The sequence below is a fragment of the Ruegeria sp. N8 genome (assembly GCF_056531325.1).
Map to the genome: position 1 here is coordinate 168,970 of NZ_JBQFLQ010000007.1, position 55,300 is coordinate 224,269.

Here is a 55,300-nt window from a genome sequence, read left to right on the forward strand (position 1 = left end):
GCCATACCCGGTCAACCGCTATCAGCATAGTTTGCAGGCCGCGACCCGCGCTTACGAAGATGGGGCTGATGAGGAACTGGTGGTCGCTGCTCTGATCCATGACACCGGCGATATCCTGTCGCCCTACAATCACGGTGAGCTGTCAGCGGCGATGATGAAGCCCTATGTCAGCGAGAAGACCTATTGGATTTTGAAACATCACTGTGTGTTTCAGGGCTACTACTATAACCACCACCTTGGCGGCGATCGCAACGCCCGCGACAAGTACCGCGACAGTCCTTATTGGGAGGACTGCCGCTATTTCTGCCATGAATACGATCAGAAGGCGTTCGACCCGGACTACCCGACCAAACCGTTGGAGTTCTTCGAGCCCATGTTGCGCCGCGTGTTGAACAAGGGCGAAGGGCACATGGAGCTGAACGAAACCTCGGAAAGCTAGCAGGCCGCCATCAGGCGATAGACGATCTGAGCTACAGTGAAGTCCCAGGCGGCATTGCCGTCGGGGGCCAGTTCGACCACGTCAAAGCCCACGCATTTACGGCCTTTGAGGGCGTGTTCGACCAGCCGCAGCGCCTGATAGTATCCCAAACCGCCCGGTACGGGAGTTCCGGTGGCGGGCATCAGCGAGGGGTCTAGACCGTCCACGTCAAAGCTGACATAGACCAGCTCGGGGAAGTCCTCGGGCAGGTCGACGGCGTGGATGTTGCCGGTGACCAGTTCCTCGGCATCCACATGGAAGACGTGGTTTTTCAGACGGCTTTGCGCCTCTTCGGTTGAAAAGGCGCGGACGCCGAATTGGGCCAGTTTGATGCCCTCTTCGGTCAGCAGATGCATGACTGAGGCGTGCGAGTGTTTCTTGCCCTGATAGGCGTTGCGCAGGTCCGCATGGGCGTCGATCTGCACGATACCGACGGGCTGGTTCAGCGCCCGCGCCACGCCCATCACCGCACCATAGCTGAGCGAATGTTCCCCGCCCAGTGTGACCGGCACCTTGCCAGCGCGCACCGCAGCCTCGGTGCGTTGCGCAAGGCGTTCCATCACTTCGGGCAAGGGGCCGTCGCAATCCAGCGGGTCTTCGGTGAAGATGCCTTCGACGCAGGGTTCCGCGTGGCCTGTGATGCGTTCCAGTTCATTGCTGGCCTCGATGATGGCTGCGGGACCGTTGGCGGTCCCTGATCCGTAAGACACGGTACGCTCCAGCGGCACGGGGATGACGCGGAACCGGGCGTCTTCGCTGCGCTCAGCGGCGGTCAGTTCACTGTCGAGGAAAATGCTCATGAGAGGCGGTCCTTAAAGTCGTCATAGCCGAATTGTTTGATAATCTTCAGCGCGTCCGTTTCGCTGTTCCAAAGGGCGATTGTGGGCAGGGGTACCCCGTTGAACGTGTTGGTCTTGACCATCGAGTAATGCGCCTGATCGAGGAAGGCAAAGCGCTGCCCTATCTCCAGCGGTTTGTCCCATGTGTAGTCGCCAATCACGTCACCAGCCAGACAGGAGGGGCCACCCAGACGGTAGGTATGACCTGCTTCGGCCTCGTCCATCAAGGCGGGGCGATAGGGGGCCTCGATCACGTCGGGCATGTGGCAGGTGGCCGAGATATCGGTGATGGCGAGGTTCATACCATTGGTGGGCAGGTCGAGGATTTCGCCGACCAGAATACCCGCGTCCAGCGCAACGGCCTCGCCGGGTTCGAGGTAGATGGCGACATCGTATTTCGCGCGGATGGATTTGATGAAAGTCACTAGCCCATCCCGGTCGTAGTCATCGCGGGTAATATGGTGACCGCCGCCGAAATTCAGCCATTTGAGCTGGCTGAGGAAGGGTTTGAGCTTCGGCTCAACGGCAGCCCATGTGCGTTGCAACGGCTCGAACCCCTGTTCGCAGAGCGTGTGCATGTGCAGCCCGTCGACTCCGATCAGTGTGTCTTCGGACAGTTGGCTGACGGGTGTCCCAAGGCGCGAGCAGGGCGCGCAGGGGTCGTATTTGGGTATCTCGCCTTCGGAATGTTCTGGGTTGATGCGCAGGCCGACCTGAACGTTCGCGGCTTGGGCTTTTGCCAGGAAGCGGTCCGTTTGCGTGGGTGAGTTGAAGATGATGTGGTCGGACAGCGACAGGATTTCGTCGATATCTGCGTCTTTGTAGCCAGCGCAGAAGGTTGCAACCTCACCGCCATATTCCTCGCGACCCAGTCGTGCTTCGTAGATGCCACTGGCGCAGGTACCGCCGAGGTGGTGGCGGATCAGAGGGGCCAGTGAGAACATCGAGAACGCCTTGAGCGCGCTGAGGACATGTGCGCCGGACCGGGTGCCGATCTCTGAGAGGATGGTCAGGTTCCGCTCGACCGCTTTTTCGTCGACCACAAAGCAAGGTGTGGGGACGCGGCTGAGGTCGAAATTGCGGAAGGCGCCGGCGTCTCCGGCTTGGGTCGTCATCATGTCGGACATGTCCGGCGTCTCCGATTGTGGTGAGGCCGGGGGCTCTGCCTGTCGCCATTGGTGCTTGAACCAATGGCGCATCAATGGCGACCCCCGAGGTACTGTTGAACAGAAGAAGTTCTGGGGATTAGAATTCGACGGGACCGTCAAGTTCATGAACTTGCCATGGCAGGCCGTGATTGTTCAGCATATCCATGAAGTCATCGGGGTCGAGTTGTTCCATGTTCCAAACGCCCGGCTCGCGCCAGTTGCCTTTCAGGACCTGTGCCGCGCCGATCATCGCGGGAACGCCGGTGGTGTAGCTGACGGCCTGGGAGCCGACCTCAGCGTAGCATTCCTCATGGTCGCAGATGTTGTAGATATAGTAGGTTTTTTCGCCCGAGCCGTCCTTGGCCTGACCTGTGGCGATGTCGCCGATGCAGGCTTTGCCCTTGGTTTCCGCGCCCAGATCGCCGGGATCGGGCAGCAAGGTTTTCAGGAACTGGATCGGGATTATCTCTTTGCCGTCATGCATCACCGGATCGATGCGGGTCATGCCGACGTTTTCCAGCACTTTGGCGTGCATGATGTAGGCGTCGCCGAAGGTCATCCAAAAGCGGGCGCGTTCGATCTCGGGGAAGTGGGTGCTGAGGCTCTCCAGTTCCTCGTGATACATCAAGTACATGTTCTTGGGACCGATGGCGGGGAAGTCGAACTCGACCTTGTGGGTCATGGCGGGGGAGTGTTGCCACGCGCCGTTTTCCCAGTGACGCACTTCGGCCAGCACTTCGCGCAGGTTGATTTCCGGGTTGAAGTTGGTGGCGAATTCTTGATCGTTGCTACCGCCATTGGCGTCCAGCACGTCGATCTGGCGGATCGTGTCCAGCTTGTGTTTCTTCAGCCATTTGGCGAATACGCTGGTCACACCCGGATCGAAGCCAGATCCGAGGATGGCGGTCAGGCCCGCCGCATTGAAGCGCTCCTGATAGGCCCATTGCCAGTGGTATTCGAACTTGGCCTCGTCCTCGGGCTCATAGTTCGCGGTGTCGATGTAGTGGATACCGGCCTCAAGGCAGGCGTCCATCAGCACCAGATCCTGATAGGGCAGGGCGAGGTTCACAAGGATTTCCGCGCCGGTTTCTTTGATCAGCTTGACCGTGTCTTCGACCTTGTAGGCGTCCAGTTCGGCAGTAGCGATATCTACACCAACGCGGTCTTTTACGGCTGCGGCGATGGCGTCGCATTTCGATTTCGTGCGGCTGGCCAGAGTGATCTCGGTGAAGATGTCCGAGTTCATCGCCATCTTGTGCACGGCTGCGTGGGATACGCCGCCGGCGCCGACAACCAGTGTTTTGCCCATGGTCTGTCTCCTTCTTATTCGTAATAGGTGTAGCCGTTGATTGAGTCGCGATAGGCGCTCATCAGGGTTTTGCGGTCCTTGGCTTGCAGAGTACCGGTAGAGATCGCCTCGTCTACCATTTTGCGGAAGGCGGCAACGCAGTCTTGCGGGTCGAACTCGACATAGGACAGGACCTGACTGATCGTGTCGCCCTCTTGCTCGTGCAGCAGGTCGAAGCCGCCATCGGCGCGCAGGTCGATGGTGACGACGTTGGTATCGCCAAACAGGTTGTGCAGATCGCCGAGCGTTTCCTGATAGGCACCGACGAAGAAGACGCCCATGAAGTACTCGCCGTCCTTGGGCAGGGAATGCACCGGCAAGCTGGGTGAGACACCGTCGGCCAGAATGAATCGGTCGATTTTGCCGTCGCTGTCGCAGGTGATGTCTGACAAGACGGCGCGGCGGTCGGGGGTTTCATTCAGCCCTTGGAGCGGCACGATCGGGTGTAGCTGGTCGATCGCCCAGACATCGGGCAGGGATTGGAACAGCGAGAAGTTGCAGTGGTAGATATCGGCCACTTTCTCAAGCTGATCGTCTACATCCGTGTCCAGATCATCGCTTGCGGCCAGCGCCTTGAGGCGGGCCATCAGCGACAGATAGATACGCTCGGCGCGGGCCATCTGGCGCAGGTCGACATAGCCGCGACGGAACAGGGCGCGCAGTTCGTTGCGGTAAAAGGTGGCGTCGTTCCAGCATTCTTGCAGACGATCTTGGCTGAGGTATCCGTGAACGGCAGCAAGGTCCGAAACCAGATGGTTGTCGTCAGGTTCCACATCCGGTGCAGTCGGTGCATCGTAAAGCGTGCTTTCCAGCACGTTGAACACCAGCATCGAGGATGTCGCCACCACCGCACGGCCGCTTTCGGTGACCAGCGTTGGGTGGGCGATTTTGGCCTCATCCATCGCGTAGGCGACGGTCTCGACGACGTTGGCGCAGTATTCCTCGACCGTGTAGTTGATCGAGTTCTCAGCCGCTTTCTTCTCACCGGTATAGTCCACACCCATGCCGCCGCCGAGGTCCAGATGGGTCAGCGGTACGCCCTCGCGGGTAAGTTCAGTGTAATAGCGGCAAGCTTCGCCGACGGCGCGGCGCACATCGTTGACGTCCTGCACCTGCGATCCCAGATGCGAGTGCTGCAGCTTCAGGCAGTGCAGCAGCCCTGCCGCCTTCAGCTTGTCCACCGTGGCGACAAGTTGGTCCGTGTTCATGCCAAAGGCTGATCGGTCGCCCGAGCTTTCTTCCCATTTTCCGCTGATCTGGTTGGTCAGTTTTACCCGCACGCCGATCAGCGGTTCGATGCCTAGCTCGTTATAGACCTCGATCACCGTGTCGGCCTCTTTCGGGCTTTCCAGAACGATGACGGTGTTGAAGCCGATCTTGCGGGAAAGAATGGCCAATTGGATGAATTCGGCATCCTTGACGCCATTGCAGACGATCAGTGCCTCGGGGGCCAGACGATGGGCCAGCGCCACAACCAGTTCGGGCTTGGAGCCCGCTTCCAGCCCATAATTGTATTTCTTCCCGAACTCGACGATCCGGTCGACGACCTGTGCCTGCTGGTTCACCTTGATGGGGAAAACACCACGATAGGCGCCCTTGTAGTTAACGCGGGCGATGGCATCGCGGAAGCTTTCGTTCAGATGCGCAATCTCGTGTTCCAGATACGAGGTTACGCGCAGCACCATCGGGGCCTTGATCCCCCGGTCGTCCAGATCGGACAAGATACCGGGCAGGCTGATTGCGGCGGCTTCGGGGTGTATAGGGTTGCGCAAACCGATCTCGCCCTGCTCTGTCACCTCGATGAGGCCCTTGCCCCATTTTTCAACCCCGTAGATGGAATGCGGTGCGTCGGGCGTCTGTTTCAATCAAGTCAGTCCTTAACGTAGGGTGCCGGTTTAGCGCCCGCCAATACGGCAGCAATTTGATTCGTCCAAGTGTAATCTATGTATCGCGAATTGCCGAATTTAGGCCAAGGTGCGGATTGGGATCAAGTGGTTGTCCCATTGGCATTTGGCGCGCGCCATGATGTGGGCGCTTTCGATGATTTCTCCGACCGCGCCAGTGCCTGTGGTGAAGACAAATCCCTGCTCGGCTGGGCCGATGCCGCAGACATCCGTCAGGGAATAGGCCGCCGTCAAATTGCCGGTTTCGACATCGAATTGATGCAGCGCGTTGCCTCGGGGGCAGGTGATGGCGACGGTTTTGCCATCACTGGCGAAAGCGATGCTGCCCGCGTAACCCTGAAGGGTGCTCTGTTCTGTCTCGGGAGCGGTCAACAGGCGCGGGGCCGTGCCGCGCCGGTGCAGGCCCAGCAGCGGCGGGTGCTGTGTTTTGTCCCCTTGCCATTGCAGCGCAAAGGCCACCAGGCCGTCGGGCCGGACAGCCAGATGGCGGATCGAGTTTCTGTGCAGCGCGCGCGGCAGTTCCATCTGTTCTATAACCGCGCCAGAGTGGTTCAGATATGTCAGGTTGGGGCGCATGACGGGCAGGTTCAGCTTGGTGCGACCTGTTTCGGGGTGGGTTTCGATGCCGCCATTGGCCACAACAAGTGTTTGGCCGTCGGGCATCAGGCGCATGTCATGAGGGCCGATCCCGCCCGAGGGGAACTCACCCAATCGCGCTAAATCTTCTGTATTCCAAACGCCGATCACGCCTTCGCCTGCCTCATAGTCGTTTTCGGTGGTGTAGAGCGTTGCCCCATCTGCCGAAAACACGCCGTGGCCATAGAAATGGCGGTCTTTTGGAGCGTCCAGCCGGGCGGTTTGGGCTCCGGTTGCGCAATCGATCACCAGCGCAAAAGTGCCCGGTCGGCGGGCAAATGCCACCGCCTGCGCGCGCTGAGGGTGCGCGGCTGCCGCGTGACCCCTTGCGGGCAAGGGTAACGTGAACAGGATATCTCCCCCGGCACTCAGCCCCGCCAGCCGGTAAGAGCCATCGGGAAACAGCGCTGCGGCCAAGTAGTCGGGCGCGCCAACTTCCGCCCAACCGCCTATGGGTGTCATGCTGGTGGCGGCAAGCCCGACAAGAAAATGGCGACGGCTGGTCATGGTCAGTCACCGTCCAGTGCGTTGAACCCGGCGCTGATGCCCAGGGTTGGGCCCAGTTCAGTGGCGGCAATCTGGCGGATATCGTTGATCGACTGTTGCAGCGCCTCGATGCGTAAACGGCCTTGCGGGTTGGCCACGCCCGCAAATGCAGGGTCGTCCAAGGCTTGCACGCGGGCAATCGCATTGTCGAACGCGCTGTCCATGTCTGCCGCAATGGCAGGATGATCCGCAGATAGGCGCATGGCCAGATCACGCAGGGTGATCAGCGACAGTTCCACATGGCGCACGGACCGCGCTGACCGGCGCGCCTCGGCCCGCTTTGGACGGGGGCGGTCGAATGTGCCCAGCGGGCGTCCAAGGCGGGTCTCGGACGTGAATTGAAGGCTGGTGGACAGTGCCTTGTATAGCTCTTGCAGGGCTTCGTTTTCGGACCGATAGGGGCTGTCGCCGCCGGGTTGCGTCACGTGTTCGGCAAAGGGTTGCCAATCCTGGGCGATGGCCTTTGCGTTGCGGTCGATGTCAGTTGTGATCGCGCGGATCAGGGCGCAGCGATAGGTGCCTTGGCCCTGATCAGCAAAGGCGGGATCAAAGAGCATCATCTCCAGCGCGAAAAACCCGCGCCCGGCGATGGAGGTTTCGGCAAAGGCCTCGGGGCTTTCTACAACGGGGTCGCTGGTCGAGATCAAACCGCTCAGGGCCTTGGGCGTGAATCCCTTAGTGTCGGGCCAGAAGGCCAGCGCAAAGGCGCGGTCGTCCCGCTCGGACGGCCCGAACCGTAGGTGACTGACCAAAATCCAATCGTCGAATGCGCCATGGAATGCGGCCCGCAGGTCAGGTGATGCAGGATCGCATCCGGCCTGCGCGGTCGAGGCCAAAGTGGCGGTCGTCTCGGATAGTCTCGCATAACCGGGCAGAACGTGTGCGTCGACCACGTCCGTCAGAATCGCAGCACCGTCCTGTGCTGTGGCGGGCAGGGGCAAAGCCAAAGCAAGGGCAAGGAACAGCGGGCGCATCAGAGGCTCTCCAGAAAGCGGATCAGGGCGTCTCGGTCAAGCTTGGGCATCGACACAACCGTATCGCGCGCCGCTTGCGCCTCGCCCCCGTGCCACAGGATTGCCTCTAGCAGGGACCGCGCCCGCCCGTCATGCAGGAATTGAGTGTGGCCCGAAACCTGTTGGGTCATCCCGACGCCCCACAGCGGCGGCGTGCGCCATTCCCGACCCGTAGCGCGCGCCTCCGGGCGGTGGTCGGCCAGACCTTCGCCCATGTCGTGCAGCAGCAAGTCGGTATAAGGCCAGATCAGTTGGAAACTGTGTTCGGGCCGGTCCTCCATACGGTGCGTGACATAGGCAGGGGTGTGGCACAATGCACAGCCGGTCTGGTGGAAGACCTGCTTTCCGCGCAGCACTTGCGGGTCGTCTGCATCTCGACGTTCTGGCACCCCAAGATTGCGGCTGTAGAAGGCCACAAGGTCCATACCCTGCTGATCAATCTCGAACACACGGTCGTCGCCATCGCCATGCGGGGCATTCACGCAGTCCACCTGCAACTCCGTGCAGTCACCATGGGCCGCAGGGAACAGAGGGCTGGATATCCCGATGTCTCCGGCAAAGGCACCTGCCGATTGCTCCAAGATAGTCGGCATCCCAGCCTTGTAGCCGAACCGCCCCATCATCGGCGCATCGAATTCGGTCGACCACACAATGTTGGGGCGGCCTGAGATACCGTCCCCATCAACGTCTTCTGGGTCGGCCTTGGCCAGTATATCCCCGACCGGGATCGCTTCGAGCAGACCCAGCCCGATCATCTGCGGTGCCACGCGTGGGCTGAGCATCGCCTGCGGGTGCAACGGCCCATAGCCCAGATCGGCGGCGGTATAGGTCGGTGCGCGCAACGTGACCGTCTCACCATCCAACAGCTCGACAGGGACTTCCGTGTAGGTGATGTCCAGCCGGTATTCTGCCGGGTGGCCGGGCAGGGCGAGGTCCTGCATCTGGCCGCCGTAGTTTGGCTCTGGCTGCGTGGCGATATAGTCCGCGATCTCGGACTGGCCCGCCCCGCCAGGGATTGAGACGCGCAGGAACATCGACACCGCGCTGTCCTGTGGGCCATTCGGCGTATGGCCGCGCCCGTCCTTGATGTGGCACCGCTGGCACGACCGCGCGTTGTGAAGCGGCCCTAACCCGTCCGAAGCCAGCGTCGAAGCCGGCGACGAGACCCATAGCTTTTTGAACAGCCCGTTGCCGACTTTGAAATCCAACTCCTGCTCAAACTCCAGGTTGCCCGACGGTTGCGAGAACGCATCTGCATCCGCGCGCAACCGCACGGTGGCCGCCCCTGCCGGCAGGTCCTCGAACCGTTGTGGCACGCTGAAATCCTCGGGCGCGGCGGTGATATCCGCGATCCGGGCGGCCTCGTCTTCGGTTCTGGGCTGGAAGTTGAGGTGCAGGTCCTGCAACTCGGTCGGGAAAGAGGGGGTGGCCGCCAAAGCCGCCACCGCCACGATCGAAAGCTTACCCGCCTTCGTCCATTTTCGATGCATTGAGATGCGCATAATTGGCTTCGCCAATCCTTTCATACAGATCAAGTTGCGTTTCGAGGAAGTCGATGTGACCCTCTTCATCGCTGATCAAACCTTCAAACAGAGACATGGTCACATAGTCCCCCGCCTCGCGGCAGTATTCGCGAGCCTCCACATACAGGGCCCGGGCGTCATTCTCGGCGGCCAGATCACATTCCAATGTTTCCTTTGGGGTTTGCCCGATGCGAAGCGGGTCCAGCTTTTGCAGGTTTGGATGGCCTTCCAGAAAGATGATCCGCTCGATCAACTTGTCCGCGTGGCCCATCTCTTCGATGCTTTCCTCGCGGCTTTTCTTGGCCATATGGCCAAGGCCCCAGTCCTCCTGCAGACGGTAGTGCAGCCAATACTGGCTGACCGCCGTCAGTTCATGCCGCAGGGATTTGTTGAGGTATTCTATGACTTTGGGATCGCCCTTCATGTGCTTTCTCCTGTGATGCTGCGGACCGCAATGTCCGAAGCTGCATGGGGATTTCCAGCTTATCGTTGGACCGCATCGTGTCTAGAAAAAGTGGCATGCATCCGCCACAATCCGCTGATTTTCCAAGGGCATGATAAATCTTGCCGGGGGTGATCACCGCATGGGAATCTGATGCGCGCATCCAGTCGATCGCGGCGCGGATATCTGTGTCCGAGATGTTGGTGCAATGGCAAACGATCATGGCAGAACGCCTTTAGCTGCTTATTCTGACTATAATAGTCGGTTAATTGCTGAATGTCCTGCGGCAAACCGTCTGCCAGCCCTCAAAAACCTGCGAGGCGGCGGTGAGATGCCGCCCCACAGGTGCGGGATCACTGGAAGACTGCGTTGGGGTTGTCCAAACTGTCCGAGCCTTCAAAATCAATCTGATCCAGCTCCAGCTTGGTGACGATGCGTTCGATGGTCTTGGTCTGATCGATCAGGCCGTTCACGCCGCCCATGATCAAGGCCTCGCCACCTGCATTGCCGCGTTCCAGCATCTGGTCATAGGCGAACCCAGCCTCGGCCGTCGATTTGATCCGGCCTAGCGCTTGCATCGTGTTGGCCAGCTTCACCTTCATCTCGGCATCCAACGCCGGGTCGGTCGCGGTGATAAGGTCGGACAGCGACGCGCCCGAGATCGGAGTGCCGTCGATCCGGGTGTAGCTGCCCAGATAGACATTCTGGATGCCCAGACCGTCATAGTAGTGGCTGTTATGGGTGTTGTCCGAGAAGCAATCATGTTCCTCTTCCGGATCATTCAGCATCAGGCCGAGGCGCATCCGCTCACCGGCCTGTTCTCCATAAGACAGCGAGCCCATGCCGGTCAGAATTGCGCTGACGCCTGCGGCCTCGTTCTCGGTCAGTGCCAAGCGCGCATCACCGCCTTCAACCCATTGTGCAGCCATCCAGTCTAGATCGCTGACCAACAAATCGGTCACAGCGCGCAGATATTCTCCGCGACGGTCACAATTCCCGCCGGTGCAATCGGCGCCGGAGGCATAGTCCGTCCACGGGCGGTTTCCGGCCCCGACACCGTGGCCGTTCAGGTCCTGCCCCCAAAGCAGAAACTCGATTGCATGATAACCGGTGGCTACGTTCGCTTCGATCCCATCAGCCTCGTGCAGGGTTTCGGCCAGCAGTTCGGGGGTGATCTGGCTGGCATCGATGGTTTGGCCCGACAGGGTAAAGTTGGGGTTCGCGATGACGTTCAGCGCGGCGAACTCGTTCTCGTCCGATGGGCCGCCATAAGTGGCATCCACATAGTCGATCAGCCCTTCATCCAACGGCCACGCGTTCACTTTGCCTTCCCACTCGTCGACAATTGGGTTTCCGAACCGGTAGACCTCGGTCTGCTGATAGGGCACGCGCGCGGAAATCCACGCCGCCTTGGCCGCCGCCAACGTCGCGTCCGAAGGGTTCGCGATCAGGGCATGCACCGCCGTCTGTAGCATTTTGGCGGCGATCAGGCTGTCATCGTATTTCGCTTGGGCGATATTGGCGTAGGTGGCGAGGATGTCGGCTTTCGAGGGGGTCTCGGCCGCGGACGCATTGGTTGCAACGCACAGCGCCAGCGCGCTGGCAGCAGCATGGAATCTGGTCATGGGATCAGGTCTTTTTTGTTAATTCAGAGTGGTCGGCGCACCTGATTGGTGCTGGCTGACAAATAACTGAGTGAATTGGTCGCCTATGTCAACCTGAGTTTTTTAATCAGGTATAAATTCCACGCTGATACCCAAGACAGATGATGCACAGATACTGGTCGGTCGAACCGAACGCAGCGAGTCTGTGGTCCAAAACTGTTTGGGGAACGAGAAAGCTGAGGAGGGGCTTGAACCCCGTTGCGCGGATCATGACCGAGTTCTGGTACGGTCCGAGAGTTCGCAGGCCGCTACATCCGACATCGTCAACTTATTGGCGACGGTGAGTTTCTGGCGGGCATACCACCACAAAGCGCCACACCCAACCACACGGGACTTGTCACCCAAACGCTACCCAATCCCCAAAAGCGGACAACTATATTCCGCATTGCGAAATCAAACTTTCAAGGGGTTTTGGGTGATCCTGCGCAATGTTTGCAGCGGATCGCTGTCAGCCGCTTCGAGGGATTGTGACTTTATATCCGGTCTTGAATTCATTCGGCATACGTGTCGGACGTCCAGTTGTCAGATTGGTACACACATAGTCTGATCTGGCGCGCAATATCGTTTTGCTGTCACCCAATCGGATCATCTGAAACAGGCGACTGCAACGCAAACGCTCATCATTCACCGAGAGCCAGTTGTACACGACGATCTCATCATCCAAAAAAGCGGAGGACAGATAATCGATCTCGTGGCGCACTGCGGCCATACCGCGATTCAGGTCGAGGCAGGCTTGCTCGGTCAAACCGACATGCCGCGTATGTTCCCAAACGGTAGCATCCATCCATTTCAAATAGACAGCGTTGTTTACGTGGTGGAAGCCGTCCAGATCTCCCGCCGTGACCTTGAACCGTTTCCAGAAGGAGTTTGGATAATCTGCAAGTGAGGATATGTCTTCGTTCATTGCGCGAAATACACCATTGTGAGTCTAAAATGGAGAACGTGAAGAGGCCTTTGACGAGCCTACTCTGACAACCATAAGGAACGCCCTATTGTCCATTGATCCCTTCAAAGAACGGCAAGACATCTATTTGATTGCCTGAGTTTGGTTGCGAAACAACCACGGCTTTAGCAGCAGAGTTATGATTGGCATTATCAGATATGTCATCAACACAACCTGAATTGTGACGATGCTGAGCGTCTGTGCCCAACGTGGCCAACCAGTCATGAGAGGAACGAGGAAAACCTGAAGCGCAAAGACAAGTGCAAAGATCACAACGATCAATACAACAGCCATTTTATGGCGTGGTGGTGGAACGGCTGCAGGGATCTCGGGCATATCGAACCACACTTCGAGACCGGTCTCGCTTTTGCGATCTGCATCGCCATCGGATATCCCTTCCAGCTTGGCAATCCACTCGGATCGCTCGGGCGAGGTTTCCCAGGCGGCAGCATGTTCGTAATTATCGAAACGATAAATCATGACGTAGCGTCCGCCAGTCTTTTCGGAAGGGCGCAAAATGCTTAAACCTTGTTGCCCCTCGAAATGCGATGCAGCCTCGGCTACGCCTCGGATCCAATCCTCGAATTCGGCCTCGCGCCCCGGCACGACGCGACGTGAAACAGAGATCGTTACGGGGTTGTTGTCCGTGTCTCGGTGATGTGTCATGTGATCAGTCATTGTGAGCCAAGTTTCCTGCTATGAGGCGCGTGAACGACCTTTGATCAGCCGAAACGCAGCGCCTCTGCGGTTTTCCTAAACCAACATCAATCTGTGTAATTGCAAAGTGGACCCTCGCATCGCTGAAGATCCCTGATGTCTTGGTTTTCAAGAGCTCGAGATGCTTTCAAGCTCTCGTTCCACGAGATCCAATCGGTCCTTGCCGAAAAACATTTCTTCTCCGACAAAGAAGGTGGGGATGCCGAAGACACCACGCTCGACAGCTGCGCTGGTGTTGTTTTTCAAGCGCTCTTTGACCGCATCTTCATTGGCACGCTCCAACAGATTTTGACCGTCGAGTCCCGCATCGTTCATCGCCGAGACAAACACGTCCGGATCATCCATTTTGAGCCCCTTTTCCCACATTGCGGCCATCCCTGCCGTGATGTAGTTGCCTTGAAATCCGTCAACCTCAGCGGCTGCCGCCGCCCGCATCATAAGCAACGTGTTAACCGGGAAATGGGGGTTCATTCGAAACTTCGACAGCTTATGCCGGCGAATAAACCGTTCGAACTCCACGCGGTCGTAATCCAGCTTACCTTTGACGTCCCGGAACATGAGAAACGGAGACTGATTGCCTGTCGCTTTGAATATCCCGCCCAAAAGACAAGGAATGTAGTTGAACGACGCGCCGGTTCGGGTCTCGAAGTCATTGACCAGGCAATGGGCCAGATAGGCGTTGGGGCTGCCGAAATCGTAGATGAAGTCTACCTGAGCTGTCATGGTTCGCTCCAGTTACCAGGTTTCTTTCCAGGGACGCAGGTCCATCTCATGCGTCCAGGCCGTACGGGGTTGTTTGTGCAGCATCACATAATTCTGCGCGATATGCTCGGGGTTCAGAATACGGTCTTCCTCGCGCATCTGGTCCACATCCGGGAAATGTTCGCGGATAAAATTGCTGTCGATGGCCCCGTCGATCACCGTATGGGCGACGTGGATGTTTTTTGGCCCCAACTCGCGCGCCATGGACTGCGCCAGCGCCCTCAGCGCGTGTTTCGCGCCCGAAAAGGCCGAGAACCCGGCATTGCCACGCATACTGGCCGATGCTCCGGTGAAAATGATCGTCCCGCGTTCGCGCGGTAGCATCCGGGCGGCGACCTCGTGACCCATCAAGAACCCGGCGAAAGCGGCCATCTCCCAGACCTTGCGATAGACGCGCGGGGTGGTCTCGGTGATGCCAAAACGCACATTGGCCCCGATGTTGAAAACGGCGACCTCGATTGGGCCAACCTCCTCCTCGATCTTACCGATCAGATTGTGCATCTCGGTCTCATCCCGTGCATCAGCGGGATAGGCGCGGGCCTGATGACTCTCGTCGCGGATTGATTCCGCCAGCGCCTCAAGAGCATCGGCATGGCGGTCGCGGCGAACGACACAAGCGGTTAACCCCTCGCGGGCAAATGCCCGGGCGATAGCAGAGCCTGTGTCATCGCCAGCTCCGATTATCAAACATGCACCATTGGGGTTCTGCATCTCGTTCTCCTCAGTAGCTCAACATCCGGTCAGCCGTGACCGCGAAACAAACCGCGCAGCAGATGGATCGTAAATCGAGTCTGGCTGGGCAGATAGCCGCTGGATTTCGGCAGATCGTCCTGCGCTTCACGGACCCGGTGATTGTAAAAGATGTGGAAATCGGGTGAAGGTAGGTCTGCCTGTTCGACGATCCGGGCCGAGGGCACCAAAATCAGTTTTGGAAACAGCGGCACGTTCAATTTTTCCAGTGCCGGGTTGCCGCATGCTGTGCATCTGCCACGCGCCAGCAAAGGCGGCTGCTTCAGGCTTTCGTATACAATTTCACCACACCCGGCCTGGTCCACGTCCGCAGCACGAAACAGCAGGATATCGCCATATTCGGCATCGTTGAACCGCTGGCAAATGGTGCAGTGACAGATCGCCCTAAACAGCGGGCGACCTTGTGTTTTGAAGTGAACCTGCCCGCAGCTACAGGTGCCGTTGGAATGTGTCATCTAACTCTTCCTTGTTGCGGGCAGGGTTCCGTGAGATCAGGCGCGGACCTTTTTGACCGCTTTGCCGTTTTTCCAGAACCGGTACATCACGCGCAGCGCCGGCCAGACACCGTCCGCTTTGGTCTGCACCTTCTTACCTTGCGAGATGCGTTCGATCTGCATGGTGTACCAGCTGATCTCCATGATCGCCATTGCGTCGATCTTCTTCAGACCCGAACGGATGGGCGCAACATGCGATACGTGCTTGGGGTTTTGCAGAACATGAGTGCCGAACTTGGGATCGACGGCGAAGGGACGGGCCACACCGGCCATATCCAGAGCGCCGGTTGCCAGAGCTTCGCTCATGCCCTCGGACGAGCGGAAACCGCCGGTCACGACCAGAGGGGTCGAGATCTGGCTTTTGACCTTTTCGGCATATTCCAGGAAATATGCCTCGCGCTTGAGGGTGCTCTCCTTTTTGACTTCCTGCTTGCCCTTGCGGTTAACCGGGTTTTCCCAGCTGCCGCCCGAGATTTCGATCAGGTCGATGCCCAGACCGTCCAGACGCTTGGCCACTTCGATCGAGTCTTCCTCGGTGAAACCGCCCTTTTGGAAGTCGGACGAGTTGATCTTGATGCCAACGTTGAAACCGGGGCCGGTACGGGCGCGGACGCGTTTGTAGACCTCTTCGACAAAGCGGAAGCGGTTGTCAAAACTACCGCCCCATTTGTCTTCGCGGCGGTTGTGATGCGGCGACAGGAACTGGCCGATCAGATAGCCATGCGCGCCGTGCAGCTGAACGCCGGTGAAACCTGCCTCTTCCAGACGGGCGGCGGCTTCGGCGAACCGGTCGATGATGTCCTCGATCTCGGAATCGGACAGCTCGCGCGGGGGGGCGAACATCTCATTCGGGATTGGCACGACCGAAGGTGCAACCGGTGCGTCGTTGACCATTTTGGGCGACTGCTTGCCCGGGTGGTTCAGCTGCGGCCAGATATGGGTGTTGGTCGCCTTGCCGGTGGCCGCCCATTTGCGCAGCAGGTCCATGTTGCTGTCCAGCAGCGCATCCACGACCAGCGGTTCGTTCATGTGCTTGCCGTCAACCATCATGTTGCCGGTGATCAGCAGGCTCGCGCCGCTATGGGCCCATGCCTCGTACAGCGAGACGTGGGCAGGTGTGACTTTACCGTCCGGAGTGGCCAGAGCTTCGTTCATCGAAGCTTTGCAGATCCGGTTGCGCAGAACCGTTCCCGATTTCAGCGTCAGGGAATCCCCAAGCGTTGCCATTTCTGTGTTTCCTTGATTCGTCGTTTCGATTTTCTGAGCAGCAACCATTGGTCTTTACTCCTGAATATTGCGGCGCCGGAAGCGCATCGCCTGAAGCTTTTTTAGGCTGTTGAACATGAAGTTGTCCCAGGGTGGGGCAACAAAAGCGGTGGCGTTGATGCGGCCCTTGCGAACCACGCCCTTGGCCTTCGAAAAATTGCGGAAGCCTTCTTCGCCGTGGTAGTGTCCCATGCCCGACGGACCGATGCCGCCGAACGGGATGTCGTCGGCCATCACATGAGACATGGTGTCGTTGATGCAGACACCACCCGCATGGGTGCGGGCCAGAATGTCATTGGCGCGGCTCTTATCCCAATCGAAGTAGTAGAAGGCCAGCGGACGCGGGCGGTCATTGACGTAAGCCACAGCTTCATCAATCGAGTCGTAGGGGATCACCGGCAGGATCGGGCCAAATATCTCTTCGCGCAGCACCAGCATCTCGTCAGTCGCGCCCAGGATCAGGGTCATCGGCATCTTGCGCGTGTCGTTGAAATGCTCACCCTTGGGGTTGATGGTGATCAGCTCGGCACCTTTTGCCTCGGCGTCTTTCAGATAGCCTTCCAGGCGGGTCTTCTGACGGTCGGTGATGATCGCCGTATAGTCCTGATTGTCGCGCAGGGTCGGGTAGGCTTTGCTCATCGAATCCGCAAACGCGGTGCAAAAGGCGTTCACCTTGTCGCGCGGGCACAGGATGTAATCGGGCGACACGCAGACCTGACCGGCATTGATGCCTTTGCCGAATGCAATCCGGCTGGCGGCTTCATCAATCGGGAAGTCCTTGTGGATGATGACCGGCGATTTGCCACCCAGCTCCAGCGTAACCGGCGTCAGGTTGTCGGCAGCGGCCTTCATCACGATCTTGCCGACCTGAGTCGAACCGGTGAACACCAGATGGTCGAACGGCAACTTGGTGAACTCAGTCGCGACCTCGACACCACCGGTGACAACGGTTACTTCGTCCTCAGAGAAGATATCTGCGATGATTTCTTTCAGCAGATCGCCCGAGGCCGGTGCGAATTCCGACGATTTCAGCATCGCGCGGTTGCCCGCGGCCAGGGCGCCTACCAGCGGCGACAGGGCCAGGAAGATCGGGAAGTTCCACGGCACCACGATGCCAACCACGCCCACGGGCTGATATTGCACCTGAATGCTGGCAGGCATCAGGGTCAGCGGCGCGTGGCGGCGCTGCGGTTTCATGAACTTGCGCAGGCGCTTGCGGTAAAAGGCGATACCGTCCAGCAGCGGCATGATCTCGGCCAGTTCGGTTTCAGCCGCCGAGCGGTTCGAGAAATCCTTGCTGACCGCCGCGATGATGCGCGCCTTGTTGTCGATCAGCGCGTTGTGCAGCTTGTCCAGACGCCGCACCCGAGCCGCCCGGTCGGGCATGGGATCGGCCAGATAGGCCTTTTTCTGAGCCAGAAGCAGAGCCTCGAGATCAGGCGTTTCCGATTTAACGGGTGTCAGGTGCGGTGCGGACATTGTTAAACCCTCCTGGATTTAAATGTAATCAGTTACGGGGCCAATCCCCATTGCGGCATGGGTGGCGTTCTTGCGCTCAAGCCAGTCGGCTTCGTCGCCTGGGAAGGGCAGAACCATACCGCCTTCGACCACCCAGTTAGATTCGATGCCGATCAGCGTGACCAGCACCTTGCTTTTTTCCAGCTGGGCCGCCTCGGAGATACGCGTGTGCATCTGCTCGTTCAGTTTTTCATAGAGACCAGCGGTCCGGTCTCCGCCCATGCGGACGTTGCCGTTCACGCCCAAAACAGTTCCGCGTCGCATGCCGTAGCCGGTCATGAAAACGACGTTCACGAACTCGGACGGCGCGCCAGTTAGGCCGCAATGCACATCGGTGATGACCTGCGCGATGTCAAATCGGATCTGCTCGGGGAAAGGTTTCTTGGATGCAAGAGTATAGAGCGGCATATCAATTCCTCTCCTATTGATTGAATTGCGTGATCAGCACGCCGTGGCGCATTTTTGAGATCATCGCGCGCGAAAACAGCTTGAACAGATAGGTAAAGCGTCCCCAAGGCGACAAGCGTGTCAGGTTGCCTTTCAGAATGTCGCCATAACGGGACTGGTCGAATGCACCCACAGACACCTGATCCGGGTGCTGACCGGTGATTTTGCGCCAGCATCTATCGACCTCCAGCATGAAGGCTTCGCGGCGTTGCGTTTCAAACCCGTCCGGCACTTCCATCGAGACAGTCGACGAGCGTGACCAACGGCGATCTGTGATCGTGTGCTGTTTGGCAGCGACGTTCCAGATGATCGTCAGTTTGTCGTCGCATACGTGCTCGACATAAAGCTTGCGCACGACTTCCTCGAGCGCTTTGATCTGCTCGAGTGAGATCTGACCTTCCTGAATGGCAATGAGTGATCGCATAACATCCTCCTGCCCGGTAATTTCGGTTTTTGTGGATCAATTTTCGATGATGGCAGCGGACATCTTTTTGACATTATCGGCCACAGTGTTTAGGTTCAAAACATGCAAAACGCGTCCCTGAAACGATCACCGGGCAGCATCCGCATCCTGTGCGAGGAAGCAGCAAAATATGGTGTAACTCCCGAACAATGCCTGGAGGATACCGGGCTGGTCACTTTCGATCTCTACCAGAACGAGGCGACTGTGACGCTTGGGCAAGAAGTTGCGGCGATAGAAAATTTCATCAAGTACGCGCCTGACCGCCCTGGAATGGGAATTGAAATTGGTCGCCGCTACAGACCCGAAGTCTTTGGCATTTGGGGATATGCTATTTTGAGCAGCCCAACTCTTCGTGCTGGACTAAAAACGGCTATAGATTTCGCGAACCTGTCGTTCGTGATCGCCCGATTGCGTCTAAACGAGCTCGAAGATCCACCTGCCCTAAATTTGGATATCAGCGGTCTGCCAAAGGCAGTCGAGAGTTTTGTGCTGGAAAGGCACCTGACGGTTGTTAGCAACTTCACCTCGCAGTTTCTGCCCAGGTTTTCTATGTCGCGCGTGGTCTTTGAAACCACGCTGGATAATCCGGCGGTCGCGTCCGCAATAAAAACTGAACTCGGAATCAGCGTCACGCTGAGTTGTCGGAGAAACTCGATCATCCTCCCCCAAAAGCTTCTTGATATGCCCTTGCCGCAGCACAACCCAGCAACGATGGAGAATTGCCTGAGGCAATGCCGAAGCCTACTAAACCTGGAAAACTCCGATATTCCGGAAATGACGGCGCAAGTCCGCGAAGCCACTTTGTTGGAAATCAACAACGATCCAACAATCGTTTCAATCGCTTCAAAGCTAGGGACAAGTGAACGCACGTTGCGCCGTCGTCTTGCCAAGGAGGGGACAAGTTTCAGAAAGATCCAGACAGAGGCGAAACTGGCAATTGGGCATGAGTTGCTGAGCACGGCCGGCCTGGATGTTTCAACCGTCGCTTGGAGAACCGGCTATTCGGAGCCATCCAGCTTCGTAAGAGCCTTTACCAAAAAATACGGCTACTCGCCCGGCAGTTTGAAACATTCATCCCGATATGGAGACAACAAACTGACGTGCTAACAGTGGCAACGTCAATTGTTGGTTTCTGCAAGCGTTGCCGCTGATCGCGCCAGTAAGTCTACAAGCCACCCGTGACCCGGATCAGTGTTTCGGCTTTTGTGCCAGTATAGGCACACCTCGATTTCTGGATAGTCGAACGGAAGGTTGTGCGAAACCAGCGAACCGACGTCGACCAAGGGTCGGGCCAAACGGGTGGGGACTACAGCAATAAGGTCGGTTGCGGCAACGACTTCAGGGATGGAAACAAAACTCGACATTTGCAGAGCGATATTGCGAGCCGGAAGCGAGTTTCCCAACAAAAACTCCAAAGGGGTAGTTCGTCGACTGTTCTGGCTGCGAACAATACCAAACCTTCGCACCAGCGAAACATGTGCCAGCGTTTGAAACTCTTCCAGCGACACTCCTGTTTTTGCGCATGGATGATCGGCGGCACTGATAAGCGTAAGCGACTCACGCAATATCAGCAGCGAGTCAAAGTGGTCTTCCGGCATAGGCGTGTAGTCAACCGCGTATCCCAATCTTCCATCCTTGAGACGCACAGGAATTTCATCCAGGTAATCTGGATGTACCCTCCACTTTAGATTTGGCGCCTGCTTTCGGGCTTCCCTCATCAATACGGGCCCCCAGATGTGTTCGACTGCATGATTCATCGAGACATCGATGGTTCGGGAAAACGTCTCTGCAGAAAACTCCTGGTCTTCGAAACTGCTTCTGATCTGTACGAGCGCAGGGGCAACCTTGGCATGCAGATCAAGTGCGCGTTGCGTCGGCTTTAGACCTCGACCGGTGCGTACAAACAACTCGTCATCGAATCCCTGTCTCAGTCGTTTGAGCGCGTTGCTGACAGCAGGTTGACTCATGTTCAGACGCTCTGCTGCCTTGGACAAGTGCTGTTCTCGCATCAAAATATCGAAGACTGGAAGCAGATTCAGGTCGTGATTTCTTAGCATTAGCTTAGTTATTTCCCAGAGTGATAATATCCTTAAGTAATATAAATTAGAAGCTATATCAAATCTGCATATTCTGACTGGCAACTTTTGGTTAGGGAGGACCCAGTTATGAATGATGAAGCAAGAGAGAAGTTTCGAGCCAAGTACCGCGCAGGGGTAAGCCCAAACTACAGCGGTCTGCTGCACCTGTCTGTCGTTGTGATCGGCGCAGGATCTTTGATCTGGTGGGGTACGACCAAACTGGTGGATTTTAAGCTCTACCAACTTTGGTTCGTTGTCGCGACCTATGTCGCCTATAATCTGGGTGAGTGGGCATCTCATAACTATTGGGGGCATCACAAAACAAAGCTTTTCAAGCTGTTTTATCAGCGTCACACAGGCGACCATCACACCTTTTTCGTGGATACGGACATGGAATATCAGATGGTCCTGGATTGGCGCGTCGTGATCTTCCCGATCTATCTGCTCGTTCTGACCACGGTGGCAATTTCAATCCCCGGAGGTCTGGTGTCCTACTTCCTCTTTGGGGGTAACTACGGCTATCTGTTCTTCATCACGATGACCTCTTGCTATCTGCTGTATGAAGTCCTGCATTTTAGCTACCACCTGCAGCGTGGTTCGGTCACTGAACGCATTTTCCGACTTATCCCCGGCTGGACGTACCTGCGTTTGTTTCACACTGTGCATCACAATCGCGACGTGATGGTTGAGGGCAACTTCAACATCACTCTGCCCTTGTTCGATTGGATTTTCGGCACGCTCTATTTCGACGCAAATGACCAGCAGAAACCATCGGATAGTGGTGCGAACCCGCAGCCTCAGTAACCGAGCAGTCGCAGTTTAAGGCGGCGGGGAATTGCCCGTCGCCTAAGTATTTCTGAGCGTTTGAAAATTCAGGATCTCCTATGCCTAAATCAGACCCGCGCCCTTTTGGTCAACGGGTGGCCATGTGGCTCATCAAAAGTCCAACGGGGCTCAAAATCTCAACCCGCGGCAGAAAGAAAGCAGCGGAAAAACAGCTTGAAAACGCGGTCAACGAAACGGTCATGATTCCGCGCCGGGATGGAACCGTTGAAGTTCGTGTACGTATCTACAAGCCCACCAATTGCAAGGGTCCGCTGCCCATTGTGGTGTTCTTCCATGGTGGTGGATACGCGACAGGCTGGCCGGAACGCCATCATGCATTATTTCAACGCCTGATGGCGTCGCGCCCCTGCATCATCGTAGCACCGGCATTCCGGCTATCGGTTGAGGCACCTTACCCAGCAGGGCACGACGATTGCTATGATACGCTGCTCTGGGTGCGTGATCATGCCAAGCAATTGGGCGGCGATGCGGACAAGCTCATCCTGGCCGGGAACAGTTCGGGCGGTGGGCTGGTCCTGTCGACGGCATTGCGCGCGCGGGATTCCGGAGACGCAAAGATCGCGTTCATGATGCCTTTTTATCCAATGATCGACGACCGCGCATCCAACTGGACAAAGCTGCCAAAGAACAAGATCACTTGGACACGCGAACACGGGGTGCTCGCCTGGCATTTGTTGCTGCGAGAACTACGAACGCAAAAGCGCTACGATATCTCGCCCTACGCTGTTCCGGCGCGCGCCAAAGATGTGTCCGGTCTGCCACCTAGCCTTGGTTACGTGGGTGATCTGGACATCTTGCAGGCCGAAGCCGAGGAGATGGCCGATCGCATGAAGCGAGCGGCTTGCAGCGTAACTTTCCGCACATTCCACGGTGTTTTTCACGCCATGGAAGACAGCGCTCCGCAAACGCCCCAAGCTCTAGAACTCAACGATTGGGTTTCCACTGAATTCGCTCGCATGGTGGATAGCTACTGCTCGGAATAACCAGCAAATCAAACGCCGATTGTTCATCAGGGCGCATCTTTGGCCGAAAGTGTCAAACAATTGACCGATGCGACGCTATTGCGAAGCGAGCCCTTTGGCCATTTTGGTGACAGGGAGGAATGCGATGCAGTTTGACTACGTGATTGTTGGTGGGGGATCAGCAGGGTGTGTGCTGGCCAACCGTCTGTCGGAAGATCCGAATGTAAGTGTGTGCCTGCTTGAGGCGGGCGGCGGCAACGGAGACAGCATATTGGTTCGCATGCCGGCCGCTGTTGTGGCCATGCTTCCGGGTAAGCCATTCAAGATCAACAACTGGACTTTTGAAACCGTCGAGCAGCCGGGGCTGAATGGCCGTAAGGGGTATCAGCCGCGCGGTAAGGTTCTGGGCGGGTCCAGCGCGATCAACGCCATGTTGTACGTGCGCGGTCAGCGCGAGGATTATGACGAATGGGCGAATCTGGGCTGCGAAGGCTGGGATTGGGACAGTGTTCTTCCCTATTTCAAACGATCAGAAAATAACGAGCGTGGCGGCGACGACATGCATGGTGGGGCTGGTCCGCTGCAGGTTTCGGACCAGAAAGAACCTCGCCCGGTGACGCGGGACTTTATCGAAGCCGCTAAGCAATTGCAGATTCGCGAGCGCGAGGACTTCAACACCGGCGACAATGAGGGCGTTGGCTATTATCAGGTCACGCAGTTCCACGACAAAGCCAAGAATGGCGAGCGGTGCTCGGCCGCGGCGGCCTATCTGTTCCCGGTCATGGACAGGCCGAACCTGACTGTGATCACCAAGGCGCATGCCAAAGGTCTGACCTTTGACGGCAAACGCGCGACAGGTGTGGTTTACAAGGAAAATGGCAAGGGCCGCGATATCGAGGTCAAAGCCACGCGCGAGGTCTTGCTGTGCAGCGGTGCGCTGAAGACACCTCAGTTGCTGCAACTGTCCGGCGTTGGTGACCCGGCAGATCTTGAAAAGCACGGGATCGAGGTGCGACACAACCTTCTCGGTGTGGGCAAAAACCTGCAGGATCACATGGACTTCACGCTGGCCTACAAATCGGCTGATACCGACAATTTCGGCATTGGCCTTTTGGGCGGCATGAAGCTGATGGGTCACATAAACCGCTGGCGCAAAACCGGCGTGTCGATGGCAGCCACCTGCTTTGCAGAAGGCGCGGCTTTTCTGAAAACCTCGCCTGATCTGGATCGCCCCGACGTGCAGCTTCATTTCACAATTGCGCTGGTCGATGATCACTCGCGCAAGCTGCACTATGGCTACGGCTTCAGCTGCCATGTCTGCAAACTGCGCCCCGAAAGCCGGGGCTCGGTCACGCTGAACAGCGCCGATCCTTTCGCCATGCCCGCCATTGATCCGGCCTTTTTGGCCGATGACCGTGATCTCGAAACGATGATCAAAGGTGCGAAACTGACGCGCGAGATTCTTGAGGCTCCGGCGCTGGCGAAATACCGCAAGAAAGAGATGTTCGGCACCGAAAACGCAAAGACAGACGCGGATTGGGAACAGCACATCCGATCGCGCGCAGACACGATCTATCACCCGGTTGGCACCTGCAAAATGGGCACCGATGACATGGCCGTGGTTGATCCGCAGCTGCGGGTACGTGGGCTTGAGGGGCTGCGCGTAGTCGATGCGTCGATCATGCCGAACCTGATCTCGGGCAATACCAATGCGCCCACCATGATGATCGCCGAAAAAGCCGCCGACATGATTAAGGCTGCAAGCTAACGCAAAACTGCGCGCCGATCGCGGTGCGCAGGAACAAGAGGAAAGAAGATGAGCACCAACGTTGTTCTGAAAAACATGGATGAGATTCTGGCGTTCGAACAGACACCTCTGCAGGATCGCACTCTGCCGCAGACCACCTATGAGGCGCTGCAAAAAGGGGCGGCCATCAACCCTGACGCGCCTGCGCTCAGTTTTTTCCTGAGCGCGGCCGCGATGCGCACGCCCTATACGCTGACCCACGGGCAGCTGCTGGCGCGTATCACTCAAACCGCCAACGCGCTGCGTCGGATGGGTTTGGGTCGTGACGATGTGGCGGCATTTATCCTGCCCAACATGCCCGAGACGCATTTCGCCATCTGGGGTGGCAGTGCGGCTGGTGGCATTCTGGCGATCAACCCGTTGATGGAAGCCGATCAGATGGCCGATCTGCTGAAAGGCGCGGGCGTCAAGATTCTGATCACGCTGGAGCAAACACCGGGCGTCGATATCTGGGAAAAAGCCAGCGCTGCGGCCAAGGATGTGCCCTCGCTGGAGCATATCCTGCTGGTCAACTTCGCCACCTATATGAAAGGCGATGGCGTGTGGCCCGATACACTGCCGCTGCCGCCCGTCTCGACCACCATCGAAGGCCGCGACGATGTCACCCTGACCCGTCTGCTGGACGAGATCGCAGGTGAAAATGCCGATGGTCTGGATTTCGAAGGCCCCGGACCCGATGACACCTCGACCATGCTGTGTACCGGTGGCACCACCGGCCTGCCCAAGATCGTGCGCCGGACCCATTTCGGCGAGGTTTATAACTCGTGGTGCCCCAGCCTGTACGTTGGTGCCGAGAATGTTGGCCCCGGCACCGCTGCGCTGTGTGGTCTGCCGCTGTTTCACACCAACGCTATGCTGGTGACAGGTCTGTTGCCCTGGATGCATGGCGGCCACGTCGTTCTGGCCTCTCCCTCAGGCTATCGCGGCGATGGTGTGATCGCCGGGTTCTGGGACATGGTCGAACATTACGGCATCAGCTCCTATTCTGGCGTGCCGACCATCTATGGCGCTCTGCTGCAAGTGCCACATAAGGACAAAGACCTCAGTTCGTTGCGCTTTGGGGCCTGTGGTGCCGCACCGATGCCGGTCGAATTGTTCAACACCTTCGTCAATGAAACCGGCGTCAAGATCATTGAAGCCTATGGCATGACCGAGGGCGTTCTGGCCTCGTCCATGAACCCGATCATCACGGACAATCCGCGTATCGGCTCGATCGGTCTGCGCTTCCCTTATCAGGACATGAAGATCGGCATCCTGAACGACAATGACGAATTCGTTCGCTGGGCCGATGTGGATGAGGCCGGGGTGATCTTTATCACCGGACCGAACGTGTTTGACGGCTATCTGATCGAAAGCCAGAACAAAGGCATCTGGCTGGAGCAGGACGGCAAACGTTGGTTCAACACCGGCGATCTGGCCCGCTGCGATGCCGAAGGGTATTTCTGGATGACCGGCCGCAAGAAAGAGCTGATCATCCGCGGCGGCCACAATATCGACCCCAAGATCGTCGAAGAGACGATGCACAAGCACCCTGCAGTGGCCATGGCTGCCGTAATCGGCCGTCCCGACGCCAAGGTGGGAGAGGTTCCAGTGATGTACTTCCAGAAGTCCGCGGGTATCGATGTGGATGTGTCCGATCTTGCCGCCTTTGCGCAAGAGCATGTCTCGGAACGTGCGGCGGTGCCGAAAGACTTTATCAGCCTCGACGCCCTGCCAGTGACTGCTGTTGGTAAAATCCACAAGGTCACGCTGAACATGATGGAAATCGAACGCACCATCCGTGAACTGGCGGGTCAACACGCAGCCGAAATCGGATCACTTGAGGTGGTGCAGGATTCGAGCCGCGGCATTGTTGCAAAACTGGCCCTTTCCAGCGGTGAAGACGCCATGCGTCACGCTTTGGGGCAGTTCACTTTCACCGTGGACATGTAAACCACTCACCCAACGGGTCCGTTTTAGCGTCGTGGGAGGCGAAACAGGCGGGCCCGTTTTCCTAAAGAGGGAGGAAAACAATGGATTTCGCAATCAACGTGGTGGTGCCTGCGGCGCAGGCTTTCATCATGTTCTCACTGGGGCTTGGTCTTGAGATCGACGACTTCCGCCGTGTGTTCCGTCGCCGCACCGCCTTCGCCATCGGTGCCATTTCACAAATCGTCCTGCTGCCAATCGCGGCGTTTTGCGTCATCATGGCGTTCAGCCTGCCGCCTGTCATGGCCGCTGGTCTGATGTTGCTCAGCTTCTGCCCCGGCGGCGTCAGCAGCAACGTGATCACCAAGCTTTCACGCGGCGATCTGGCCCTGTCGGTGTCGATGACCGCTGTCACCAGCGTTATGGCCTTCCTTACCGTACCGCCGCTGGCCACCTGGTCGGTGCTGTATTTCATGGGGGAAAGCGCGCCTGACTTCTCGTTCTTCGAGATCGCGATCTTTACCTTCCTGGTGACAACGCTGCCTGTTCTGACCGGTATCATCGTGCGCCACTTCTTCAACGGTTTGGCCCGTCGCCTTGAAAACCCCCTGCAGAACGTCGCCGTCATCTTCTGGGCCGTTCTAATTCTGGCGCTGTTCGCAGCCAACCGCGAACTGATCATCACCTACATGCCGACGCTGGGCTATTCGACCATGACGCTGCCGCTGGTGCTGATGTTGCTTGGTCTGGCGTTTGGTAAAATCCTTGGCCTCAGCAAGACCGAAGGCAAAACGGTTGGCATTGAAACCAGCGTTCAGAACTCGCCCTTGGGCATTACGCTGGCGATTGTGATCACCGGCACCAGCACATCGCTGAGTGACGTGCCGATGGCGCTGCCATCCGCGCTGTATTCGATCACAATGTACCTCGTAGTTTTGCCGTTCATGTTCTACTTCCGCTGGAGAAGTCGCGGAGATGTACGTCAAAGCGTGGCTGCAGAGTAAGCCTCTGACCAAATATCAGAGTATGCACACGCAAATTCTGATCACGCAAACCTGCCCCTTTTGGGCAGGTTTTTTTTGACGCTGCCTTTCCAATGGGCGAGCTTTCAACGAGTGTTTTCTGCGGCTTGGATCGAGAAGTAATTGCCAGGCTGAGGTGCCCGGGAGTTCTGATATGAGAACAGCAAACACTGAAATGTTCGGCAGCGGACGTCCCGTCATTCAGGGCGGATTGCACCATGTAGGGTTGGCTGAATTGATTGCTGCTGTGTCGAACGCGAGTCGGTGGGCACAATCACTGGTCTAGCCTAGCAGGTGCCCGCCGACCGCGCCAATGAACTCGCAAGGTGCAAGGACATGACTGGCAAACAAATCGCGGTTAACTCCAAAAAAGCGCTCGCTGCGAAATACAGAACGCGTTCCGCCTGACGCAATGGTTTCGCGGGTCCTGGTCACAGAGAAAAGAAACGCGGTCCAGTTCGCCAACATCATCGATGCTGTCATTGGCGTGTAAGCGCCTTCATTCCAAACAGAGAATCTAGAGTGGGGGGTGTGGTAGCGGAGGAGGGACTTGAACCCCCGACACGCGGATTATGATTCCGCTGCTCTAACCAACTGAGCTACTCCGCCATGGGTGAGAGGCGATTTAAGGGAGGGGCCCGAGAGGGTCAAGAGGGAAATCTCCCTGAAACCGGATTCTTTTTGTGCCGGGCCTCAACCGGTTTCGGATGCGGATTGGTTCGGGTTGACAGCGCCTTCTGCGATGCTGCGGATAAAGGTGGCGCATGCGTCGGGCGCGGTGATCAGGATCATGTGGCCCAACCCTTCGATCTGTTCGTTGGTCAGACCATATTGCGTCATCGGCGCGCCGTGGGCAGTGGGGGACAGGATGGCGTCCTGTGCGCCGTATAGAATGCCTCCGGGTACTTTGAGGTCTGGATAGCGGGCCACTTGTGCCTCAAGGCTATCGTCTATGCCGACAACGTCCTGAGAGGCGGTGATGAAGGCTGATGGTCGCAGACCCAATGCGCCGCCGGCGCGGTCCAGGAAATCATCCGGTGCCGGTTCGGGGTCGAAGACAGCGCTGAGAGCATGAGGGGCGGTCTTGGCGGCCATGGGGACGGCAATCGTATTACCGATGAAATTGCGCAACCATTCGGTCCGAATTTCGAGCGGTTTGAACACGGGCGGCGGGCCGGGCATCACCTGCGTCAGCGGAGCCAGAAGCGCCAGTGCCTTGACCTTTTCAGGGTAATCCAGCGCCATCGCCAGAGAAACCGCGCCGCCCAGCGAATGGCCGACCAGAACCGGGTCGGACACGCCCTTGATATCCAGAAACTCCTGGATCATGCGGCCCTGTTCGGGCAGGCGCCCCAGATCGGCGGACTCGCGGGTTGAATACCCGCATCCGGGCCGATCGACAGCGATGACATGGTAGTCATCCGCGAGCATATCCACCAACGCATAAGTATAGTGCTGAAGCTGCCCGGTGAGGCCGTGGATCAGGACAAGGCTCTGATTGGATGGATCGCCTTTTTCGACATAGTGGATGCTGCCGCCGCGCACAGGTTGGATCTGCCCCAGTTGCGGGACACGTCTGCTGCCGTCCCGGGTCAGCTTACGGGTCCACAGGTTCATCGCGCCAAAAAATACAGCAACGAAAAGAACGATAATCAGAAAGGTCATCTCAATGGTCTCCGCTTTGGGATGGGAGGGGGTGGTAATGCTCCAGACCTGATTGGGCCATGCGCTTTTCAAATTCGGACACGGTACCGGGCCAGAGGGTTGTGTTGCGCCCCTCGGCATCCTGATACCACGAAGCGCAGCCACCCGTCTGCCAGATGCTGTCCGTATGCCGGTCTTGCATCTCTTGTTCAAAGGCGGCCTGTCTGGAGGCGTCAGGAGTGATTGCATGCAGACCACCGCGCTGCATCTCGTCCAGAACGCGGCCAATATGGCGGACTTGCGCTTCGATCATCAGAACGACCGAGTTATGCCCCAGCCCGGTATGCGGCCCAAGCAGTATGAAGAAGTTCGGGAATCCGGCAATCGCAGTCCCCAGATTGGCCTGCATCCCCTCGCCCCAGGCGTCGCGCAGGCTCAGCCCATCCGCGCCGGAGATGTTCAGATAGTCGACCATGTCGGTAACGTGAAACCCCGTGCCCCAGATGAGAATATCAGCCTGCGCCTGTGACCCATCGGCGGCGGTAATCTGGTCGCCCTCGATTTTGGTCACGCGATGCGGCACCACCGTAACGTTGTCGCGCGCAAGGGTGGGGTACCAATCGTTCGAGCTGAGGATGCGCTTGCAGCCGATCTGATAGGCGGGGGTCAGCTTTTCGCGCTCGGCCGGGTCAGTGATGGCTTTTTCAAGCGCGGTGCGCCACATCTTCATGGCGAAATTGACGGCTCCCTTTTCGCGGCGAAAAACACGGTGGCGGTATTCGAACACCATGTAGATCAGCTTGCGCCGCAGTTTCGGCAACAAGGGCATGCGCTGGTACAACCTGCGCACCCATGGTGCGATGGGGCCGTCCGGCCGGGGCAGAACGTAAGGCGCGCTGCGCTGGTAGATGGTGACCTGCCCGGCCATTTTCGCAATCTCGGGCACGAATTGCACCGCCGAGGCCCCGGTGCCGATCACCGCGATCCGTTTACCCGACAAAGGTGTTTCGTGATTCCATTGGGCAGAATGAAAGCTGGGGCCGGGAAAACTGTCTGCGCCGGGAATATCGGGGATGTTGGGTACATGCAGCGCGCCGATGGCCGAGACCAAAATGCGCGCGGACCAGATGTCCCCGCCTTCGGTTTCAACCTGCCAATGGCTGCCATCCCACCGGGCGGATTTCAGTTTCTGCTGGAACTGGCAAAAGTCGTACAAACCTTCATCCTGCGCGACCTTGCGCAGATAGGCCTGAATTTCGGCCCCGCCTGCATAGGCGCGGCTCCAGTCCGGGTTCAGGTGTGTGGCCATGGAATAAAGGTGCGAGGGCACGTCGCACGCGACGCCGGGATAGGTGTTTTCCCGCCATGTGCCGCCGATATCGCTCGCTTTTTCAAGGATCGTGATATCGGTGATCCCGCGCTTGCGGGCCTCAATCGCCATAATCAGCCCCGAGAACCCGGCGCCGACGATCAGCATATCGGTTTTATGTTCCACGCGCCCCGCCCCTCCCAAAACGATCCAAATGGTTGTTTCAGGATATAGGCAGGGTGGGGCGCGTGGATAGGGTCTCGTTAGGTCAGGGGCTGATCACGGTTTGATCAGGCGCGCAGTTTTTCACCTTTTGCGTCGAACGGAGGCTCTTGCAGGATGGTGGCCTTGTGCGGCCGGCCCAGCACCATCACCTCGACCTCATCGCCGGGCTGGGCGTTTTTGACATACCCAAGCGCTAGCGACATGCCGACCGTGTAGCCATAGGTGCCCGACGTTACACGACCGATGCCTGCGCCGCCTTTGAAAATCGGCTCACCACCGGTCGCGTCGGCGTTGGACGCGGTCACGTCGGCCTCATCCAGATGCAGAAGAACCAGCCGTTCTCGGGCGGGGTTTTCAAGCACTTTTTGCGCGGCCTCTTTGTTCAGGAAATCCTTGTCGAACTTGCACAGGCGGTCCAGCCCAACCTCATGCGGCCAGTATTCGGGGCTGTATTCGCGGCTCCACGAGCCGTAGCCCTTTTCCACCCGCAGCGACATCAGCGCGCGGCTGCCAACGGGACCTGCGTCGAAGTCTTTGCCCGCTTCCAGCAGCGCCTCATAAAGCTGCGCCTGATCTTCGGTCTTGCAATGCAACTCCCACCCCAGGTCACCGGTGAAGGACACGCGAAGGGCCAGAACTTCGACGCCTGCAAGCTCGATCATCGCCGAACGCATGAACGGGAAATCCTCGGTTGCCAGCGAGGTGTTGGTCAAGCGGTGCAGGATCTCACGTGATTTCGGACCGGCGACGTTAAAGCCGCAAATCGCTTCGGTGTGGCTTTCGAATGTGGTGCCTTCGGGCAGTGGAACCTGCTTGAAAAAGCGTTTGTGATACCGCTCGGCCATACCCGAGCCGATGATCCAGAATTCGTCCTCGGCCACGCGGGTGACAGTAAAGTCGCCTGCAATCCCACCGCGTTTCGAGATCAGAGGTGTCAGGCAAGAGCGGCCAACCGCCTTTGGCATAGTGTTGGCAAAGACTGCGTTCAGCCAATCCGCCGCGCCGGGGCCTTTGCAGATGTATTTGGCAAAGTTCGAGATATCGATGATGCCCGCACGCTCGCGCAGCATCTTGCATTCTTCGCCCACAGGGGCCCACCAGTTCTGGCGGGTAAAGCCGTTGGTATCCACCGTGCCCGACTCATCCGCGAACCAAAGCGGATGCTCCCACCCGACATTCAGGCCAAAGACCGCACCCATGGCCTTTTGGGTTTCGTAGATCGGGCGCACGCGGGCAGGGCGGCCTGCGCTGCGCTCCTCGTTCGGGAAGTGAATCGCAAAACGGTGGGCGTATTGGTCGCGCACCTTGGCTTTGGTGAATTCCTTTGTCGCCCAGGTGTCAAAGCGGGCCATGTCCCAGGCGAACATGTCGTATTGGGTTTCGCCTTCGATGATCCACTGCGCGGCCATCAGGCCCATGCCGCCCGACTGCGAGAAGCCGGGGATGATGCCGTTGCAGCAAAAATAACCGTCCACCTCGGGTACTGGCCCCATCAGCACGTTAGAGTCCGGAGACCAGATCATCGGGCCGTTGATAACGCGCTTGACCCCGGCCTCGCCCACGGCGGGCAGGCGCTCGATGGCGTTCATCATGTTCTCTTCGATCCGCTCCAGATCATCGGGGAACAGGTCATGAGCGAAGTCCAGCGGCGTGCCGTCCTCGGCCCAGAACTTCATGTCTTTCTCATAGGCCCCGACCAGCAAACCGTTGCCTTCCTGACGCAAATAGTACTCGCCATCCCGGTCCGAGACCGAGGGCAGGCGGGCGCCATGCGCCTGCACATCCGGCATGGCTTCGGTGACGAAATACTGGTGCTCGGTTGGTTGCAGTGGCAGTTCGATCCCAGCCAGTTTTGCGACCTCACGACCCCACAAGCCAGCGGCATTCACCACCCAAGGGGTTTTGATGTCGCCCTTGGGTGTGCGCACGATCCAGGTACCGTCTTCCTGGTGTTCGGTCGCGGTCACGGGGGTAAAGCGGTGGATCTCGGCACCGCGCTGACGCGCACCCACCGCATATGCATTGGTTACGCCCGACGGGTCCACATTGCCACCATCAGGTTCGAACATTACGCAGCGGATACCATCGTAATTGACCAGCGGGTTCAGGCGTTGGGCCTCTTCAATGCTGATCTCATAGAAGTTCATGCCATAGAGCTTGGCCTTTGCGGCCTGCAGGCGAAGTTGATGTTCGCGCTCTTCGGTCTGCGCCAGATACAGCGAGCCGGGCTGGAACACGCCGCAGCTTTGGCCCGTTTCGGCTTCCAATGCGTTATAAAGGTTCATTGTATAGTGCTGAATGCGGCTGATATTTGTGCTGTCATGCAGCCCGTGGATGTTCGCCGCCGCGTGCCACGTTGAGCCCGAGGTCAACTCATCCCGTTCCAACAGGACGACATCCGACCATCCGAGTTTGGTCAGATGATAGAGGATCGAGCACCCGATCACCCCGCCACCAATCACCACTGCCTGTGCATTCGTTCTCATGTGCCTGCAATATCCAAGTTGGGTTCTTTGCGCTTTCTGTCACCAAGGACGTCGCGCGGACAACGGAGAATAATTTCAATCTGGGTTGAGCTGGGTTAACCTGAGGCTAATCCGAAAAATCCAACCGGTGCGCGCGCCCATGGGCGGCCAGTCTTGCGTTCAGGGTATCTGCCTCGGGCGCGCCGGATTCCAGCGCAAAAACAAACGCATGGGTCAGATAGAAACAGGCCGCGTCGGTGTCCCGCGCGGCCTCGCGTTCGTCTGCAGCCAAGGTGTAATAGCGGATCAGCGCGTCGTGATCATCGCGAGCATGGGCCTCGAGCAGCAGGTGATCCAGCTTGGACTTGTCCATCGAACCTCCGTCGGGACCGGCCATTGAAAACCGACCGGTCCGCAGTTTCAATCCGCGCGACCGTTTTCGATCTGCGTTGCGACCCAATGGTGGAAATTATGCGTCGGTCCGTCCATCGCGGGCGAGAACCGTCCGCCGTCAAACAGAACACCATGGCGACCCTTTTGCATGCCTTCTACAACAAAGACATCCTCTTCGAATACCGTCTTCCAAAGCTGCGCGTTCGAGGCGCGCAACCCGTCATGCTGCGGCGTATCTTCAATGCTTTTTGCGTAGTACAGTTCAATGTGTTCGACGGTGTTTTCCTGATCGACAGGTTCTAACACGATGGCAAAAGCGTGGTCGCGCTGCACGCCCAGCAGAACATTGGGATAAAGAGCGATATATTCGGCACCCTCGTCCCATTTCTCGCTGAGGCCCGGAAAATCTTCGAAAGTTGCCCCATCCTGATCGGTGAGTTGGCGATAAACCAACGTGCCCTGACCGGAATAGTGCCCGCGTGCTTCGATGTTGTAGTGATCTTCCAACCGGGAATAGCTGTTCAGACCGGGATGAACCCACGGCAGGTGATAGCTTTCGCAATAGTTCTCGACCGCCAGCTTCCAGTTTGTCTTGACCTCAAGCTTGAACGAGGACGTCTCGCCGCCGTGATGAACGGGCTGGTCGAACTCCTTCCAGCGCTCAAGAAGAGCGGCGTGGGCGTCTTCGAACGCTGGGGCGTTGCCGTCGACGTTCACAAAGATCACATCGCGCCAGACGTAGGACCGCACGCGGACCAGTCCTAGATCACTGCGGTCAACGTCTTCATGGGTGTTGTGACCGGGTCCGCCCACATGAGGGGTTGCGCGCAGCTCACCCTTCAGGCTGTAGCACCAGCTGTGATAGGGGCAGCGGATCGCGCCTCCGATCTTGCGAGGAGTGTCCACCAGGATCATGCCGCGGTGACGGCAGGTGTTCTGAAATACGCCGATTTCGCCGTCGCGATCGCGTACGATCAGCAGGGGCATGCCCAGAAAGTCCACAGGTTTGGCATCACCCTCCTCGGGTACGTCCTTACCGAAGCCAACCCCGGACCAATTCGCATAAAGAACCGATTTCCGTTCCTCGGCAAAAACTGCAGGGTCGACATAGTGTTCATTCGGCAGACCGTTGGCGATATTCACGTCGGCCAGAACGGAGGACAGAGGGCTATGCTTGTTCATCGGGCTCTCCTAAGATTGGTTTTAACCGTATTGGGGAAGGCGTGCGGGCGTCTCAATATCAGAAAACCTCATCAGAGAGTTATCTGATCTAAACCGAGCCGTCCTCTACCTCTTGCAAGATCCAGTTCTTCAGTGCGCGAGCGCTCTCTGACAACTCGTTGTCGGGGCGCCCAACAAGGTAGAATTGGTTGGGTGCGGTCAACCTATGAGGGCCGATGATGACCAATTTACCCGATTGCAGCATCGGTTGGATCAGCCGTCGCCAACCCAGCGCCAGACCAGCCCCCTTGCGGGCCAATTGCAACGCAACCGAATAGCTGTTCACGCGCGAGTCGATTGGGATCGCACCATTGTGACCCATTTGATGGAACCATTCCGGCCATGTGGTCCAGCTGCGATCATCTGAGTCCAAATGGATCAGGCGCTCGGCGGCGAGGTCTTCCAGTGATGCGTCAACCAGGCGTTCGGCTATGTCCGGGCTGGCTACGGGCACAAGGTGGTCGCGAAACAAGGGGGTGTGTGAGAGGCTTTGATCGCTGTCACGACCATAACGGATGAAGAAATCAATATCGGGCCTGTCGCGAAAAGGCCGGTCCTGCGATAGTTGGTCGACATTTATCTCAGGCTTTTCGCGCCAAAACCGGATCACTGCTGGAGAAAGCCATAATGCAGCAACGGCCGTTGTTGATCCCACTGTCACCTTGCCGATTGCGGCCTGGTCCCGGATTGTCGCCAGTGTCTTGGAGATTTTGGTAAAGGACGACGACAGAGTCTCAAACAGGGCTTTTCCGTCTTCTGTCAGATCCACACCCCGATGCTTGCGTTGGAAAAGGACGGCGTTCAAGTCCCCCTCGAGCGCTTTGATCTGATGGCTGACCGCCCCTGGGGTGACAGACAATTCTTCAGCTGCGTTTTTGAAGCTGAGATGCCGTGCGGCGGCTTCGAAGGCGGATAAGGTGGTAAGGGGCGGAAGGTTATAGTGGCGTCTGGACATGTTGGCTTAAGAATCAGCTTTCGTGGTCGCGTTAGATCATTTCAATCGAGTATTAGTTTATTTGGGGTTGAATGCCAGATTGCCTCGCCAATTAGATGAATTTTACGGTCACGATTTCGGTGGATGTCGCCAAAAACGACAAAAATGTCGGTTCTGTCTAATGTCCCGCACGGGGCACGCTATAGTCGCATTCACCAAATTTATTGGGTCATGCACGCGGTTTCGAGTGTTCTTCAACGGGGCTCAGACAGGCGGGCGAAAAAACAACAGCGAATGCTGACATTCGGAAAATGGCCGAAAGGGAAATTGATGGATTGGCATAGCCTCACCCCCGATTGCCAGATTAAACCACAGGTCAATAGCGATCTGCGACTTGTTCCACACAACGCAGATCGAATTGTCGGATCAACAGGTGGCGATTGGTGGAAAGCGTGCGGCACGTCCGATCTGGAAAGTTCATTTATCACATAATTGCGAAATCTCTGGGTGAAGCGCGCCGGTCGCGGTAGCTTTCCCCAAAAACGAACGACAACACGGAGGAAGTAGATGTCGATAAAGGACCCGTTTACGGACTTGGACATAAAAACGGCGGATAGCGGTTTTTATGAAAACAATAGCGTACCGATTGCGCTAATCAGTAAGGGCATCATGGTTGCGCTGGTGCTGTGGGCTTTGGTGTTCCCGGCCAATGCCAACAGCACTCTGGGCAGCTGGAACTCTCAAATCTTGGAAGTGTTCAACAGCTTCTACATCATCATCGTTGGCTTGTTTTTCTTCTTCCTGGCGGTCATTGCGATTCTTCCTTCGACGGGCAAGCGCGTAATGGGTCAGCCAGGCGAAAAGCCCGAGTTCTCGAATTTCTCGTGGTTCTCGATGATGTTTGGCGCCGGTCTGGGTGTGGGTCTGATGGTGTTCGCCACAGCCGAGCCTCTGGGCCTGTGGGGTTCGAACCCCGTTGTGGTTGCGGGCGACGTCCCGGGTAACGTGCCAGATGCTGTGCAGTCGGCTTATCGCTACACCTATCTGCATTATGGTTTCCACGCCTGGGCAATCTATGTGGTGACCGGCCTATCTTTGGCCTACTACGCGTATACACGCAACATGCCATTGACCATCCGCGCGGCGCTGACGCCGCTGTTCGGCAAGCTGATGAACGGCTTCTTGGGTCACGTGGTTGATGTGCTGGGCGTGGTCGCGACCATCTTGGGTGTGTCGGTGACGATCGGGTTTGGCGTAAGCCAGTTCATCGATGGGCTGTACGCAATTACTGGTATGGAATGGATTATGGACTTGGGCGGCGAGGTTCCGACACCATCGAAAGTGGGTCTGATCTCGGGTCTGGCTGTCATCATGGGGCTGTCGATCATCTCGGCGGTGTCGGGTGTCGGCCGGGGCGTTAAATATCTGTCGAACCTGAACCTTGTTCTGTCGATCATCCTGCTGGGTACGTTCGTTGTGTTTGGCTCGTTTGTCTTCGCGATGACCACCTATGGTACGGCAATGGTCGACTATATCCTGCACTTCGTATCGCTGAGCTTTGGTGCCTATGGCCCGCTTTCAGCTGAAGCTTTTGCAGCGGCCTTGCCGGCCGAGGCGCAGGCCCATGCGGATGCGCTGATGGGTGGTGCGACGAATGCTTGGGGCAGCTTTGACGGCTTCAAGAGCGGTCTGGAAGGCGCAGCGGCTGAGCTGGACGAAGCGACGCTGGCCGCAGCCTATGCTGCAGGTGAGCAGGGCCGTCAGTTCGGCTGGCAAGCCGGCTGGACCACGTTCTACTGGGCTTGGTGGATCGCCTTCTCGCCCTTCGTGGGCCTGTTCCTGGCGCGTATCTCCAAGGGTCGCTCGGTGCGTGAGTTCATCCTGGGCTGTGTGTTCGCACCGGCGCTGGTGTGCTTTGCATGGATGACCGTTCTGGGTGGTACCGCGATTGATCTGGAATTGGCTGGTGCAGCGGAAGGCGCGATCATCGGTGCGTCGAATACCAACAAGCTGTTCGTGACCCTGTCCTACATGATTGACGGCGGTCTGCTGTCGATGCTGAACGTGATGTGCGTGATCCTGATCATGACCTTCCTGGTGACCTCTGCGGACTCGGGTATTCTGGTTATGAACACGATCATGTCGGGCGGCAGCCAAGAGACTGGCATTAAGCACCGTATCATCTGGGGCCTGATCCTGACGGCTGTGATCGGTACGCTGATCCTGGCGGCTGGTGACAACAACCCGCTGGATGCGCTGCGCAACGCAATGATCATCGGCGCGTTGCCCTTCACCATGGTGATGGGGCTGATGATGGTGGCGCTGGCCAAGGCATTGTTCCGCGACGGTCTGCGCGACAAGAGCGAGGTGGCGCAGGCGGCTGAATAAGCCTCCATTGCTCAAGGTAAGACGCGCCGCCCCAAGTTGGGGCGGCGTTTTTCATGTCACGACCTCACTCAAGGTCGTGAAAAAGTGGAACGAAACAGGCGGATGTGCCTGTCGTTGACAGGCGATCTGGCAAAGCAGCGACCTCTGTGGTGCAGCTTTTCAGACGGTTTCTGAAACTGGTGAAAGATCTGCATGCGGGGGAGCTGGCCTGCCCTTGGGCGAGTCGGGCTTGGCAGGCGCTCACCCCCTATTCCCGCTCGTACCCCCTCGTTACAACAATACTGGTCAACTGAATTGCGGGATTGATCATCAGTATCCGGCGAAATGGGCAGAACTATTGTCAGAACATGTCCATTCTAAGAGCCAATTTGGAAACAAATTGCAGATTTGCCTTAATTTGTTGTGCGACATGAAATCTACTTGGTGGGAATTGACCGACGTCTGATGCAGCTAATGTTTGCGTTAAATGTCTTTCTGTGACATTTTCGTGAAGACAGTCATTTAACACTTTAGGGAATTTTTGGCGAAAAATCACAATCGAATGTTTTTGGATGTACCCATGTCTTCAGCAGGAGTTAGAGCTGGAGGACGATTATGAACTTAGGAACCGCTGGTACCACTGTCCCGTCTGCTTTGATCGCTGCGTCTGTGACGTCGCGCGAGGCACAGATTTGCCGAGCCTCTCAGGCGGCTGAGGCAGCTTTCGAACGGATTGCACAGACAGCGAGGGTCACCCAAGAGCACCCGACCGAGTTCCAGGATCGGGTGTTTTCGATCTTTCGTTGGTATTTCCTATCGGCCTTTTGTACCCGGCTTTTGTCGGGCGCGGCGCACAGGATGGAACATCAGACTCTTCAGATGTCGATGGATATCATCAGCGCTGTCAAAATGGTTTTGTCCGATCACGAGGTCGAAAAAGCGATGTCCCTGGTTCAGAAGGAACAGACCTGCCCGACCGAAGTGCGCGCAAATGGCATTGGTGCACGAGGCCATATGGTGGGCTGGGTCGCGGCAGGATTGCATAAGAAAGGCCGTGACTTTCCCAAAGAGATCGAGAGCGCTCTGGCCGGTGCTTTGGCCGCATCCGGGCGCCTGAACTAGACTGGTTCTTCAGGTCCGGGTTGCGGTTCCGAACGGCAGAGAAAGCGTGCGGTTCAACACTCGATCGGGAACTTTGATCAGCCATTGGAGTCTTGATCCTGTCAGCACTTTACAGAAGACGATTCCGAACACTAGCGCCGCCAGAACCGAAAGCGGGATCACCACCAGCGGCTCGGTAATACCCAAAATTTTGGATAGAATGATGCGCGTCCCTGCCACGGGAAGGAAATGGGTGAGGTAGATATACAGGCTGAAACTTCCGATTGTAACCAACCACTTGGCCTTACCCGCGTTCGAGGCCAGAACTACCGTTCCAATGATTGCCGAGGCGGACAGGGCCGATAGGGAAAAGTAGACCAGAGGAAGTTTCTCGAATCCTCCCGACAGCGCAGCGATGCTGAGCCCGAGGAACCCGATCCACAATGCGATCACCGGTAGCGCGCGCGCCTTGACCGCCGAAGATCTGATCCATTCAGACGCATATACTCCGATCGCGAAATAGACGAACAGCTTGGCCAGTTTATCGGCGATGACGACCACGCCTTCGGGCCAGACATTCAGCAGGAACTGCGCCTGTATGATGGCCGCAAACCCGACAATATAGACCGGGGGAACGCCGCGCAGCAGGCGCAATATTACGAAAGACAGCATGAGGGCGTAGAGAAACCAGATCGTCGGCAGCGGGTCCCAGGGGATTATCAGGATTTCCCACCAATAGGTGGTCGAATTGGTAATAGCGTTCAGTCCAAACCGAAAGGTGAAGATGATCATGGACCACAGAAGGTAGAAATAGAGGAAATAGATCACCTTGCCGCGGATGAACTTGTCTGCGGGGCCGTCGATAGCCTTTTTGGCAAACAGCCCGGCTACCAGAAAGAACAGGGGCATGCGCACGGGATCGAGGCTGTAGTTGAAGGTTCTGATCCATTCGGGGAAGGTCGGGTCGAACCGGAACCCGGCGATAGAATGGTGTAGAACCACGAAAATGATCGTCAGGCCTTTTACCGCATCAATCCAGCCCAAGCGCCCTGCCAATGATTGCGTTGGGGCCGCGTTGCTATTGTCGGAACGAATATCAGTCACTCTTTAACTCCCGAACCTGCACACAAGGTTACAGAGAAATGCCACCTGAAATGGGAAGCTTATGAACACAATGGCGAAGGGTCCCATGCCGCGTTGGGCCGAGTCAACACTGTTGGTGCCGAGGGCAATTGGCTAGCGGCGCCGCAGCAGCGAGACGAGTATTGAAAATCAGTAATTTGGGAATGGTGCTGCTGGAGAGAATTGAACTCTCGACCTCTCCCTTACCAAGGGAGTGCTCTACCTCTGAGCTACAGCAGCGCTGTGGGCGGGTGATTAGACTCAAACGAAACGCGGCGCAAGGGTGTCTGGACGGTTTTTTTCGCCTCCTGTAGAGAAAGATCATGACGGAAAAAAATTCACCAAAAAAACAAGGCAAACCCAGTGATGCGCGCGAAGAGCGGCTGAAGGCCGCGCTGAAGGCAAACATGGCGCGGCGCAAGGCGCAGGCCAAGGCGCGGGCGGTCGCTGGGGGCAAGGCCGATAAGGACGAGGGATAAGAGCAAATGGATTCGATTCTGGTAACGGGTAACGGGCCGCTAAACGGTCAGATCCCGATTGCAGGGGCTAAAAACGCGTGTTTGACGCTGATGCCCGCAACGCTGCTCAGCGATGAACCGCTGACGCTGACCAACGCGCCGCGTCTGAGCGATATCAAGACCATGACCGCCCTACTGCAATCGCTGGGGGCCGAGGTGTCGTCGTTGCAGGACGGGCAGGTGATTGCCATGTCCAGCCATGATCTGACCAGTCAGACGGCGGATTATGACATCGTGCGCAAGATGCGGGCCTCGAACCTTGTGCTGGGGCCTTTGCTGGCGCGGTTCGGGCAGGCGGTCGTGTCGCTGCCCGGTGGCTGTGCGATCGGTGCGCGCCCGATGGATCTGCATGTGGAAGGGCTTGAAGCGCTGGGCGCCGAGATCGAGCTTAAAGACGGATATCTGCACGCCAAGGCCCCCGGTGGGTTGAAAGGCGCGGTGCATGAGATGCGTTTTGCCTCGGTCGGGGCGACTGAGAACATTGTGATGGCGGCCACGCTGGCCAAAGGTACTACCGTCCTGAAAAACGCAGCGCGCGAGCCCGAGATCGTTGATCTGGTCGAATGCCTGCGCAAGATGGGCGCGCAGATTTCAGGCGAGGGGAGCTCGACCATCGAAATTCAGGGCGTCGACCGTTTGCACGGCGCGACCCATCAGGTTGTCACTGACCGGATCGAACTGGGCACCTATATGCTGGCCCCGGCGATCTGCGGCGGTGAGGTCGAGTTGCTGGGCGGGCGGATGCCGCTGATTGCGTCTTTTGCCGAAAAGCTGGAAGCAGCGGGTGTCAGCGTGACGGAAACCGCAAATGGTCTGATGGTCGCGCGCAAGAACGGGCGTGTTCGGTCGGTGGATGTGGTCACGGAACCCTTCCCTGGTTTCCCCACGGATTTACAGGCGCAAATGATGGCGCTGATGTGTACTGCCGAAGGTGTGTCCGTTCTTGAAGAGCGTATCTTTGAGAATCGCTTTATGCACGCCCCTGAACTGGTACGAATGGGGGCCAATATCGAGGTACATGGCGGCACGGCCACGGTAACGGGCGTCGAACGTTTGAAAGGCGCGCCTGTGATGGCGACCGATCTGCGGGCCTCGGTTTCGTTGATTCTGGCCGGTTTGGCGGCCGAAGGTGAGACGACGGTTAGCCGGGTCTATCATCTGGATCGTGGCTATGAACATGTGGTGCGCAAGCTGGAAGGCGTGGGTGCAAAGATTGAACGGATCAAAGGCCAATGACAGACGCAAGTTTCCATGACGGGCGCGAGGCCCCGCTGAATCTTGGTGCCGAGGATGCAGATGACCTGCAGGTGATCTCGACCCTGACACAGGACGCGGTGTTTCCTATAACCGAGATGACTTGGCGGCCATCCCAACGCCGCTTTGGCCTGCTGTTGAACCGCTTTCGGTGGGAGGACAAAGACGCCGCCACCCTGCGCGACCGCCCGTTTGAGCGGGTACAGTCGGTGCTGGTGTTCGACTCGGTGCTGTCGGTGGCAAGTCAGGGGATCGACCGCAGCGACAAGGATATGGTGATGTCCCTCTTGTCGATTGATTTTGAGCCGGGCGAAGATGGGGCGGGCCGCGTGGTGCTGACTCTGGCCGGGGATGGCGCGATCCGATTACTGGTCGAGGCTGTGGATGTGTCCCTCAAGGACGTCACGCGGCCCTATCAGGCACCGTCTGGGCAGGCGCCGTATCATCCGGAATAAACGGGGCATAGCGCAAGCGTTTTCCGGGCCTTCCACAGGCCTGGTTTTGCGCCGTGCGACCGTGTTCGATGTGTTCCAGATGAGCCGCGCTCTGATCCGCTCGATCACCTATCTTTGTGCGGCAGACCATCACAAGCAGCCCGCGCTGCTGGCGGCCTGGACGGCCAACAAGGACCCTCAGACGATCCGACGCTGGATACAATCCGGCGCGCAGCTTTGGCTGGCCGAGATTGACGGGCAGGTGGCCGGGGTCGGCGGGCTGCACAACCGTTCGGAAGTGTCGCTGCTCTATGTCGATCCAGCCTATGTGCGGCGTGGTGTCGGTTTGGCCCTGTTGATCCGGCTGGAAAGTGAACTGGTCGATCAAGGGTGTGCGGAGGCACATGTTTATGCCACTGCGACGGCACGGGAATTTTATCGCCGGTTCGGCTGGAAGGATGCGGGTGAGGCCGAAGAATGGCAGGGCGTCCTGCAATATCCGATGCGCAAATCGCTGCACCCGACCGACGAAGGGTTGAGGCCCTTCCCCTCGGGCGATATGTCCCGATGAAACGCCCCGGAGTGCAAGACGATGCCAGTTTTCCTTGAGACAAGCTCGACCGATTTCGAAACCGCCTTTGCGGCGCTGTTGTCGGCCAAGCGCGAAGACAGCCCCGACGTGGATGCGGTTGTGGCCGAGATCATTCAGGACGTGCGCGCGCGCGGCGACGCGGCGGTGATTGAGCTGACAGAAAAATTCGACCGGCTTGAGCTGACCCCCGATACTTTGGCGTTTTCGGCTAATGAGATCGCGGCGGCAGTGGCTGAGGTCACGGATGAAGATCGCGCCGCGCTGGAACTGGCTGCGGCGCGCATCAGGGCTTATCACGAAAAGCAAATGCCCGCCGATCACGAATGGACGGATGAGGCTGGGGCCACACTGGGCTGGCGTTGGTCGGCCGTGTCGGCGGCGGGGCTTTATGTGCCGGGTGGGTTGGCCTCGTACCCTTCGTCGGTCTTGATGAATGCGATTCCGGCCAAGGTGGCGGGGGTTGAGCGTCTGGCGATTGCCGTGCCCACGCCGGATGGGGTGGTGAACCCCTTGGTTCTGCTGGCCGCGCAGTTGTCAGGGGTGGATAAGATTTATCGCGTGGGTGGGGCGCAGGCAATTGCCGCGCTTGCCTATGGTACGGACAGCATCGCCCCGGTGGACAAGATTACAGGTCCGGGCAATGCCTTTGTCGCCGCGGCAAAGAGGCGGGTGTTTGGCAAGGTGGGTATCGACATGATCGCGGGCCCCTCCGAAATTCTGGTGATCGCCGATAAGGACAACGACCCCGATTGGATCGCGCTTGATTTGCTGAGTCAGGCGGAACATGACGAAAGTGCACAGTCGATCCTGATCACTGATGATGCAGCTTTCGGTCGGTCGGTTGCCGCTGCCGTGGACAAGCGCCTTGAGACGCTCGAGCGCCGCGCCATCGCAGGCGCAAGCTGGCGCGATTTTGGCGCAGTGATCACCGCGCGCGATCTGGATGAGGCCGCCGCGCTGTCGAACCGTATCGCCCCAGAGCATCTTGAACTCTGCGTTGCCGACCCTGTGGCGCTGAGCGCAAAAACCGTCCACGCAGGCGCCATCTTTCTGGGCCAATACACGCCCGAGGCCATCGGCGACTATGTTGGCGGCCCCAATCACGTGCTGCCCACCGCGCGCTCGGCGCGGTTTTCTTCGGGGCTGAGCGTGATGGATTTCCTCAAACGCACCACGCTGTCCCAGATGACCCCCGCTGCGCTGCGCGCCATCGGTCCTGCCGCGGCGCAACTGGCGCGGTCTGAAAGCCTTGAAGCTCATGGCCTGTCCGTTACGGCCCGGCTGGATCGTTTGAACGACTAAAGGCGCGAACCAACAGATATCAGGTGGAGGGCAGTTTGGAACGCGTAGCAACCTTGTGGATCGGCAAACGGTTCAGCTTTCTCGAGCACCTGTGCCTTAAATCCTTCGCGGATGTGGACCAGACGCCCATCGTCTATCACTACGGCGATCTCGAGGATATCCCGGACTATATCGAGGCCCGCGATGCGCGGGAGATCTTTGACACACCCGAGATCTACCGCGACCCGATCATGCGCTCGGTCGCAGTCCACGCCGATCTGTTTCGCTTGAAACTGATGCAGCAGACCGACTACATCTGGGTGGACGCGGATGCCTATGCTGTTCGGCCGTTCGAGACCCGTGACGGGTATTTGTTTCCCAAAGCCAATCTGGCACGGCAGCGGATGATGAACGGGGTTGTGGCTCTGCCCAACGACAGCCCGGCTTTGAAGAAGATGTGCGATTTCGCTTTCGACAGCGACCTCGTGCCGTTCTGGTGGTCGGATGACAGAAAGCACGCCTATCGGGACATTTACGGGCAATCCACCTACTGGAGCCTGCCTTTGTCAACGCTTGGGCCGCCGCTGTTTTTCCACAGCCTTTATGGGACGCCAGAGCATGACATGAGCTTGCCGAGAGTCGAGCTTTACGCCGTTCCACTCCGGCATCGCGGTCTGTGGAACGAGCCTGATATGTCCAAGCTGGAATTTCTGGATTGGCAAAGCAAAATGTCCATCCATTTCTTTGGGTCGTGGTTTCGAAAGATATTCAAGGACCGGGAGATCAATTCCGGATCTTTGGTCGACACCTTGTTGCGCAAACATGCGATTGACCCGTCCCTGTATCCGCTGTGACAAAAGCCACAGGGCCGCGTTGCTCATTCAATTTTCTTGCGATAAGTCTGACCCGACCTGAATGGACCACGTACGCATGACCCGCATTTCGCACATAGAACTGGATGACCGAAACCTGCCCCCGCCGACACCCGAGATCGAGCAGGAGCGCAAGGTCGCGATCTATGATCTGCTGGAGGAGAACTCCTTTGCGCTGCCCGCGCGCGACGATCGCGTGGTGCCTGACGGCCCCTATCATCTGCAACTGTCCATCCGGGACAAACGGCTGGTTTTCGATATCGCCACCGAGACCGAGGAAAAAGCCGCCGAATTCCACCTGTCGCTGGGCCCGTTCAAGCAGGTGGTAAAAGACTATTTCCAGATATGCGAAAGCTATTTCGACGCGGTGAAATCGCTGCCACCCAGTCAGATCGAAACCATCGATATGGCGCGGCGGGGCATTCACAACGAAGGCAGCCGGGTCCTGCAAGAGAGGCTGGAAGGCAAGGCCGAAATTGACACCGACACCGCCCGCCGCCTGTTCACGCTGATCTGCGTGCTGCATTTCGGGGGGTGACGGGTGACGCCTTTGCCGCAGTCGATTCTGTTCTGTTGCGACCACAACTCGGTTCGGTCTCCGATGGCCGAAGGCATCATGAAAAAGTTCTACGGCACCGGTACCTATGTGCAATCTGCCGGTGTCCATAACGATCTGGAGATCGACGGTTTCTGCGTCGCCGTCTGCCAGGAAATCGGCGTTGAGCTTTCGCGACACAGGTCGCGTTCCTTCGACGAGATGCAGGAATGGGGCGATGACCTCAGCTCGTTCGACCTGATCGTCGCGTTGTCACCCGCCAGCCAAAGGCGAGCGTTGGATTTGACCCGTATTTTTCATCTGGATGTCGATTATTGGCCAATAATGGACCCTACCGGACTGGGCGAAAGTCGTGAAGACAAGCTAACGCACTACCGACAGACCCGCGATCAGATCATCAAACATCTGAAGGACCGCTGGGGCGAACCAACGGAGTGACCATGAACCAGACCGTCGAAACCTATTTCAAAGCCTTCAACGCAGGTGACGTTGATGGCATGCTGGCCTGCCTGTCCGACGACGTGGCCCACCATGTGAACGAAGGCCAGATTCGCGTCGGCAAAGAGAAATTCGCCGCCTTCTGCGCCCACATGAACCGCTGCTACCGTGAAAACCTGACCGACATCGTGGTGTTCGACGCCCAAGGCGGCACCCGGGCTGCGGCCGAGTTCATCGTGAACGGCACCTATCTGGAAACCGATGAGGGCCTGCCCGAGGCGCATGGTCAGACCTACCGCCTTCCCGCTGGGTCTTTCTTTGATTTGAAAGACGGCAAGATCACTCGCGTGACCACCTTTTACAACCTGGCCGACTGGACCAAACAGGTGTCCTGTGGCTGAGGTCACAGACGTCCGCCCCCTGACCGGAGCGGCGCTTGAGACCGCTCTGGACGATGTGGCCCGGTTGCGCATCAATGTGTTTCACGCATGGCCCTATCTCTATGATGGGGATCTGGGCTATGAGCGGAAATACCTGCAAGCCTACCGCGACAGTGCCCGATCCATCGTGGTAGGGGCCTTTGACGGCGACCGTCTGATCGGGGCCTCAACCGGTGCGCCTCTGGCCGATCATGCCGAAGATTTTGCTGCGGCCTTTGACGGGTCAGGTGTGGGTTTGTCAGATGTTTTCTATTGCGCCGAATCTGTTCTGCTGCCGGACTACCGGGGGCAGGGAGTTGGTCATAAATTCTTCGATCAACGCGAAGCCCACGCGCGCGCTTTGGGCTTTACGAAATGCGCCTTTTGCAGCGTGCAGCGCCCTGTCGACCATCCGATGCGACCAGAAAGCTATAGGCCTTTGGATGCGTTCTGGCGGGCACGCGGGTATGAACCCCTACCCGGTGTCGTGGCGCAGTTTTCGTGGAAGGATATAGGAGAAGACGGCGAGACGCAGAAACCGTTGCAGTTCTGGATCAGGGATCTGAACGCATAACTGCGCCTTGCGGTCTCAGCGTGTCTGTTTGCGGCTGAGAAGGCCGTACTTTACCGCCCATCCGCGAAAGGACCGGCGTTTGGGCTTTTCCAGCCTAACCTCGGATTTTGTCTGTGCCCCGCCTTTGCGATTGAATTCGAACACGTCAATGACACGCTCAGCGCAGCCGCAGGCCTCGCCCATACCGACCTTGGCGAAATAGAACTTTTCGAAGCTTTCGGGGTTTTGCATGGTGATCCTCCTGACCCTATTGAACCAAGTCTGGGCCGGTAAGCCAATTCACTTTCCCGTCGGGCCCGTGTCGGGTCTATACATATCGCGCGATCCTGTCCTAGGGTCGCTCCAATCCAATGCTGAAGGACGCAGCCCATGAAAGTCGCAACCGCCGCCTATGACCTCGACTGGCTCGACAGTTGGGCGCAGTATGAGGACAAGCTGAACCGCTGGGTCAGCGAGGCCGCCGGGCAGGGGGCCGAGTTGCAGGTCTTTCCCGAATATGGCGCGATGGAGCTGTCGACATTGGACGGGGCCGATGTGGCAGGTGATCTGGAACGTTCGATCCGCGCGGTGTCGGACCGGATGGCAGATGCGCAGGCCCTGCATCAACGGCTGGCGCGCGAATATGGCACCTATATTCTGGGTGCGTCTGCGCCGGTTGTGGATGGGCCGGGGCGCCCGGTGAACCGAGCGGCGCTTTATGCGCCTGATGGCCAGCAGGATCACCAAGACAAGCAAATCATGACCCGGTTCGAGCGTGAGGCTTGGGATATCGCCCCCGGCGGCCCGTTGAAACTGTTCGACACCAAGCTGGGCAAGATCGGCGTTCTTATCTGCTATGACAGCGAATTTCCCCTGCTGGGTCGCGCGCTGAGTGAAGCGGACCTGATCCTTGTACCTTCATGCACCGAGGCACTCTCGGGCTATTGGCGGGTGCGGATCGGTGCGATGGCGCGTGCGCTGGAAAACCAGTGTGTGACGGTCATGGCGTCGCTGGTCGGCAGCAACGCGTGGTCCGAGGCGGTGGATATGAACACAGGCACCGGTGGCATCTTCGGCCCGCCGGACAAAGGGTTCCCCGGCACCGGCGTATTGGCCGAAGGACAGTTGAACCAACCCGGCTGGACCTACGCCGATATCGACCTGTCGGCCATTGCCGAGGTCCGCGCCGATGGCCATGTGCTGAACCGAACCCATTGGGATGAGCAAACGCCCCGAGTCGAATCGGTCACAATCTCTGCTCTTTCGTGATTCCGGCCTTGAAATAAGCCCGAAATAGGCTCATTTAAGCGCACATCCTCGCAGATTCTGCGAGTGCAACGTAAATGTGGAGACAACATGGCCAAGGAAGATACGCTCGAATTTCCCGGTGTCGTGAAGGAACTCCTGCCTAATGCGACGTTTCGGGTCGAGCTGGAAAACGGCCATGAGATCATCGCACATACGGCAGGCAAGATGCGCAAGAACCGCATCCGTGTTCTGGCTGGCGACAAAGTTCAGGTCGAGATGACCCCCTATGATCTGACCAAGGGTCGGATCAACTATCGCTTCAAGTAACGCTCTATCTCATGGCGTTTATCCTCGGATCGGGCAGCCCAAGGCGGCTGGACCTGTTGGCTCAGCTTGGCGTGCAGCCCGATGCGATCCGCCCCCCGGACATCAACGAAACGCCCCTGAAGGGCGAGCTGCCGGTTCCCTATTGCAGCCGCATCACGCGCGAAAAAGTGCAGGCGGTGCAAGCGGATGGCGACGATATCACGCTGTGTGCGGATACCACCGTGGCGCTGGGCCGTCGTATTCTGGGCAAACCCGAAAACGCAGGCCAGGCGGCTGAGTTTCTGCACGCCCTGTCCGGGCGTCGCCACCGGGTTATCACCTCGGTCGCGGTGCGACGCGGGGATCGGGTGCTGCAACGCGACGTGGTCTCACAGGTCAAGGTCAAACGCCTGTCGGATGTTGAGATCAATGCCTATCTGGCGACCGGAGACTGGCAGGGCAAAGCAGGCGCCTACGCCATCCAAGGCCCGGCTGGCGCATTCATCCCGTGGATTTCGGGATCGTTCACCGGTATCGTGGGCCTGCCCTTGTCTGAAACCGCCGCCCTTTTGCAAGGCATCGGCTATCCCCTGTATCGTGAGGCATCATGAAGGGTCGCACCATCGTTCTGGATCATATCAAGGGTCGTGAGGCTGCGGCACTGATGGTCGACGGCAAGCTGGATGATTTCCTGATCGCCGCCGATGCGCCTGCACCGGGCACGATCTACCGCGCCCGCGCGGATCGGCCGGTAAAAGGGCAGGGCGGCATGTTCCTGTCTACGCCCGACGGCCCCGCGTTTCTGCGGCAGGTCAAGGGGCTTGCCCCCGGTGCGCTGCTGCTGGTGCAGGTGACGGGCTATGCCGAACCGGGCAAAGCCTTGCCTGTGACCGACCGTGTTCTGTTCAAAAGTCGCTACGCGATTGTCACTCCGGATGCGCCGGGCCTGAACATCTCGCGCTCGATCCGGGATGAGGACGAGCGTGACCGCCTGCTTGAGATCGCTCATGAGGTGATGGACGGTAGCGATTACGGTCTGATCCTGCGCTCGTGCTGCGCCGGTGAGGACGCGGGCGAAATTGCCGAAGATATCAGCGCCATGCTGGCCCACGCGGACGCAGTGGTGAACGACCCTGGAACCGAGCCGGAACTGCTGCTTGAAGGCGACGGCCCTCATGTTCTGGCCTGGCGCGACTGGACCGACCCGGCCGAGGTCGAAACCCGCGCAGGTAGTTTCGGCACCCATGGCGTGCTGGAGGCATTGGACACGGCCCGCGGCATTTCTGAGCCTTTGCCCGGCGGGGGGCACCTGTTCATCCAGCCCACCCGCGCGCTGGTCGCCGTTGACGTCAATACCGGCGTTGACACATCCTTGGCAGCTGGAACCAAGGCTAATTTCGCCTGCGCCAAAACGCTGGCCCGCGCCTTGCGTGTGCGGGGTTTAGGAGGGCAGATCACGCTCGATCTGGCACCAATGCCCAAGAAGGACCGCCGAGGGTTCGAGTCCGCTCTGCGCGCCGCCTTCAAGTCCGACCCGATCGAAACCACACTGGCAGGCTGGACGCCGCTAGGGCATTTCGAATTGCAGCGCAGACGGGCCCGGCTGCCGCTGAGCGAGGTGTTGAAATGAGCTGTCCGATCTGCGGTGAAGACACTGTTGCCACGTACCGCCCGTTTTGCTCGAAGCGCTGCGCGGATGTCGATCTTGCCAAGTGGCTGAACGGTTCTTACGCGGTGCCGTCGCAACGTGAAGAGAACGCTGAGGCGGATGCCGAAGTCGACGAAACCGGTCATTCGCGTCCGCATTGAAAAAATGTAAAAAAGGCTCTGGACACTGCCAGTGGCAAGTCATAGAACGCCTCCACCCAACGGCAGTCGCCGTTCCCGTGCCCGGGTAGCTCAGGGGTAGAGCAGTGGATTGAAAATCCTCGTGTCGGTGGTTCGATTCCGCCCCCGGGCACCATTCAAGCGATTGATTTTTATCAATATTCAATTTTGAGCCTTTCATGGTTTGACAGTTTTTTTGAAGGGTTTGACAACTCTCGATCTGCGTTCGTTCTCCTTTTCTAGTGCTTCCATCGTGATCCGGTTGCGGTCCGCGAGGTTGGCGGACCGGGAATAGTGACGGGCCATAGATGGGGTCTTTTGCCCCAGCAGGTCCGCAATCTGGCGTTCCTCAAGCCCTGCCTCGCGCAGTGTCGTGGCCACGGTATGCCGCAGCCCCTTGAGTGTCAGGCCAGGTTGCACAACGCCCTCAGCTTCCAGCTTTTTCTTGAAGCGGTACCAGACCGTCGAAAAGCCGTTGTAGGTCCAAGGCTTTCTGTTTGATGAGGCAAGGATGGTCACGGCGTCGTGCTTGGGCGCAGCATCCAGAGCCGCCTGCAGCGTCGGACCGATTGGAACGGCAACTTCCTGGCCCGTCTTGCCCCTGACGCCCCAAATCGTGTCGCCGTCTATCTGGCGACGGGTCAGCTTGAGCGCATCGGACGGATCAAGGCCGGTATTCATAATCAGCGCCACCGCCACTCGAACGTGCGGGGCGGCTCGATCCAGCACAACTGCGCGTTCCTCCACCGTCCAAGGCCGGTTGGCATAGGGCCGATTTTTCGGGCGCGGCTTGGGAATGACACCTGCCGCATAATCCCGGTCGATCAGACCGCGCGGAATGGCGTAGCGAAAAACTTGACTCAGGAAGGTGCGGACCATGTTTGCTCGCCGCCAGCCAATCTTGTCCGCCGCTTTGTCATGGATGCCCGAAACGAGGGGCGTCGTGATTGCGGAAACAGGCGTGTCCCGGATTGGGTACAGGAAGTCAGCGCACTTGCGATAGTCGCGCTTGGTGGCGTCCGACAGATTGCCATAGTGTTCAGTCTGGAAATAGGCATTGACCAGCCCGCCAAGGGTTCCTGGCTTAAGAGCTTGCGCCTTCCTCGCCTCGGCAATGGCAGCAATGCGGGCGCATTCCGCAAAAAACTCAGCCGATCCTAATGGAGTCTTTTCCAGGTCGATCTTGTGACCCGTGGCGCGATGATAGCAGCGCGGTTTCCCGTGCCGATCATCGAATATCTTGAAACCTCTAACCCTGACACGTGTCATTACAATTTGCCAAGAATGACGTCCTGCGTTGCCATCTCGGCTCCTTCCTTCATTGCATCAATCCAATTGTCCAGATCGCGCTTGTCCCAAAGAACTGTGCCGGGCCGCATTTCAATTGGCTGGACGGGGCACGTTGTTTTAAAGAGCTTTGGAGGTAGCCCAGTATAAACCGCCGCCTCAGACTGTTTCAGCATGCGTTTTTCATTAACGTTGATAGTGAGACTAGCGTTAGCCACTGCTAGTGCCTCCCAAGACGCTCGTTGGTCCATGACGTTGACCAGGAGGTCCGATTGGGGTCAATTTACCCCGAGGATCAATTGACGCTGTTATTTCCGGTTGGTTTTTTTTGATTGCGTGAGGCATCACTCAGTCCCAAATTCTGATGCAATAGCCTCTATCTCTCCAAGCGAGATCTGGCGCATGACATGCATGCCTTCCATTTCAAACAATCCGGCAGGCCCTGAATTTGACCACACGGTCGGGTCGTCTTCGAATTCGTTTATTTTCATTTCGGAAAGATGTACCGCTGTAAAATATATTTCTAATCCGGCGTTTTTGAAAATCACATAAGCTGGTTTCTCATGGACGTTAAATTCTAATCCATTGAGTAATATGTCAGATTCAGAATTGGACCGATGCGACAACACGAAATCAAATAAGTAGACAAGGAAGTCTTCCGCAGTGTTTTCTCGCTTGAAATCGAGACGCTGAATGACCTTTGCAGATTCTATATGCTCGAACTCATCATTCCGGAATTGTCGGTAAATCTCAAAAGTATCGACTATACGGTTTGGCGGAGCGCCTGTCATTAGCGCAAGCGTAAGCCTCGCTGCATCACGCGTTGTCATATCCGGTGCGTTCACGCCACGAGCTCCTGTCGTCAGAAAGCCTGCTTCACGGAGCTTCCTTGCAACAAAGTGAACTGTCGCTTGATCGATACCAAGCGCATTCGATATGACTTTTATCAGATGACCAGACTTCATAGTCTAAATGTGCATTACGCACTTAGGCTATGTCAATACACCTTTTGCCCGTCGTCAGAGTATTTTGGAGAACACAGGCTGTATCGTAGCGGAGGCTCTAGTTCGGTTTCTGTTGAAGTTTAGGTGGCAGCGGCTTGGCTCTGCAACTGCCGTTATCGGATTGTCTGCGTCTTGATCTCCTCTCTTACCTTCAGGATTTTCGCACCGCGGCCATGATAGACGTCCACTGGTGTCAGAATCACGAGGCTCTCGTGGTAGCGATGGTTGTTGAGTGAGCGACGAAGGCACCGATCTGTCATTCGGGGCCGCCGGGTTTGTAATAGTTTTCCAATAGCACTGGGTTTTCATGGTCTTCTATACGACTGCTTTGGGGTCGGTGCGGTCGTTCGCTGCGATCTGTCTGAGTGACCGCTCTGCGGACAAAGCTGCCATTTGGATGGGCAAGGTAAGAGGGTTTTGCTCGTGACGAGTTAGTTCCGGAGATGTTCCGCGAAGAAGCTAAGCGCCCCCTGAAAAACCGACAAACGTTCACCCTTGCTAGTCAACGTGGAGGCGCCCGAGGGGTAGAAATGCCCGTGTGACGGAACCCACGACAAGATGTACTGAGCGCCAATTTCATCAAGTTTGCCAAAAAGCGGAACTAGTTCCGTCTCAACGACTTCATAGTCAAATTGAGCCAAATGGAAAAGAGTTGGCGGAACCTCCGTTTTGTCCGTCAGCAACCGATCCATGTCGAACACCGACGGGTAACCAGAGTTTACGACGATTGCCGCCACATCCTCTTTCATCCCGTAGGCAACATTAACGGTCGTCACCGCCCCGGCCGAGAAGCCAAGTAACCCAATTCGCTCTGGATCAACGCCGAAGGTATCACTCTCCGCCTTGACATAGCGGATGGCTTTCCGGAGGTCTTCAGCCGCTGCGATAACCGCATTTTTCATGATCGGTACGACGGTTTCTTGGGTCACGTCTTCCAGACCCATCTGGCGCCGGATAATATTTGCCTGAGTGATCGCAGCCTGCGATTTGAAAAACTCCACGTCGAGATCATCTTCGGTGAAGCCTTCGTAAGGAGCAATCACTGGATTGTCCGGCGCGACGCGGTACGTGATTGTGAAGCAAACGTACCCTTCAGAGGCAAATCGCTGTGCATACTGGCTCATCGTCGTGGTCTGCGCGCCAATACCGACGTAGGGAATGCGTGGATTGCCGCGGTGGAAGCTGCCTCCATAGGTCAGAATGATCGCCGGGCGCGGACCAGCCGTCTCTTCGAGTGGATGATATACGTCCATCCACAATTCCTTGACGCCTTCCTGACCGTCGGTGAGCACTGCACCGTGGCCAAAGACCACTTCGGTCTCAACTCTGTATTGAACCACAGAGGGGGAGTCATCCGTGTAATAACTACCCTGAGCCAACGCGCAGTTACTTCCTATGAACGCAAGCACAAAGGCGAAAATCGTAAGCTTCATTTCAATGGCTCCGTGGTTTTGTTGCCGGTGACATTGGAATTCCGTAAATCATTGATGGAGCCCGCGTCAATTCTAAGCGCCGCGGCAGATGCATGGTCCGCTCTGGGCTCGCAGTCGACCTTCGCTGGTTCCCGTGCCTATGTCTGGAGGCAGCCCTAGCCGGACATTCCAAACTGAACTTTGCAAATCCCGACAAGCGGACAATGCTGCCGTCGGATGCCGAACGAAAATGACCGCTCGCAGCCCAAACCGGACATTCGTAACAACACTTTGCAATTTCCGAGATCAGGACAAAGCGGTCGATGACAAGAAGCCTAGAGTTTTTAAATTCCAGTATCGAAAATCGAAGGGCGCACGGCATCCACTTACCTTCGAACAATAAAGTTTTGGCGATGAACAACGTACACTGCTCAAATTGAATTCAAAAAAACTCTATTTCCACTAGGGCTTTAGGCCAGGCTGGATCATACTCTGGCATCGTATTGTTTGCTGTCTCAAGGCCAATAAAGCGCGCCTTCTGGATGCCAGAGGCGAAAATCCTACCTTGTTCAACACTGTGCATCCTGTCTCGATTAGCGTGCATAACCAGAGCCGGACAGGTGATCCGCAGAAGTAGATCGGTTACGTCGACCCCTGCGACCAGTGGTCCAATCTTGAGCCAATCCTGATGGTCCATTGCGACTTTCATAAATTATGCATAAGTGCGCTGGTCATGCGGACTTGCGGTTGGAGCAAAAGATTGCGCCATCAAGTCTCTTGCACAAGGGTATTCATCGTTCCAGCCTTCAAGACTCATATCCATCATTGCTTGCCCAAGCGCGGCAATTCCGGGCTGTGAACGCACCGCGACTCCTTGTGCAAATCCGCCTAGTAGAACCAACCTGTCCGCCATCAGCACCCATGGAACAGACTAGGTTGATTGCGTAGCGGAGGATTTCAGGCTCATCGTAACCATCAGAGAGTGGAGATGAGA

Annotated in this window: 56 protein-coding genes and 3 tRNA genes (1 of these 59 cut by a window edge); 25 read left to right on the forward strand and 34 right to left on the reverse strand. The window is 57.5% G+C overall.

Annotated elements, in window-relative coordinates:
* On the forward strand, nt 1-439 hold the 3' portion of the coding sequence (locus tag ACR0C5_RS14620) for an HD domain-containing protein (RefSeq protein WP_170752218.1). 152 nt of this gene lie to the left of the window's left edge; the window shows 439 of its 591 coding nt (coding positions 153-591); the start codon falls outside the window, past its left edge; the stop codon is at nt 437-439.
* Here ACR0C5_RS14620 and speB read toward each other — a convergent pair.
* From speB to ACR0C5_RS14715, 19 genes are all read right to left on the reverse strand, one after another.
* A complete protein-coding gene (gene speB, locus ACR0C5_RS14625; RefSeq protein WP_480877547.1) occupies nt 436-1,278 on the reverse strand; it encodes an agmatinase in 843 nt (280 codons plus the stop codon). The two genes, ACR0C5_RS14620 and speB, sit on opposite strands and share 4 nt — an antisense overlap.
* Complete coding sequence (nspC, locus tag ACR0C5_RS14630) at nt 1,275-2,444, reverse strand: carboxynorspermidine decarboxylase (RefSeq protein WP_480859929.1); 1,170 nt, start codon at nt 2,442-2,444, stop codon at nt 1,275-1,277. Before nspC ends, speB begins: the two co-directional genes overlap by 4 nt.
* Before the next feature lie 118 nt (nt 2,445-2,562).
* Nucleotides 2,563-3,774, reverse strand: coding sequence for a saccharopine dehydrogenase family protein (locus ACR0C5_RS14635; protein WP_170773874.1), 1,212 nt, complete (start codon nt 3,772-3,774; stop codon nt 2,563-2,565).
* 14 nt (nt 3,775-3,788) lie between these two features.
* A complete protein-coding gene (gene speA, locus ACR0C5_RS14640) occupies nt 3,789-5,678 on the reverse strand; it encodes a biosynthetic arginine decarboxylase (RefSeq protein ID WP_480877550.1) in 1,890 nt (629 codons plus the stop codon).
* 99 nt (nt 5,679-5,777) lie between these two features.
* Nucleotides 5,778-6,860: a DUF1513 domain-containing protein gene (locus tag ACR0C5_RS14645; protein ID WP_170773878.1), complete on the reverse strand. Its 1,083-nt coding sequence runs from the start codon at nt 6,858-6,860 to the stop codon at nt 5,778-5,780.
* A 2-nt stretch (nt 6,861-6,862) separates the two neighbouring features.
* On the reverse strand, nt 6,863-7,873 hold the full coding sequence (locus tag ACR0C5_RS14650) for an imelysin family protein (protein WP_480877552.1): 1,011 nt from the start codon (nt 7,871-7,873) through the stop codon (nt 6,863-6,865).
* A complete protein-coding gene (locus tag ACR0C5_RS14655; RefSeq protein WP_480877554.1) occupies nt 7,873-9,402 on the reverse strand; it encodes a di-heme oxidoreductase family protein in 1,530 nt (509 codons plus the stop codon). The genes ACR0C5_RS14650 and ACR0C5_RS14655 overlap by 1 nt, the downstream gene beginning before the upstream one ends.
* A complete protein-coding gene (gene bfr / locus ACR0C5_RS14660) occupies nt 9,374-9,859 on the reverse strand; it encodes a bacterioferritin (protein WP_480877556.1) in 486 nt (161 codons plus the stop codon). The genes ACR0C5_RS14655 and bfr overlap by 29 nt, the downstream gene beginning before the upstream one ends.
* On the reverse strand, nt 9,807-10,100 hold the full coding sequence (locus tag ACR0C5_RS14665; RefSeq protein WP_480877558.1) for a (2Fe-2S)-binding protein: 294 nt from the start codon (nt 10,098-10,100) through the stop codon (nt 9,807-9,809). Before ACR0C5_RS14665 ends, bfr begins: the two co-directional genes overlap by 53 nt.
* A 130-nt stretch (nt 10,101-10,230) precedes the next feature.
* The gene (locus ACR0C5_RS14670; RefSeq protein ID WP_480877560.1) at nt 10,231-11,502 is read right to left on the reverse strand and encodes an imelysin family protein; all 1,272 of its coding nucleotides are present in this window, start codon (nt 11,500-11,502) and stop codon (nt 10,231-10,233) included.
* A gap of 487 nt (nt 11,503-11,989) precedes the next feature.
* Entirely contained in the window at nt 11,990-12,445 is a 456-nt protein-coding gene (locus ACR0C5_RS14675; protein ID WP_170790747.1) for an acyl-CoA thioesterase, read from the reverse strand.
* Nucleotides 12,446-12,568: 123 nt separating this feature from the next.
* Nucleotides 12,569-13,150 (reverse strand): antibiotic biosynthesis monooxygenase, encoded by a 582-nt coding sequence (locus tag ACR0C5_RS14680; RefSeq protein ID WP_480877562.1) that lies wholly within the window; start codon nt 13,148-13,150, stop codon nt 12,569-12,571.
* A gap of 159 nt (nt 13,151-13,309) precedes the next feature.
* Nucleotides 13,310-13,924, reverse strand: a complete 615-nt coding sequence (locus ACR0C5_RS14685; RefSeq protein ID WP_480877564.1) for a DsbA family protein — start codon at nt 13,922-13,924, stop codon at nt 13,310-13,312.
* A gap of 12 nt (nt 13,925-13,936) precedes the next feature.
* Complete coding sequence (locus ACR0C5_RS14690) at nt 13,937-14,674, reverse strand: SDR family oxidoreductase (RefSeq protein ID WP_480877566.1); 738 nt, start codon at nt 14,672-14,674, stop codon at nt 13,937-13,939.
* 29 nt (nt 14,675-14,703) lie between these two features.
* The gene (locus tag ACR0C5_RS14695; RefSeq protein ID WP_480877568.1) at nt 14,704-15,168 is read right to left on the reverse strand and encodes a GFA family protein; all 465 of its coding nucleotides are present in this window, start codon (nt 15,166-15,168) and stop codon (nt 14,704-14,706) included.
* A gap of 36 nt (nt 15,169-15,204) precedes the next feature.
* Nucleotides 15,205-16,434 (reverse strand): NADH:flavin oxidoreductase/NADH oxidase family protein, encoded by a 1,230-nt coding sequence (locus ACR0C5_RS14700; protein ID WP_170790752.1) that lies wholly within the window; start codon nt 16,432-16,434, stop codon nt 15,205-15,207.
* Between the two features lie 54 nt (nt 16,435-16,488).
* Nucleotides 16,489-17,952 carry a coniferyl aldehyde dehydrogenase gene (locus ACR0C5_RS14705; RefSeq protein WP_480877570.1) on the reverse strand — a complete coding sequence of 488 codons (1,464 nt, stop codon included), beginning with the start codon at nt 17,950-17,952 and terminating at the stop codon, nt 16,489-16,491.
* An 18-nt stretch (nt 17,953-17,970) separates the two neighbouring features.
* Complete coding sequence (locus ACR0C5_RS14710; protein ID WP_170786861.1) at nt 17,971-18,399, reverse strand: 4-oxalocrotonate tautomerase; 429 nt, start codon at nt 18,397-18,399, stop codon at nt 17,971-17,973.
* A 13-nt stretch (nt 18,400-18,412) separates the two neighbouring features.
* Entirely contained in the window at nt 18,413-18,862 is a 450-nt protein-coding gene (locus tag ACR0C5_RS14715) for a hypothetical protein (RefSeq protein ID WP_170786859.1), read from the reverse strand.
* 102 nt (nt 18,863-18,964) lie between these two features.
* Here ACR0C5_RS14715 and ACR0C5_RS14720 point away from each other — a divergent pair, with 102 nt between their 5' ends.
* Nucleotides 18,965-20,008: an AraC family transcriptional regulator gene (locus tag ACR0C5_RS14720; protein WP_170786857.1), complete on the forward strand. Its 1,044-nt coding sequence runs from the start codon at nt 18,965-18,967 to the stop codon at nt 20,006-20,008.
* 11 nt (nt 20,009-20,019) lie between these two features.
* Here the strand turns inward: ACR0C5_RS14720 and ACR0C5_RS14725 are convergent, their stop codons facing one another.
* Nucleotides 20,020-20,958 (reverse strand): LysR substrate-binding domain-containing protein, encoded by a 939-nt coding sequence (locus tag ACR0C5_RS14725; RefSeq protein ID WP_480877573.1) that lies wholly within the window; start codon nt 20,956-20,958, stop codon nt 20,020-20,022.
* Between the two features lie 108 nt (nt 20,959-21,066).
* Here ACR0C5_RS14725 and ACR0C5_RS14730 point away from each other — a divergent pair, with 108 nt between their 5' ends.
* The 5 genes from ACR0C5_RS14730 to ACR0C5_RS14750 all read left to right on the forward strand — a co-directional run bounded on the left by ACR0C5_RS14730 (nt 21,067) and on the right by ACR0C5_RS14750 (nt 27,506).
* The gene (locus ACR0C5_RS14730) at nt 21,067-21,783 is read left to right on the forward strand and encodes a sterol desaturase family protein (RefSeq protein ID WP_170786853.1); all 717 of its coding nucleotides are present in this window, start codon (nt 21,067-21,069) and stop codon (nt 21,781-21,783) included.
* Between the two features lie 122 nt (nt 21,784-21,905).
* Nucleotides 21,906-22,808, forward strand: coding sequence for an alpha/beta hydrolase (locus tag ACR0C5_RS14735; RefSeq protein WP_480877575.1), 903 nt, complete (start codon nt 21,906-21,908; stop codon nt 22,806-22,808).
* A gap of 124 nt (nt 22,809-22,932) precedes the next feature.
* On the forward strand, nt 22,933-24,555 hold the full coding sequence (locus ACR0C5_RS14740) for a GMC family oxidoreductase (protein WP_480877577.1): 1,623 nt from the start codon (nt 22,933-22,935) through the stop codon (nt 24,553-24,555).
* Between the two features lie 48 nt (nt 24,556-24,603).
* Complete coding sequence (locus ACR0C5_RS14745; RefSeq protein ID WP_480877579.1) at nt 24,604-26,526, forward strand: acyl-CoA synthetase; 1,923 nt, start codon at nt 24,604-24,606, stop codon at nt 26,524-26,526.
* A gap of 80 nt (nt 26,527-26,606) precedes the next feature.
* A complete protein-coding gene (locus ACR0C5_RS14750) occupies nt 26,607-27,506 on the forward strand; it encodes a bile acid:sodium symporter family protein (RefSeq protein ID WP_170786845.1) in 900 nt (299 codons plus the stop codon).
* A gap of 550 nt (nt 27,507-28,056) precedes the next feature.
* On the opposite strand, the gene ACR0C5_RS14755 is transcribed toward ACR0C5_RS14750, so the two are convergent.
* The 7 genes from ACR0C5_RS14755 to ACR0C5_RS14785 form a co-directional block, all read right to left on the reverse strand.
* Nucleotides 28,057-28,133 (reverse strand) — tRNA-Met (locus tag ACR0C5_RS14755).
* 84 nt (nt 28,134-28,217) lie between these two features.
* Nucleotides 28,218-29,189, reverse strand: coding sequence for an alpha/beta fold hydrolase (locus tag ACR0C5_RS14760; protein ID WP_170773968.1), 972 nt, complete (start codon nt 29,187-29,189; stop codon nt 28,218-28,220).
* 1 nt (nt 29,190) lies between these two features.
* Nucleotides 29,191-30,663: a flavin-containing monooxygenase gene (locus ACR0C5_RS14765; RefSeq protein WP_480877582.1), complete on the reverse strand. Its 1,473-nt coding sequence runs from the start codon at nt 30,661-30,663 to the stop codon at nt 29,191-29,193.
* A gap of 104 nt (nt 30,664-30,767) precedes the next feature.
* Nucleotides 30,768-33,188 (reverse strand): GcvT family protein, encoded by a 2,421-nt coding sequence (locus ACR0C5_RS14770; RefSeq protein WP_480877584.1) that lies wholly within the window; start codon nt 33,186-33,188, stop codon nt 30,768-30,770.
* Between the two features lie 106 nt (nt 33,189-33,294).
* Complete coding sequence (locus ACR0C5_RS14775; protein WP_170773974.1) at nt 33,295-33,540, reverse strand: hypothetical protein; 246 nt, start codon at nt 33,538-33,540, stop codon at nt 33,295-33,297.
* 47 nt (nt 33,541-33,587) lie between these two features.
* A complete protein-coding gene (locus ACR0C5_RS14780) occupies nt 33,588-34,742 on the reverse strand; it encodes an aromatic ring-hydroxylating oxygenase subunit alpha (RefSeq protein WP_480877586.1) in 1,155 nt (384 codons plus the stop codon).
* Between the two features lie 88 nt (nt 34,743-34,830).
* Nucleotides 34,831-35,736 carry a LysR substrate-binding domain-containing protein gene (locus ACR0C5_RS14785; RefSeq protein WP_170773978.1) on the reverse strand — a complete coding sequence of 302 codons (906 nt, stop codon included), beginning with the start codon at nt 35,734-35,736 and terminating at the stop codon, nt 34,831-34,833.
* A 546-nt stretch (nt 35,737-36,282) separates the two neighbouring features.
* Between ACR0C5_RS14785 and ACR0C5_RS14790 the strand changes: the two genes are divergently transcribed.
* Nucleotides 36,283-38,103: a BCCT family transporter gene (locus ACR0C5_RS14790; protein ID WP_170790774.1), complete on the forward strand. Its 1,821-nt coding sequence runs from the start codon at nt 36,283-36,285 to the stop codon at nt 38,101-38,103.
* Nucleotides 38,104-38,697: 594 nt separating this feature from the next.
* Complete coding sequence (locus ACR0C5_RS14795) at nt 38,698-39,204, forward strand: hypothetical protein (protein WP_480877588.1); 507 nt, start codon at nt 38,698-38,700, stop codon at nt 39,202-39,204.
* Nucleotides 39,205-39,213: 9 nt separating this feature from the next.
* On the opposite strand, the gene ACR0C5_RS14800 is transcribed toward ACR0C5_RS14795, so the two are convergent.
* Nucleotides 39,214-40,287, reverse strand: coding sequence for an acyltransferase family protein (locus ACR0C5_RS14800; protein WP_170790778.1), 1,074 nt, complete (start codon nt 40,285-40,287; stop codon nt 39,214-39,216).
* 183 nt (nt 40,288-40,470) lie between these two features.
* Nucleotides 40,471-40,545 (reverse strand) — tRNA-Thr (locus ACR0C5_RS14805).
* A gap of 83 nt (nt 40,546-40,628) precedes the next feature.
* On the opposite strand from ACR0C5_RS14805, the gene ACR0C5_RS14810 reads away from it, so the two are divergent.
* The 10 genes from ACR0C5_RS14810 (at nt 40,629) to ACR0C5_RS14855 (ending at nt 47,243) form a co-directional block, all read left to right on the forward strand.
* Nucleotides 40,629-40,784, forward strand: a complete 156-nt coding sequence (locus ACR0C5_RS14810) for a hypothetical protein (RefSeq protein WP_170773985.1) — start codon at nt 40,629-40,631, stop codon at nt 40,782-40,784.
* A 6-nt stretch (nt 40,785-40,790) separates the two neighbouring features.
* The gene (gene murA / locus ACR0C5_RS14815) at nt 40,791-42,059 is read left to right on the forward strand and encodes a UDP-N-acetylglucosamine 1-carboxyvinyltransferase (RefSeq protein WP_170773987.1); all 1,269 of its coding nucleotides are present in this window, start codon (nt 40,791-40,793) and stop codon (nt 42,057-42,059) included.
* Nucleotides 42,056-42,532: a DUF2948 family protein gene (locus tag ACR0C5_RS14820; RefSeq protein ID WP_480877591.1), complete on the forward strand. Its 477-nt coding sequence runs from the start codon at nt 42,056-42,058 to the stop codon at nt 42,530-42,532. Before murA ends, ACR0C5_RS14820 begins: the two co-directional genes overlap by 4 nt.
* A 79-nt stretch (nt 42,533-42,611) precedes the next feature.
* Nucleotides 42,612-43,082 (forward strand): GNAT family N-acetyltransferase, encoded by a 471-nt coding sequence (locus ACR0C5_RS14825; RefSeq protein WP_480877593.1) that lies wholly within the window; start codon nt 42,612-42,614, stop codon nt 43,080-43,082.
* Nucleotides 43,083-43,103: 21 nt separating this feature from the next.
* Nucleotides 43,104-44,405 carry a histidinol dehydrogenase gene (gene hisD / locus ACR0C5_RS14830; RefSeq protein WP_480877595.1) on the forward strand — a complete coding sequence of 434 codons (1,302 nt, stop codon included), beginning with the start codon at nt 43,104-43,106 and terminating at the stop codon, nt 44,403-44,405.
* Nucleotides 44,406-44,440: 35 nt separating this feature from the next.
* Nucleotides 44,441-45,238 carry a glycosyltransferase family 32 protein gene (locus tag ACR0C5_RS14835; protein WP_480877597.1) on the forward strand — a complete coding sequence of 266 codons (798 nt, stop codon included), beginning with the start codon at nt 44,441-44,443 and terminating at the stop codon, nt 45,236-45,238.
* Nucleotides 45,239-45,314: 76 nt separating this feature from the next.
* Entirely contained in the window at nt 45,315-45,794 is a 480-nt protein-coding gene (locus ACR0C5_RS14840; RefSeq protein ID WP_170773997.1) for a UPF0262 family protein, read from the forward strand.
* Between the two features lie 3 nt (nt 45,795-45,797).
* Nucleotides 45,798-46,250: an arsenate-mycothiol transferase ArsC gene (locus ACR0C5_RS14845; RefSeq protein ID WP_170773999.1), complete on the forward strand. Its 453-nt coding sequence runs from the start codon at nt 45,798-45,800 to the stop codon at nt 46,248-46,250.
* 2 nt (nt 46,251-46,252) lie between these two features.
* Nucleotides 46,253-46,651 (forward strand): ketosteroid isomerase-related protein, encoded by a 399-nt coding sequence (locus ACR0C5_RS14850; RefSeq protein WP_170774001.1) that lies wholly within the window; start codon nt 46,253-46,255, stop codon nt 46,649-46,651.
* Entirely contained in the window at nt 46,644-47,243 is a 600-nt protein-coding gene (locus ACR0C5_RS14855; protein ID WP_170774003.1) for a GNAT family N-acetyltransferase, read from the forward strand. The genes ACR0C5_RS14850 and ACR0C5_RS14855 overlap by 8 nt, the downstream gene beginning before the upstream one ends.
* Before the next feature lie 15 nt (nt 47,244-47,258).
* Here ACR0C5_RS14855 and ACR0C5_RS14860 read toward each other — a convergent pair whose 3' ends face one another.
* Nucleotides 47,259-47,474, reverse strand: coding sequence for a hypothetical protein (locus ACR0C5_RS14860; protein ID WP_170774005.1), 216 nt, complete (start codon nt 47,472-47,474; stop codon nt 47,259-47,261).
* 138 nt (nt 47,475-47,612) lie between these two features.
* Here ACR0C5_RS14860 and ACR0C5_RS14865 point away from each other — a divergent pair, with 138 nt between their 5' ends.
* The 6 genes from ACR0C5_RS14865 to ACR0C5_RS14890 all read left to right on the forward strand — a co-directional run bounded on the left by ACR0C5_RS14865 (nt 47,613) and on the right by ACR0C5_RS14890 (nt 50,739).
* Nucleotides 47,613-48,491, forward strand: coding sequence for a carbon-nitrogen hydrolase family protein (locus ACR0C5_RS14865; protein ID WP_480877600.1), 879 nt, complete (start codon nt 47,613-47,615; stop codon nt 48,489-48,491).
* Nucleotides 48,492-48,578: 87 nt separating this feature from the next.
* Nucleotides 48,579-48,797 carry a translation initiation factor IF-1 gene (gene infA, locus ACR0C5_RS14870; protein ID WP_005978431.1) on the forward strand — a complete coding sequence of 73 codons (219 nt, stop codon included), beginning with the start codon at nt 48,579-48,581 and terminating at the stop codon, nt 48,795-48,797.
* Nucleotides 48,798-48,808: 11 nt separating this feature from the next.
* Nucleotides 48,809-49,387, forward strand: a complete 579-nt coding sequence (locus ACR0C5_RS14875) for a Maf family protein (protein WP_170774009.1) — start codon at nt 48,809-48,811, stop codon at nt 49,385-49,387.
* Complete coding sequence (locus ACR0C5_RS14880) at nt 49,384-50,406, forward strand: ribonuclease E/G (protein ID WP_480877602.1); 1,023 nt, start codon at nt 49,384-49,386, stop codon at nt 50,404-50,406. The genes ACR0C5_RS14875 and ACR0C5_RS14880 overlap by 4 nt, the downstream gene beginning before the upstream one ends.
* A complete protein-coding gene (locus ACR0C5_RS14885; protein WP_170790804.1) occupies nt 50,403-50,585 on the forward strand; it encodes a DNA gyrase inhibitor YacG in 183 nt (60 codons plus the stop codon). The genes ACR0C5_RS14880 and ACR0C5_RS14885 overlap by 4 nt, the downstream gene beginning before the upstream one ends.
* A 79-nt stretch (nt 50,586-50,664) precedes the next feature.
* Nucleotides 50,665-50,739, forward strand: a tRNA-Phe gene (locus ACR0C5_RS14890).
* 41 nt (nt 50,740-50,780) lie between these two features.
* Here the strand turns inward: ACR0C5_RS14890 and ACR0C5_RS14895 are convergent.
* From ACR0C5_RS14895 to ACR0C5_RS14910, 4 genes are all read right to left on the reverse strand, one after another.
* The gene (locus ACR0C5_RS14895; protein WP_480877604.1) at nt 50,781-51,872 is read right to left on the reverse strand and encodes a tyrosine-type recombinase/integrase; all 1,092 of its coding nucleotides are present in this window, start codon (nt 51,870-51,872) and stop codon (nt 50,781-50,783) included.
* Nucleotides 51,872-52,108 carry a hypothetical protein gene (locus ACR0C5_RS14900; protein WP_170787816.1) on the reverse strand — a complete coding sequence of 79 codons (237 nt, stop codon included), beginning with the start codon at nt 52,106-52,108 and terminating at the stop codon, nt 51,872-51,874. Before ACR0C5_RS14900 ends, ACR0C5_RS14895 begins: the two co-directional genes overlap by 1 nt.
* Nucleotides 52,109-52,234: 126 nt before the next feature.
* Complete coding sequence (locus ACR0C5_RS14905; protein WP_170787817.1) at nt 52,235-52,855, reverse strand: hypothetical protein; 621 nt, start codon at nt 52,853-52,855, stop codon at nt 52,235-52,237.
* Nucleotides 52,856-53,325: 470 nt separating this feature from the next.
* Nucleotides 53,326-54,327 (reverse strand): alpha/beta hydrolase, encoded by a 1,002-nt coding sequence (locus ACR0C5_RS14910; protein ID WP_480877607.1) that lies wholly within the window; start codon nt 54,325-54,327, stop codon nt 53,326-53,328.
* Nucleotides 54,328-55,300 lie beyond the last annotated feature (973 nt).

Bases quoted from the DNA above. Each gene is read 5' to 3' on its own strand.
- speB (WP_480877547.1), bottom strand. From the start codon at position 1,278: ATGAGCATTTTCCTCGACAGTGAACTGACCGCCGCTGAGCGCAGCGAA.
- nspC (WP_480859929.1), bottom strand. From the start codon at position 2,444: ATGTCCGACATGATGACGACCCAAGCCGGAGACGCCGGCGCCTTCCGC.
- ACR0C5_RS14635 (WP_170773874.1), bottom strand. From the start codon at position 3,774: ATGGGCAAAACACTGGTTGTCGGCGCCGGCGGCGTATCCCACGCAGCC.
- ACR0C5_RS14645 (WP_170773878.1), bottom strand. From the start codon at position 6,860: ATGACCAGCCGTCGCCATTTTCTTGTCGGGCTTGCCGCCACCAGCATG.
- ACR0C5_RS14650 (WP_480877552.1), bottom strand. From the start codon at position 7,873: ATGCGCCCGCTGTTCCTTGCCCTTGCTTTGGCTTTGCCCCTGCCCGCC.
- ACR0C5_RS14655 (WP_480877554.1), bottom strand. From the start codon at position 9,402: ATGCATCGAAAATGGACGAAGGCGGGTAAGCTTTCGATCGTGGCGGTG.
- bfr (WP_480877556.1), bottom strand. From the start codon at position 9,859: ATGAAGGGCGATCCCAAAGTCATAGAATACCTCAACAAATCCCTGCGG.
- ACR0C5_RS14665 (WP_480877558.1), bottom strand. From the start codon at position 10,100: ATGATCGTTTGCCATTGCACCAACATCTCGGACACAGATATCCGCGCC.
- ACR0C5_RS14670 (WP_480877560.1), bottom strand. From the start codon at position 11,502: ATGACCAGATTCCATGCTGCTGCCAGCGCGCTGGCGCTGTGCGTTGCA.
- ACR0C5_RS14675 (WP_170790747.1), bottom strand. From the start codon at position 12,445: ATGAACGAAGACATATCCTCACTTGCAGATTATCCAAACTCCTTCTGG.
- ACR0C5_RS14680 (WP_480877562.1), bottom strand. From the start codon at position 13,150: ATGACACATCACCGAGACACGGACAACAACCCCGTAACGATCTCTGTT.
- ACR0C5_RS14685 (WP_480877564.1), bottom strand. From the start codon at position 13,924: ATGACAGCTCAGGTAGACTTCATCTACGATTTCGGCAGCCCCAACGCC.
- ACR0C5_RS14690 (WP_480877566.1), bottom strand. From the start codon at position 14,674: ATGCAGAACCCCAATGGTGCATGTTTGATAATCGGAGCTGGCGATGAC.
- ACR0C5_RS14695 (WP_480877568.1), bottom strand. From the start codon at position 15,168: ATGACACATTCCAACGGCACCTGTAGCTGCGGGCAGGTTCACTTCAAA.
- ACR0C5_RS14700 (WP_170790752.1), bottom strand. From the start codon at position 16,434: ATGGCAACGCTTGGGGATTCCCTGACGCTGAAATCGGGAACGGTTCTG.
- ACR0C5_RS14705 (WP_480877570.1), bottom strand. From the start codon at position 17,952: ATGTCCGCACCGCACCTGACACCCGTTAAATCGGAAACGCCTGATCTC.
- ACR0C5_RS14710 (WP_170786861.1), bottom strand. From the start codon at position 18,399: ATGCCGCTCTATACTCTTGCATCCAAGAAACCTTTCCCCGAGCAGATC.
- ACR0C5_RS14715 (WP_170786859.1), bottom strand. From the start codon at position 18,862: ATGCGATCACTCATTGCCATTCAGGAAGGTCAGATCTCACTCGAGCAG.
- ACR0C5_RS14720 (WP_170786857.1), top strand. From the start codon at position 18,965: ATGCAAAACGCGTCCCTGAAACGATCACCGGGCAGCATCCGCATCCTG.
- ACR0C5_RS14725 (WP_480877573.1), bottom strand. From the start codon at position 20,958: ATGCTAAGAAATCACGACCTGAATCTGCTTCCAGTCTTCGATATTTTG.
- ACR0C5_RS14730 (WP_170786853.1), top strand. From the start codon at position 21,067: ATGAATGATGAAGCAAGAGAGAAGTTTCGAGCCAAGTACCGCGCAGGG.
- ACR0C5_RS14735 (WP_480877575.1), top strand. From the start codon at position 21,906: ATGTGGCTCATCAAAAGTCCAACGGGGCTCAAAATCTCAACCCGCGGC.
- ACR0C5_RS14740 (WP_480877577.1), top strand. From the start codon at position 22,933: ATGCAGTTTGACTACGTGATTGTTGGTGGGGGATCAGCAGGGTGTGTG.
- ACR0C5_RS14745 (WP_480877579.1), top strand. From the start codon at position 24,604: ATGAGCACCAACGTTGTTCTGAAAAACATGGATGAGATTCTGGCGTTC.
- ACR0C5_RS14750 (WP_170786845.1), top strand. From the start codon at position 26,607: ATGGATTTCGCAATCAACGTGGTGGTGCCTGCGGCGCAGGCTTTCATC.
- ACR0C5_RS14760 (WP_170773968.1), bottom strand. From the start codon at position 29,189: ATGACCTTTCTGATTATCGTTCTTTTCGTTGCTGTATTTTTTGGCGCG.
- ACR0C5_RS14770 (WP_480877584.1), bottom strand. From the start codon at position 33,188: ATGAGAACGAATGCACAGGCAGTGGTGATTGGTGGCGGGGTGATCGGG.
- ACR0C5_RS14775 (WP_170773974.1), bottom strand. From the start codon at position 33,540: ATGGACAAGTCCAAGCTGGATCACCTGCTGCTCGAGGCCCATGCTCGC.
- ACR0C5_RS14780 (WP_480877586.1), bottom strand. From the start codon at position 34,742: ATGAACAAGCATAGCCCTCTGTCCTCCGTTCTGGCCGACGTGAATATC.
- ACR0C5_RS14785 (WP_170773978.1), bottom strand. From the start codon at position 35,736: ATGTCCAGACGCCACTATAACCTTCCGCCCCTTACCACCTTATCCGCC.
- ACR0C5_RS14790 (WP_170790774.1), top strand. From the start codon at position 36,283: ATGTCGATAAAGGACCCGTTTACGGACTTGGACATAAAAACGGCGGAT.
- ACR0C5_RS14795 (WP_480877588.1), top strand. From the start codon at position 38,698: ATGAACTTAGGAACCGCTGGTACCACTGTCCCGTCTGCTTTGATCGCT.
- ACR0C5_RS14810 (WP_170773985.1), top strand. From the start codon at position 40,629: ATGACGGAAAAAAATTCACCAAAAAAACAAGGCAAACCCAGTGATGCG.
- murA (WP_170773987.1), top strand. From the start codon at position 40,791: ATGGATTCGATTCTGGTAACGGGTAACGGGCCGCTAAACGGTCAGATC.
- ACR0C5_RS14820 (WP_480877591.1), top strand. From the start codon at position 42,056: ATGACAGACGCAAGTTTCCATGACGGGCGCGAGGCCCCGCTGAATCTT.
- ACR0C5_RS14825 (WP_480877593.1), top strand. From the start codon at position 42,612: ATGAGCCGCGCTCTGATCCGCTCGATCACCTATCTTTGTGCGGCAGAC.
- hisD (WP_480877595.1), top strand. From the start codon at position 43,104: ATGCCAGTTTTCCTTGAGACAAGCTCGACCGATTTCGAAACCGCCTTT.
- ACR0C5_RS14840 (WP_170773997.1), top strand. From the start codon at position 45,315: ATGACCCGCATTTCGCACATAGAACTGGATGACCGAAACCTGCCCCCG.
- ACR0C5_RS14850 (WP_170774001.1), top strand. From the start codon at position 46,253: ATGAACCAGACCGTCGAAACCTATTTCAAAGCCTTCAACGCAGGTGAC.
- ACR0C5_RS14860 (WP_170774005.1), bottom strand. From the start codon at position 47,474: ATGCAAAACCCCGAAAGCTTCGAAAAGTTCTATTTCGCCAAGGTCGGT.
- ACR0C5_RS14865 (WP_480877600.1), top strand. From the start codon at position 47,613: ATGAAAGTCGCAACCGCCGCCTATGACCTCGACTGGCTCGACAGTTGG.
- infA (WP_005978431.1), top strand. From the start codon at position 48,579: ATGGCCAAGGAAGATACGCTCGAATTTCCCGGTGTCGTGAAGGAACTC.
- ACR0C5_RS14875 (WP_170774009.1), top strand. From the start codon at position 48,809: ATGGCGTTTATCCTCGGATCGGGCAGCCCAAGGCGGCTGGACCTGTTG.
- ACR0C5_RS14880 (WP_480877602.1), top strand. From the start codon at position 49,384: ATGAAGGGTCGCACCATCGTTCTGGATCATATCAAGGGTCGTGAGGCT.
- ACR0C5_RS14885 (WP_170790804.1), top strand. From the start codon at position 50,403: ATGAGCTGTCCGATCTGCGGTGAAGACACTGTTGCCACGTACCGCCCG.
- ACR0C5_RS14895 (WP_480877604.1), bottom strand. From the start codon at position 51,872: ATGACACGTGTCAGGGTTAGAGGTTTCAAGATATTCGATGATCGGCAC.
- ACR0C5_RS14905 (WP_170787817.1), bottom strand. From the start codon at position 52,855: ATGAAGTCTGGTCATCTGATAAAAGTCATATCGAATGCGCTTGGTATC.
- ACR0C5_RS14910 (WP_480877607.1), bottom strand. From the start codon at position 54,327: ATGAAGCTTACGATTTTCGCCTTTGTGCTTGCGTTCATAGGAAGTAAC.